We start from the raw sequence: 55807 nt of genomic DNA, 5'->3' as shown, positions 1-55807 counted from the left end.
GCCAGCAATTCGCAGCGTGGCGCGCTCACCAGCTTCTACAGCAACCTGGCGCTGCTGCTGTTCATCGTCGTCAACGGCCACTTGATGGTGCTCATGGCCGTGATTCACAGTTTCAAGGCTTTTCCGGTCGATGGCGAGCTGATGCAGGCGCTGGCGCAACTGCGTCTGCAGGATCTGGGGGCAGGGGTTTTTTCCAGTGCGCTGTGGATCGCGCTGCCGCTGGTGGCGCTGCTGCTGTTCGTCAACCTTACCATGGGCATCATCTCGCGCGTGGCGCCGCAGACCAATATTTATGCAGTGGGCTTTCCGGTCACGATTACCGTCGGGCTGCTGGGCATCACCGCGACGCTGCCCATGCTGGAGCAGCCGCTCTTTACCTTGCTGCAGCAGGCGATAGATCTGTTCGGGGGGTACTGAAAATACAAGTAAATATGCCTTTCGCGCTTTGCCAGCAAGCGCTATAAGCTATTATTTTCATACCAATTTGTTGCGAATGGCATAGACCGTGAGTTCGGCGTTGTTGCTCAGGTGCAGCTTGTCCAGCACCCGAGCGCGGTAAACGCTCACGGTCTTGGGGCTGAGCACCAATTCCTGCGCGATGTCCGACAGGCGCTTGCCCGACGCAATTTTCACCAGCGTCTGCATTTCGCGCTCCGAGAGTTGCTCATGCGGCAATTCGCGTTCGGGCTGCGACAGACTGTCGGCAAGCAGTTGGGCGACTTCGGGCGTGAGGTATTTGCGACCCTGCACCACGGTGCGCACGGCCTGGATCAGCAGCAGCGGGTCGCTCGCCTTGTTGGCGTAGCCGTGCGCGCCGGCCTTGATGGCGCGCAGTGCGTATTGGTCTTCGGGGTACATCGAGACAATCAGCACCTTGATCTGCGGATGGCTTTCGTGCAGGCTGGCAAGCACTTCCATGCCGCTGCGCCCCGGCAGGTTGAGGTCCAGCAGCAGGACCTCGCATGGGGTGTGACGCAGCAGCTCCCTGAGCTCCGTATAGCTGCCTGCCTCGCCGGTCACTTCAATGTCCGGGGCCTCCGCCAAGGTGTCGCGGATGCCGCGGCGCAAGATGGCGTGGTCGTCGCACAAAATCACATGGATCATGAGGCACTGTCTCCGGTGTCGCTGGTGCGCGCGGCTGCGGTGGGCAGCGAGAGGATGATGGTGGTGCCGCGCCCTGGCTGGCTGCTCACGTCCAGCCAGCCGCCCGCGCGCCGGGCGCGCTCGCGCAGCCCGCGCAGGCCGAACGAGGTGTGTTTGGCCAGCGCCGCGGGTGCGATGCCCACGCCGTCATCACCCACTTCCAGCAGCAGATTGCCATCGTGCTCGGAAAGCTCCACCCGCACATGGCTGGCCTGGGCATATTTCTGGATGTTGGTGAGCGCTTCCTGCACCGTCCGGTAGGCCACCAGTTGCAGTGCCGGGGCCAGGGCAAGGATCTCCCGGTCGGTGCTCAATCGCGCGGCGATGCGAGTGCGGCGCTCGAAGGTTTGCACCAGCCATTGCACGGCCGCCAGCAGCCCCTGGTCAAGCACCGGTGGGCGCAGATTCATCATGATTCGCTGGCTTGCACCCAGGGCGTGCTGCAGCATCTCGCTGGCGCTCTGTGCATGGCTCAAGAGTTGCGCATCGCTGCCGTGCCGGCTGATCCATGCCAGGTCAAAGCGCGCCGCGGTCAAGGCGCCACCGACATCGTCATGGATCTCGCGCGCGATGGCGGCACGCTCTTCCTCCAAAGTGGCCTGCAAATGCTCGGCCAGGTCCGCGAGGCGCTGCTCGGATGCGGCCAGCTCCGCCATCGCCTGCTCTCGTGCCAGCCTGGATTCGGCCATTTCAATGGCACGGGCAATGACCCGTGGCAAGCGGGCCACATCGTCCTTGAGCAGGTAATCGGAAAACCCCAGGTGCATGGCGTTCACCGCGGCGGCTTCGCCGATGGCGCCCGAGAGCAGCACGAAGGGCGGGCAGGCAGGCAAGGGGCGGGCAAGGGCCCAGGCGTCGATCGCGGTGAAGCCGCGCAGCCGATAGTCCGCCAGCACGATATCGAACGGCAGCTCTTGCAGCGCCGCCACAAGCCCGTCCAGGGTGTCCACTTGCCGGATGTGATGCGCCAGCCCGGCGCGCCGCAGGACAAGGCACGCAAGCTCATGGTCGGCCGCCGAATCTTCCAGATGCAAGATGTGCACGGGCTTTTTCAGGGTGTCAATTTCGGCCGGAATAGCTATCATGTTTGCCAAGTGGGAGCACAGCGGTGCAATGTTAGTCGCATGGCTGCCGTGGCCTGGACGTTTCGCTGGTGCGATGCGGGAGAGATGATGCCGTCAACGTCGGATGCTTCTTCGGGGCCGGTGGTCGGGGTTCAGGTCATGGCGCTGGCCGAAATACAGGATGCGTTGCTGACGTCGCTGCATGATCTGCATCGCCTGGAAGGTCTGCTCGACCATGCTGCCACCAATCTGATACAGCGCTTTGCCAGCGCGGATGCGGCGCTCTCGCCGCAGGCGCTGATGGCGCAGCCGGAGCTTGCGGGTTTGCGCGATACCCTGCGCAGCGCCGTCACGGAGTTGCAATTTCACGACATGGCGACCCAGCTCATCACGCATACCAGCAAGGTGTTGCAGGCCTGCTCGGATCGGCTTGGCGCACAGGCCATGGGGTCGGAGGCAGGCGAGGAAGCGGCGGCGCCGGATGCCGTGGCGCCAGATCGGCCCAATCCGGTGACGCAGAGTGAAATGGACGCCGGTTCCATCGAGCTCTTTTGAATCCATACACACAGTTACCGGTTAACCTACCTACCTTGGAATCTTGGGAGCCTTGGCATGCAGTCGATTCTGGCCGTCGATGATTCACCGTCCATGCGAAAAATGGTGACGTTCACGCTCACCAGCGCGGGATTCAACGTCGTTGAAGCGGTGGACGGCGAGGACGCCTACGAAAAAGCCATGGCACATGACGTCAGCCTGGTGCTGGCAGACCAGAACATGCCGCGCCTGGATGGCATCGGCCTGACCCGGCGCCTGCGTTCGCACCCCCGTTTCAAAAGCATGCCGATCCTGATTCTCACGACCGAGTCGAGCGACGTCATGAAGCAGGCCGGGCGCAACGCCGGCGCCACCGGCTGGCTGGTCAAACCTTTCGACCCCACCCGGCTGGTGGAAGTGATCCACAAGGTGATTGGCTGAGCCGGTCACGCATTCGCAGTTTGAACAGCAAACAAAGACGCAAAGGAACCCATCCATGGCGGACCTTCATTCCCAGAGCGCAGGCGGCGAGGCGGATTTCGACCTCACCCAGTTCTACGGCGTGTTCTTCGAGGAAGCCGGCGAAAACCTCGATCAGATGGAGCAGATGCTGCTGGCGCTCAATGTCAGCGCACCGGATGACGAAGAGCTCAACGGCATCTTCCGCTGCGCACACTCGATCAAGGGCGGCTCGGCGACCTTTGGTTTCAGCGACGTGGCGGAGCTGACGCACAAGATGGAATCGCTGCTGGACAAGCTGCGCCGTCACGAGCTGCAGCTCACGCCGCCGATGATCGACGCGCTGCTCGAGTCCGCCGATGCCTCGCGCAGTCTGCTCGCACGCCACCAGAGCGGCGAACAGGGAGAGGCGGTGTCCACGGTCGACCTGGTGCAGCGTATCCGGGCGCTGGCCGATGGCGAAGCACCGGCACCTGCCGCTGCGCAGGCTCCGCCCCCACCCCCGCCGCCCCCGCCGGCGGTGACGCCCGTGGCAGCGCCGGCCCCGGTCCAGCTGGCGGGTGCGCAGGGTGAGCGTGCACTGGAGATCAGCATCGGCCCGCTGGAGCAACCCGAGCTGGCCGATGCCATCAAGGACCTGTTCCGCGATATTGCCGGTCTGGGCACCATCAGCGACCTGCCTGACGACCGTGCGGGCATGCGTACCTTTGCCGTGCGTACCAACTCAAGCGATGGCGACCTGCTGGACCTGTTCGTCTTCCATGTCGCCAAGGAGAAGGTGAACATTCGCGCGCTGGGTGCATCGCCCGATGCGCAACCGGCGCCGGCCACCGCGGCCGACTCCGCGCAGGGCCTGGAGTACGGATTTTTCAGTGGTGCGCCCGGTGCTCCGGCGGACGAAGGGGCTGCTATTGTGCCGGCGGCGGCGCAGAAGAGCGCATCGCCCGCTCCATCAAGCGCACCACCGACTGTGGCTGCCGGCACTGCGGCTCAGCAAAAGCCGGCGGCGCACGCGTCGATGGAATCGAGCACCATTCGCGTTGCCGTGAACAAGGTGGACCAGTTGATCAATCTCGTCGGCGAGCTGGTCATCACCCAGGCCATGCTGGCGCAAAACAGCCGCGACCTGGACGCGGGGCTGCACCAGCAATTGCTCGCCGGGCTGGCCGACCTGGATCGCAACACGCGGGACTTGCAGGAATCGGTGATGTCGATTCGCATGATCCCGATGTCCACCGTCTTCAGTCGTTTCCCGCGCATGCTGCGCGACCTAGCGGCCAAGCTCGGAAAAAAAGTGGAATTCGTCACCAACGGCGAGGCGACCGAACTGGACAAGAGTCTGGTCGAGAAAATCACCGATCCGCTGACCCACCTGGTGCGCAACAGCTGCGATCACGGCATAGAAATGCCCGCCGATCGGCTGGCGGCCGGCAAACCGGAACATGGCACGCTGACGCTCTCGGCGTCGCACCAGGGCGGCTCCATCGTGATCGAGGTGCGCGACGACGGCCGTGGCCTTTCGCGCGAGAAGCTGCTGAACAAGGCGCGCGAGCGCGGCATGGACGTCTCCGATGCGATGTCGGACTCGGACGTCTGGAATCTGATCATGGCGCCGGGGTTTTCCACGGCAGATGTGGTCACCGATGTCTCCGGTCGCGGCGTCGGCATGGATGTCGTGAAGAAAAACATTTCCGCGCTCAACGGCTCAGTGGAAATCGATTCCGTCGAAGGCGTGGGCACGCGGGTATCGGTGCGCCTGCCGTTGACGCTGGCCATCATGGATGGCATGTCGGTCGGGGTCGGCGATGAGGTCTACATCCTGCCGCTGTCGTCCGTTGTCGAATCATTCCAGGTCAACCAGGAAGGCATCAATACCGTGGCGCAGGGCTCGCAACTGGTGAAGGTGCGCGAGGAGTACATGCCGGTCGTTTCGCTGGAGCGGGTGTTTCAGGTGCCCCGGCAAAAGCCGGACCAGGGCAACGACATCATGGTCGTGGTGGAAGCCGAAAGCTCGCGCGTGGCGGTACTGGTGGATGAGCTGCTCGGGCAGCAGCAGGTCGTCGTCAAGAATCTGGAGACCAATTACCGCAAGGTGGCCAATGTTTCGGGCGCTACCATCATGGGCGATGGCAGCGTGGCATTGATTCTCGATGTCGGCTCGCTGGTGCGCCGCGCGCGTCACTGAAAGCACCACACAGGAGGGCTATGACATGAACGCAGTGCTCAAAACCATGAACGAAGCGACGGCACCGGGAGTGGGCGAATACCTGACCTTCCGCCTGGGCGAGGAAGAATACGGACTGGACATCCTTGCGGTGCAGGAAATCCGTGGCTATGAAGCGCCGACCCGCGTGGCCAATGCGCCCGCGTTTCTCAAGGGAGTTTCCAATCTGCGCGGGACCATCGTGCCCATCATCGACATGCGCTTGCGCTTCAACTGTGCGAGTGCCGAATACAACCATTTGACGGTGGTGATCATCCTCAATCTGCGCGAGCGGGTGGTCGGCATCGTGGTGGATTCGGTCAGCGATGTGATCGAATTGACGGCCGAGCAGGTGCAGCCGGCGCCCGATGTGGAGAGCACGATTGATGCCCGCTGCATACGGTGTCTGGGTTCCGTGGGCGGGCGCATGCTGATCCTGCTGGATATCGAGAAGCTCATGGCGAGCCCCGACATGGGGCTTGCCAACACCTGATGGGTGAGCGCACGCTCCACCATCGTCCGGTTGCCATCGATTCATGAGTGCACGTCCGCTGCCCGGCCGCGCGACAGCCGCCGCGAGCCCCGCGACGCTGGCTGTCAGCGAGGGGAGAGAGTTCGCGTGGACGAACGCCGATTTTTCCCGCGTACAAAAGCTGATTTACCAGCGCGCCGGCATCAGCCTGCACGATGGCAAGCATGCCATGGTGTACAGCCGCCTGTCGCGGCGTCTGCGCGACACCGGACACACGAGTTTTGAAGAATACCTGGGCTGGCTCGAGTCGCAGGATGGCCCCGAATGGCAGGAGTTCATCAATGCGCTCACCACCAATCTGACGGCGTTTTTTCGGGAGCAGCACCATTTCGACAGTCTCACCGCCATCCTCAAGAAGCGCCCGAGCGGGCCGTGGAGGATCTGGTGCAGCGCTGCCTCCACGGGCGAGGAGCCGTATTCGATCGTCATCACGGTGTTGCAGGCGCTGGGCGTCGGCGTGCCGTTCGAGCTTTTCGCCAGCGACATCGACACCCGTGTGCTGGAAACCGCAAGCCGCGGTGTGTATCGCTCCCAGGGGCTCAAGGGCCTGACGCAGGAGCAGCTGCAGCGCTTTTTCATGCGCGGCAAAGGGAACAATGACGGGCTGGTACGCGTGCGCCCGGAAGTGCGCAAGCCCATTACCTTCCTGAGCGTGAACCTGATCCGCGACGATTGGCCTTTCCGTGAGCCATTCGATGCGGTGTTCTGCCGCAACGTGATGATTTACTTTGATGCGCCTACCCAGCGCCGGGTGCTGGAGCGCATCCACCGGGTGATGAAGCCGGGGGGCACGCTTTTCGTCGGTCACGCAGAGAATTTCAGCGAGTCGCGCGACCTGTTCGTGCTGCGTGGAAAGACGGTTTATGAGCGCGTATGAGGCGATTGCCGCGGCCGGTGGTGCCGAGCGCCGCCACGCACCGCGCATCCGGCCGATCCCGCCGGACATCGGGAACAGGCCGATCCGTACCCCCACGCTGGAAGAACTCAAGGCACTGCCGCGCCACACCGGAGAAGCGGCGTTCTTCTTTTTTGACCAGCATTTCCAGTTCAATGCCGTAAAAATTCTTCCGGGTGAGTATTTCGTCTCCGATGAAAACCTGGTGATCCAGACGGTGCTGGGTTCATGCATCGCCGCTTGCCTCTGGGACAGCCGCACCCGCGTGGGCGGCATGAATCATTTCATGTTGCCCGACAGCAGCAGCACTGATCAATCCGGTCGCTATGGCTCGTATGCCATGGAAGTGCTGATCAATGAATTGATGAAGATCGGCGGACGCCGCGAGACCATGCAAGCCAAGGTGTTTGGCGGTGGCCAGGTCATGGCCAATTTTTCGTCCGTGAACGTGGGCGAGCGCAACACCGCTTTCGTGCGGGACTATCTGGCGACCGAACGCATTCCCATCGTATCGGAGGATGTATTGGATATCTATCCGCGCAAGGTGGTGTTCTTTCCGGTGACGGGCAAGGCCATGGTGAAGCGGCTGGCGCATGCCCACCCGGACCTCCTTGCGGCGGAGAAGACACGTGGCAATGCCGCCGTGGTGGCGCAATCCGGCCGGGGCGGATCGGTCGATTTGTTCTGAAGATCGCACAAGGAAGCGACAAGATCATGGCAAGCAAGATACGGGTGATCGTGGTGGATGATTCAGCACTGGTGCGCAGCCTGCTGACGGAGATCATCAACCGCCAGCCCGACATGGAATGCATAGGCGCGGCCAACGACCCGCTGCAGGCGCGCGAGATGATCCGCAGCCTCAACCCCGACGTGATCACGCTGGATGTCGAGATGCCGCGCATGGATGGCATTGATTTTCTGGGTCGGCTCATGCGCTTGCGTCCGATGCCGGTGGTGATGGTCTCCACGCTTACCGAACGCGGAGCCGAAGTGACGATGCGGGCACTTGAACTGGGTGCGGTGGATTTCGTTGCCAAGCCGCGCATTGGCCTGGCCGCGGGCATCCAGCTGCTGACCACGGAGATCACCGACAAGATTCGCGTCGCGTCCAAGGCCAGAGTGCATCGGCTGGCTCCGGCGGCCGCGGCGCAGGCAGGCCAGGTGGCGGCCGCCGCGGCGCGCCCTGGCCTGCTGGGGCGTCTGTCCACTGAAAAGATCATCGCCATCGGTGCATCGACGGGCGGCACCGAGGCCATACGTGAAGTCCTCACGCCGATGCCTGCGGACTCGCCCGCCATCGTGATCACGCAGCATATGCCGCCGGGTTTCACCACAAGCTTTGCCGCGCGTCTCAACAGCCTGTGCCAGATCACCGTCAAGGAGGCACAGGACGGCGAGCGCATCTTGCCCGGCCATGCCTACATCGCGCCAGGAGGGCGCCAGTTTCACATCAGCCGCAGTGGTGCCAATTACGTCGCGGTGGTCGATGATGGGCCGCCCGTGAACCGGCACAAGCCATCGGTGGAGGTGCTGTTCAAATCCGTCGCTGCCCTGGTCGGGCGCAACGCCCTGGGCGTGATGCTGACCGGCATGGGGGATGACGGAGCGACCGCCATGCGTGAAATGAAGGACGCCGGCAGCTACAACTTCGTCCAGGACGAGGCCAGTTGCGTGGTGTTCGGCATGCCCCGCGAGGCCATCGCCCGTGGTGCGGCAGATGAAGTGCTGCCGGTGACGCAGATAGCGCAGGCGCTGGTCAGCCGTCTGCGCGGATCGACCGATCGCTTGCTCAATCGCATCTGACCCGGTAGCCCGATGGCGGTCAATCGTGCAACTCGTCGCGGGCTGCGCCTTCGAGGTGCTGCACGTCGCCCCAGCCGACCAGGGCCAGGCCGGAACCCCGGCTCCAGAGCAAGCGGTTGATGGCGGCGTTGTCCAGTTGCCATGTGCGCGGCGCCTGCAGATGTTGGTGCGTTGCCAGCCGGTAGAGCATGTCCAGCACGCCGCCATGCGCGACCAGCGCGATCAGTTGTCCGCCGTGACGTGCGGCAATGCGATCGATCGCCTCGGTGATGCGTTGCTGCAATGCCATCAGTGATTCGCCGCCGCGCGGTGCATACACCGGGTCGCGCACGCGCCACAGCCGTGCATGGTCCGGCGCGTCGCGTTCTACCTCGGCGAAGGTGAGCCCTTCATACTCGCCAAAGCAGCGTTCGCGCAAACCGGGCTCGGGCACGATGGGCGCGCCGGTGGCCAGCGCAAGCGCCTCGGCGGTCGCCATGGCGCGCTGCAGGTCGCTGCTGTAGATGCAATCCAGCGTTGTGCTGTCCAGCGCTTTTCCCAGCTGGCGGGCCTGCTGCATGCCGGTGGCGTTGAGCGCAATGTCCCGGTGGCCTTGAATGCGCCCTTGGGCGTTCCATGCGGTCTCGCCATGGCGAATGGCAATGATGCGGGTGGGCTCTTGCATGGAGGCAGAATGTACAAGGCGGCGCCCGCACAATGCGCAATGCGTCGGCAACAAAACGATGGTGATGACGGAATCTGCAAAGATGAAAGGCATGCGGCGGCGGCGATGGCTCGCCAGTGCTGCAGCCATGGCAGCGCTGGGCATGGGCCAGGTGCCACTCGCCCATGCGGCGCCAGCCAGGCGGGCGAAGCTGACCCTGGCCGGACCGTTTGCGCTGGTGTCGTATCCACTCATGCGCATCGCCGACAGCGGCGCCCTGGCCGACGTTGCGGACAAGGTGGAGTTCACCACCTGGAAGAGCCCCGACCAGCTGCGCGCCATGGCCATTGGCGATGCGGTGGATCTCATGGCAATGCCCAGCAATGTCGCCGCCAACCTCTACAACCGGGGTGTGCCGCTGAAGCTGCTGGACATCACCACCTGGGGATTGCTGTGGATGGTCTCACGTGACCAGGGTCTGCGCACCTTGGCGGATTTTCGTGGCAAGGAGGTGGTGATGCCATTCCGTGGCGACATGCCGGACATCGTGTTCCAGTTGCTCGCCGAGAAGCAGGGCATCAAGGTGGGCAGCGACATCAAGCTGCGCTATGTGGCCTCGCCGATTGACGCCATGCAGCTGCTCATCACGCGCCGGGCCGATCATGCGCTGCTGGCTGAGCCCGCGGTATCCATGGGCTTGCGCAAGACGCATTCGTTTCCGGTGAAGGTCATTGCACCGGATTTGTACCGCAGCGTGGATTTGCAGCAGGAATGGGGGCGGGTTTTCAAGCGTCCGCCGCGCATTGCGCAGGCGGGTGTGGCAGCGCTCAAGGGGGTGTGTGAGGATGCGGCATTGCTGGTGCGCTTTGAACAGGAGCATGCCAAGGCGCTGAAGTGGTGCCAGGAACACCCCGAACCCTGCGGTGCGATGGCTGCACGGCATGTGGAGATGCTGACGCCCGAGGGCGTGGCCGGCGCGCTCGCGGCGACGCGGGACACCATGGCCTGGGTTGGCGCCGCACAGGCGCGCCCTGATCTGGAATTTTTCTACCAGCAGTTGCTGGAGCGCCAGCCGGGCCTGGTGGGTGGCAAGTTGCCGGACGCCGGGTTCTACGGATGAAGCACGCATGAGCCTGCTGCGTCGCTGGTTTCTCGGCATCCCGGGCTACCTCTGGAGTGGCTGGGGCGCCGTTTCCAGCCTGTTCCTGATGGTCGCGCTATGGGAGGCGCTCGCCGCGGTCTACGGGCCGCTGGTGCTGCCCACGCCTATGCAAGCGGGTCAGCAGCTGCTGGCCTGGGCGGGGCGTGGTGGTGAACTCTGGCCTGCGCTGGCGATCAGCGGGCGGCGCGCCTTCATCGGCCTGGCACTCGCGGTGCTGGCTGGCAGCCTGCTGGGTGTGGCGGCAGGGGTGTCGATGACCGCGTCGATGATGTCCAGGCCCTGGGTGACGGTGCTGCTGGGCACGCCGCCGATCGCCTGGCTGGTGCTGGCGATGCTGTGGTTTGGTACCGGCGACGGCACGCCGGTGTTCACGGTGTTCATTGCCTGTTTTCCCATTGTGTTCGTCGGCGGCATGCAGGGCGCGCGCACGCTGGAGCGGCGCTGGCGTGATCTGGCGCGCGTCTATCGCCTGCCCTGGCACATGCGCGTGCTCGATGTCTATGTGCCGCATGTGGTGTCCTACCTGTTCCCGGCCTGGATCGTGGCGCTGGGCAGCAGTTGGAAGGTGGTGGTGATGGCCGAGCTGCTGGCGTCCGACAGCGGCGTTGGCGTCGAGCTGGCCACGACCCGCGCGCAGTTGGACATGGCGGGCACGCTGGCCTGGATAGGTGCGGTGGTGCTGGTGCTGCTGGCGCTGGAGTATCTGTTGATGGAGCCGATCAAGCGCGAGATCGAGCGCTGGCGTGACGGTGGCGGCACGACCCATGGAGGCGCGCCATGAGCACCACGGTGCAGCCAGCGCTGCGTGTGCGTCACCTCTCGCATGCCTTTGGCCCGCGCGACGTGCTGGCGGATGTGAGCCTGGAAGTGCCGGCAGGTCACACGCTGGCGCTGGTCGGGCCGTCGGGCAGCGGCAAGAGCACTCTGCTGAATCTGTGCGCCGGACTGCTGACGGTGCGCGGGGGCCGCATCGAGAACGGTTTTGCGCGGCCCGTGATGCTGTTTCAGCAACCCAGCCTGCTGCCCTGGAAGACGGTGCTGGACAACATCGCTCTGGGGCTGAAGGCGGCCGGTGTATCCGGGCACGAGCGGATCGCGCGTTCGCGTGTCATCGGGCATGCCGTGGGACTCGACGATCTGGCGTTGGCGCAGTTTCCGACGCAGCTCTCCGGCGGCATGCAAAGCCGCGCTGCGCTGGCGCGCGCGCTGGTGCTGGAGCCTGATCTGCTGCTGCTGGATGAACCGTTTTCCGCCCTCGACATCGGTCTGCGCGATCAGATGCACCGCTTGCTGCTGGCCGAACAGGCGCGCCGTTCGCTGACCGTCTTGATGATCACGCACGACCTGATGGAGGCAGTGGCACTGGCAGACAGTGTGCTGCTGCTGTCGGGCAGACCGGCCCGCATCTGCTGGCGGTTGGACCTGGCGCTGCCCGCCGTGCAGCGCAGCGATGATTGGGTGCATCGCCAGACGGCGCTGGTGCTGGCGCAGGGCGCGGTGCGAGAGGCCTTTGAACTGCCCCCGCTGCAAGGCGCCAGCTCGTCCACACCCGACGGCGGCCTGAGCGCGGGCGTTACCGTGCTGGCGCACGCACATGTGGCCAGCGAGCGCTGCGAGGTGCTGCTGTGAATCCGTGGTGTCTGGAGCACCCGCTCTGGCTGTGTCCGTTTCGCTCCTTCTTCGGCCTGGCCGCGCTGTCGGCCGTGGTGCTGATGGCGCTGTGGGGCGCGTTTCTGCTGCTGGGCTGGCCCCTTCCTTCCGTGCCCGGCGGGCCCTTTGTGTGGCATGTGCATGAGCTGCTGGTGGGAGTCGGGCTGGCGGCGGTGGCGGGCTTCATCCTGACCTCCGTCCCGGAGTTCACCGATACGCCTTCGTTTGCTGCCCGGCCGGTACGCGCGCTGGTGCTGTTGTGGTTGCTGGGCCGTGCGGGTTTCTGGGCGAGTGGCTGGTGGCCACGACCTGGGCTGGTGGTCGCGGGGCTGGCGCACCTGGCGCTGGTGCTTGGGCTCATGGCCTTGCTTGCGCCGCGTCTGTGGCGCGATCCCGAGCGCCGCCATGTCTCCTTTCTGTGGGTCCTGGGGCTGATCGCGCTGGTGCTTGCCGGCTTGTATGGCGATGCGCTGCGGGGGGCTTCAGCCATGCGCTGGCTGCATTTGCTGCTGGGCGTGCTGATGGCGCTCATCGTGGTGGCGATGAGCCGCATCTCGATGAGCATCGTCAATGCCAGCATCGATGCGCGCAACGCGCTGGATGGTGCGGACAGGCCACCCTACCTTGCCCGCCCGCCCCGGCGCAACCTGGCGCTGCTGGCGATTGCGCTCTATTCGCTGGCGGAGTTCTGGCAGCCGGGTGGTCGCGTCAGTGCCTGGCTGGCACTGGCCGCGGCCAGCGCGCTGCTCGGCCTGCTCAATGACTGGCATGTCGGCAAGCCGCTGTTCCAACGCTGGCCGCTGATGCTGTATCTGGTTTATGGTTTCATGGCGATCGGTTACGGCGTGATCGGCGTGGCGCTGCTGACGGGCGGCTTCAGTGCGAACGCGGGGGTGCATTTGCTGACCACGGGCGTGTTCGGGCTCAATATCTATGTGGTGGTCTGCATTGCGGGTTACACGCATACAGGCCTGGACAAGGACGATCGCCCCTGGGTGCCGTGGGGTGCGGCGGCGTTGGGCGTGGCGGCCGTGCTGCGTGCGCTGGCCTATGCGGGCGTGGCCAGCATGGCGCTGATGGGGCTGGCGGCGCTGTTCTGGTGCGCTGCCTTTGCATTGCAGTGCGCCCACATGCTGCCGGTCTTCCTGCGCCCGCGTGCGGATGGACGCGAGGGGTGCGCCGGCGTGCTCGGCATGCCGGGGTAGGTGAGGGCTTGCTGCGACCTTGATGGGTTTGTGGACTCCGCGGTTTCTGAATAATCGGAACTCCCGGCGCGGCCCCCCGAGGGAGCCGCCCCCATCGACAGGAGCATGCAGTGGCCAGCGAAGACTTTCCCGAATTTTTTGCCAGAGTGCCGACGATCACGGTGCGTGACAAGTTGGCGCAGTTCCTTGGCGCGGCGCTGCACGGCACGATGACCTACCACTACGCCGATGCCGTGCGCCTGGCGGGCCACTCGTGCCCGACGGTGGCGGGTACCTGGCTGATGGTGCTGAACGGCCTGCGCGCGCTCTATGGTGACGAGTTGCCGGTGCGTGGGGAGATCGAGGTCTTCATGGGCGACGCGCGTGACAGCGGCGCGACGGGCGTGGTGGCCACCGTGGTGCAACTGCTCACCGGCGCAGCGGCGGAAACCGGCTTTCACGGCATAGGCGGGCAGTTCTCGCGTCTGGATCTGCTCACGTTCGATCAGCCGGTGCAGGGCGTTTTTGGCCTGCGGCGCATGGATACCGGGCGCGCGGTGCAGGTGTCGCTGGATGCCTCGGTCGTGCCGTGGACCGACGAAATGCGCACCGTCATGCCCAAGGCCGTCGGCGGCTACGCGAGCGATGCCGAACTGGCGCGCTTTGGCGAACTCTGGCAGGGCCGCGTGTGCCGCATGCTGACCGAGCATGCGACCGATCCGGCCATGGTGCAGGTCAGCGAGTGGCGGGTTCCGGCCTGAACGGCGCAGGCACAAAAAATGGCGACCATTGGCCGCCACCCTGTTTGCGCGCTGCTGGTGTTCAGTTCACTACTTGCGCGAGTGCGCCGGCGGCGTAGCGCGCCGCCATGTCCACCAGTGTCGCACCCTTGATCTTGCCGCCCTGGCCTTCGCAGCCGAACTCCAGGTAGCGCTGCTTGCACACTGCCTTGGCGGCCTCGCGTGCCGGCTTCATCCATTCACGCATGTCGAACTTGTCCGGGTTCTCGACCTGAAACTTGCGTACCGCGCCGGTCATGGCCATGCGGATATCGGTGTCGATGTTGATCTTGCGCACGCCGTGCTTGATGGCTTCCTGGATCTCCTTGACCGGCACGCCCCAGGTCTGTTTCATCTTGCCGCCGTACTGGTTGATGATGGCCAGCAGCTCCTGCGGCACGCTGGAGGAACCATGCATCACCAGGTGGGTGTTGGGGATGCGGGCGTGAATTTCCTTCACGCGCGAGATCGCCAGCACGTCGCCGGTGGGCGGGCGGGTGAACTTGTAGGCGCCGTGGCTGGTGCCGATGGCGATTGCCAGCGCATCGAGCTGCGTGGCCTTGACGAACTGCGCCGCTTCCTCGGGGTCGGTCAGCAGCTGGTCGTGGCTGAGCTTGCCAACCGCGCCGATGCCGTCTTCTTCACCGGCCTCGCCGGTTTCCAGGCTGCCGAGGCAGCCGAGTTCACCTTCGACGGTGACGCCCACCTTGTGGGCCATCGCCACCACCTGGCGCGTGACGTCGATGTTGTATTCGAACGAGGAGGGCGTCTTGCCGTCTTCCTTGAGCGAGCCGTCCATCATCACCGAGCCGAAGCCCAGCGCGATCGCGCCCTCGCAGACCTTGGGGCTGGTGCCGTGGTCCTGGTGCATCACCATCGGGATGTGCGGATAGGCCTCGCAGGCGGCGGTGATCAGGTGCTTGATGAAAGGCTCGCCCGCGTACTTGCGCGCGCCGGCGCTGGCCTGCAGGATGACAGGCGCGCCGGTCTCATCGGCCGCGGCCATCACGGCCTGCACCTGCTCGAGGTTGTTGACGTTGAAGGCTGGGATGCCGTAGCCGTTTTCGGCGGCATGGTCGAGCAGTTCACGCATGGAAACGAGTGGCATGGCGCAGTCCTCGGGTAGTTCAGAAACGCGGTAGGCGCAAGCAGCGCCCAGGATCGTTTGATTCTACCGACCTCGCCTTGAGCACGTCGTTGTGCCGGTGCGGCAATGCTGGCTATCGGGCGGCGTCCTGCAGCCGTTGCACGGCGTGGCGCAGGGGGGCGTCGCTGGTGGCCACGGCGCCGACGAACGGCCGGTCGATCACGTAGACCGCGTGCAGTTGCACACCGATGAACAAGCCCATCAGCAGGCATATCCAGCGGCTCGATCGCGGCTGGTTGGCATGGGTGAGTGCGGCAAACGTGAGCACGATGAACGCGCAGATCAGCATCGCACTCCACACCACGCTGGGCAGGTGCCCTGTGGCTATGGCAAGCCGGTTGTCGCGCGCTGCGGACAGGGCCTGCAGCGTCTGCCCAAGGGCGGTTCGCAAATCGGGGGATTCGGCGGCGAAGCGGCGCAGCGCCTCCGTGCGCAGATGGTGCAACTGGCGGCCGGTGTCCGCATCGGAGCCGGTCCAGCTCATGGCAGGCCATTCACGCGTCAGCGCCTTGTGGCCGTAGTCCGCCAGTTGTGCGGACCAACCTGCTGTGGCAGTCGGTGCGGCGCTGGCGGCCAGCGCGTTCAGGGTGTAGAGCGCGCTGGCTTCGCTGCGCACCGCGCGGTCGGCGTCGGAAAAATCGCGCAGTTCGACCGATGCCGTCAGGCCTAGCCAGACGACGAAGCCCGCCATCATGGGTGAGCCGATTGTCGCGATCAGACCGGCCACGCCAGCCAGGCGCACGGAGCGCCGGCGCATCCAGGCGGTTGCCGCGACCGACAGCGCCAGCGCTGCCGCCGTTGCAATCAGGTAGGCGAACAAGGCGGACAGCCACAAGGGCCAAGACAGCAGAAAAGTCATGGTTGCACCCTGGCGGTGTGAGGTGCCGCGGTCAGCGCACGCGGCAGATCTTCAGCATGTTGGTGCCACCGGGCTGGCCCATGGGCTCGCCGCAGGTGATCGCGTACAGGTCGCCGGGGCGCACGATGTTGCGCTCCTTGAGTTGCACCTCGGCTTGCGCAAGCGCAGTGTCGCGCTCGGCGCTGGTATCCATCAAGAGCGGGCGCACGTTGCGGTAGATCGCCATCTTGCGCTGGGTGGTGATCTTGGGGGTGAGCGCGTAAATCGGGATGTGGATGCGCCTGCGGCTCATCCAGAGCGCGGTGGAGCCGCTGTCGGTCATCGCCACGATGGCCTTGGCGCCCAGGTGGTGGGCGGTGAAGAGCGCGCCCATCGCGATCGATTGGTCGACGCGCCCCAGGGTGGCGCCGCCAAAATCCGAGTCGCGCTCGTCGTCCTCCGCGGCTTCCGCCGCCGCGCAGATGCGCGCCATCTGCTCCACGGTTTCCAGCGGGTACTTGCCGGCGGCGGTCTCGGCGCTGAGCATCACGGCGTCGGTGCCGTCGAGCACGGCATTGGCCACGTCGCTGACTTCGGCGCGCGTGGGCACCGGGTTGGTGATCATGCTCTCCATCATCTGGGTGGCGGTGATCACCACCTTGTCCATCTCGCGCGCCATGCGGATCATCTTCTTTTGCAGCGCGGGCACGGCGGCGTTGCCGACTTCCACCGCCAGATCGCCGCGCGCCACCATGATGCCGTCGGAGACGCGCAGGATTTCTTCGAGGCGCGGCACGGCTTCCGCGCGTTCGATCTTGGCGATCAACCCGGGCTTGTGCCGCCAAGCCGCGCCCGCCACGTTGCAGAGCTGGCGCGCCATTTCCATGTCGGTCGCGTTCTTGGGGAAGCTCACCGCCACGTAGTCGGCCTGAAAGCCCATGGCGGTTTTGATGTCGTCCATGTCCTTGGCGGTGAGCGCAGGTGCAGTCAAGCCACCACCCTGGCGGTTGATACCCTTGTGATCGGAGAGTTCGCCACCAATGATTACCTCGGTGTGCACCACGGCCCCCGCGATGGCCTGCACGCGCAGCACGATCAGGCCGTCGTTGAGCAGCAGCGTATCGCCGGTGTGCACGTCCTGAGGCAGCTCCTTGTAATCCAGGCCCACGGCCTCGATGTCGCCGGGTGTTTCCCGTGCAGCGTCGAGCGCGAAGGCTTGTCCCGCCTGCAGCATCACCCGGCCCTGGGCGAAGGAGCCGACGCGGATCTTGGGTCCTTGCAGGTCGGCCATGATGGCCACTTCGCGCCCGGCGCGGCGCGCGGCTTCGCGCACCATGGCGGCGCGTTCCTCATGGTCTTTTGCCTTGCCGTGGCTGAAGTTCAGGCGCACCACGTTGACGCCGGTAGCTATCATTTTTTCAAGCAATGCCGGATCGCTGGAGGCGGGCCCCAGCGTGGCGACGATCTTGGTGGCGCGGCGGATGTGCGAGGTCATGCGATGGGTGATGGGCTCTGGGCGAAATGCGGCTGTCCATTGTGCCCATGTTTGACTTGCGCACCAGTGAAGCAGGGGTCAAAAAGCCTCGGCACCCTCCTGGCTGAGCAGGCGCTCTGCGTCGCGCCGGCCAAAGAGCCAGAACAGCGCGGGGGTAAGGAAGGTATCGAGCAGCGTGGAGCTGACCAGGCCCGAGAAGATGACCAGGGCCACCGGGTGCAGAACCTCGGTGCCGGGCCGCTCGGCCTCGAACAACAGCGGCGCCAGCGCGAAGGCCGTGACCAGGGCCGTCATCAGCACCGGGGAGAGGCGCTCGAGCGAGCCACGCACGATCATGGCGTGGTCAAAGTTCTCGCCCTCGGCGCGCATCAGGTTCAGGTAGTGGCTCACTTTCAGGATGCCGTTGCGCACCGAGATGCCGGCCAGCGTGATGAAGCCGATCAGCGCCGCCACCGAGAACGGCTGGCCCGACAGCCACAGCCCCAGCACGGCGCCCACCAGGGCCAGCGGGATGTTGACCATGATGAGCATGGAGAGCCGCGCCGACTGGTAGCGCGTGTACAGCACCACGAACATCAGCGCCAGCGACACGACGGAGAGCATGCCGACCAGGCGGCTGGCCTCCTCCTGCGCCTGGAACTGGCCGCCCAGGGTGACGAAGTAACCCTCCGGCAGGCGCTGATCGGCCACCACCTTGCGGATGTCGGCCACCACGTCGGACAGCGCCCGGCCCTGGGCGTTGGCCGAGAGCACGATGCGCCGGCGACCGTCGTCGCGGCTGATCTGGTTCGGGCCGTCGCCCTCCTCGATGCTGGCCAGGCGCGACAGGGGCACGCGGCCCTTGGGTGTGTCGATAAGCAGCTGCGACAGGCCCAGGGCGCCGCGCGCGCTGTCGGGCAGGCGCAGCACCAGCGCAAAGCGGCGCCCGCCCTCGACGATCTGCGCCAGCTTCTCGCCCTCCACCAGGCCCTGCAGCGTGGCCAGCACCTGGGCGGCGCTCACGCCGTACTGCGCGGCAGCGGCGTAATCCACGCGCACGGTGATCTGCGGCGCCAGCACCTGCTTTTCGACCTCCAGGTCGGCCAGGCCCTCCACCTTGGACAGGCGCGCGCGCAGGTTCTCGGCCTGGCCGCGCAGCGTGTCCAGATCCTCGCCAAACAGCTTGATGGCGATCTGCGAGCGCACGCCCGAGAGCATGTGGTCGATGCGGTGCGAGATCGGCTGGCCCATGGAAACAGCCGCCGGCAGCGGCGCCAGGCGCGCGCGGATGTCGGCCTGCACCTCGGCCATGCTGCGGCGCATCTCGGACGCGGGCTTGAGGCCCACGTCCAGCTCGCTCACATGCACGCCCTCGGCATGCTCATCGAGCTCGGCACGGCCGCTGCGCCGGCCCACATGGGTGACCTCGGGCACCTGGCGCACCAGGCGCTCGGCCTGGCTGGCCAGCTGGGTCGATTCGGCCAGGGTCACGCCCGGGTTCAGGCGCATGCCGACGAGCAGCGTGCCCTCGTTGAAGGGCGGCAGAAAGGTGGTGGGAAACAGCGGCACGGCCAGCGCCGCCAGCAGCACCGCCACGCCGCCCGCCGCCACGGCCTGGCGCGGATGTTGCAGCACGCGCGCGAGGCCCACGCGGTAGCGTGCCTTGAGCCAGGCCAGCAGGCGCGTGTCGCCATGCTCCAGATTCTTCATGCGCGGCAGCAGGTAGAAGGCCAGCACCGGCGTCACGGTCACCGACACCAGGAGCGACGCCAGCGTGGAGACGATGAAGGCCACGCCCAGCGGCACGAACAGCCGTCCCTCTATGCCAGGCAGCGCGAACAGTGGCAGGAACACCAGCACGATGATGGCCGTGGCGTAGACGATGCCGGAGCGCACCTCCAGCGAAGCGAGCTGGACGATCTCAAGGAGGCGGCCGGGCTTGGAAATCACCGGCTGCGAATCGACCGCAGCGGTCCATTTTTCACCGTCTTCTGATCCCATAACTCGGCTATGGGACTGCGAATCCGGCAAAAACTGTCCTCGCTGGGGTCGTTTCTCGCTTTCGGTGCTCCAAGCCCGACCGCCTCCTGGCGGGTGCAGCCGTGCGCCGCCCTGCTTGTGCCTGTCCATCTTCAGGCGGCGCAGCACGTTTTCTACGTCCACCACGGCATCGTCCACCAGGCCGCCGATGGCAATCGCCAGGCCGCCCAGCGTCATGGTGTTGATGGACAGGCCGAAGTACTTGAACACCAGCGCCGTCAGAAAGATGGACACGGGAATGGCGGTGAGCGCAATCACCGTGGGCCGCAGCGTGCCCAGAAACACGAACAGGATCACCGCCACGAACACCGATGCGCCTATCAGCTTGCCCTGCAGGGTGGTGACCGAGGCCTCGATGAAGCTGGCCTGGCGGAAGGTGACGCGCGGCTTGTCCATGCCGGCGGGCAGGGTCTGCGCCAGCTCGTCCAGGGCCTGCTCTATGCGCTGGGTCAGGGCCATGGTGTCTGCCGTGGGCTGCTTTTGAATGCCCAGGATCACCGCCGGCTGCCCCTCGAAGCCGGCATCGCCGCGCTTGATGGCCGGGGCAAAGCTCACGCTGGCCACCTGGCGCAGCAGCACGCTCTGGCCGTTGGGGGCGGCCAGGGCCAGGTTCTGCAGGTCTTCCAGGCGCGAGGTGCGGCCCAGGTGGCGGATCAGGTACTCGCGCCCACCCTGCTCCAGAAACCCGCCCGAGGTGTTGCTGGAGAAGCCCTTGAGCGCGCCAGAGAGCTGCTCGGGCGTGATGCCCAGCTGCGCCATGCGCGCCGTATCCGGCTGCACCTGGAACTGGCGCACCTCGCCGCCAATCGGTATCACCTGGGCCACGCCGGGTATGGCCAGCAGGCGCGGGCGCAGCACCCAGTCGGCGTACTCGCGTACCGCCATCGGCGTGGTGCGCTCGGTGGCGATGGGAATGGCCACCATCATGATCTCGCCCATGACGGAGCTGACCGGCCCCATGCTCGGCTCCACCCCGGCGGGCAGGCCCTCGTCCATGGCGGACAGGCGCTCGGACACCATCTGGCGCGCGCGAAAGATGTCCACGCTCCAGTCAAAGGTGACGTAGATGAAGGACAGGCCGGCACTGGAGGTGGAGCGCACGCTCTCCACGCCGGGCAGGCCGTTCATGCTGGTCTCCAGCGGGAAGGTGATGAGCTGCTCAACCTCCTCGGCGGCCATGCCGCCGGCCTCGGTCATGACCGTGACCGTGGGCTTGTTCAGGTCGGGGAACACGTCCACCGGCATGCGCGACAGCGTGTACGCGCCATAGGCCATGAGCACGGCCGCGGTGACCAGCACCAGCAGGCGGTGCGCCAGACTTTTTTCAAGAAGCCACTTGAACATTGCGGCTCCTTAGCGAATCTGGTTCAGCAGGGAGGCACCCTGCGTGGCCACGCGCTCGCCGGGCTGCAGGCCGTCGGTGACGGCCACATGCACGCCGTCCAGCGGCTGGATGCGCACCACGCGCGGCGCGTACTGCTCGGGCGCGGTCTTGACCCAGACGATGGCCTGGTTGGACGGGTTCTTCTGCAGCGCCGCCAGCGGCACCTGCAGCCCGGCCACGCGCGAGCGCGTCTGCACCACCAGGCGCACGCTCTGGCCCAGGGCCAGTTGCGAGAGGGCCTGGGCGTCGCCGGCAAAGGACAGCGGCAGGGCCTGCTCGCGCAGGCTGCGGGCCGCGCCCAGAAAGCGCAGCGGCACGTTCTGCCCGCCCGGCAGGGCCAGGCTGGCGCCGGCCACGTCCTGCGCCTGGGCCGGGTCGTAGGCCAGGGCCTCGATGCGCAGGCGCGCCGGATCCACCACCTCGAACACCTGCTCGCGCGCGTCCAGCACCTGGCCGGCGACGGCGTTGCTGGAGGCGACGACGCCCGACACCGGCGCCACCAGCGCATCGCGCTGGCGCAGGCCGGCGCCCACGGCGGCCAGGCGCGCGGTCAGGCTTTGCAGCTCGCTCTCGGCGGCCTCGATGTCCTTGCGCGCCACGGTGTCGGCCAGCTCGCGCAGGCGCGCCAGGCGGCGCTGGGCCAACTCTTTAGCCGCGCGCAGCTCGGCCTGCTGGGCCAGCTGGCCGGAGCGCTCCAGCGCACCCGCCGTGGGCACCACATAGGCCAGCACCTGGCCCTTCTTCACGCTCTGGCCCGGCAGCGGCAGGCCCTGCGGGCCGGCCTCCAGGCGGCCGGCTAGGGCCGCCTGCACCTTGCCGCCGGCGTTCGGGTCCATGACCACGGTGCCCGCCAGCTCGAACGCGCGCGCATGCTCGCCCGCCGCCACGGCCAGGGTGCGCAGGCCCAGCTGGCGCTGGGCCGACTTGGGGATGAATACGCTGCCGTCGCTCTGGCGCCGCGGGCTGTCGCCGCTGAGGGCCGGGGGCGCGTCGTCATGGCCCTCGTGGGCCTGGACGAACAGTGGCAGGGACAGGGCGCAGGCCAGGGCCAGGGCGTTCAGGTATTTGGTTTGGCGGCTCATGCTGCACCTCCCGTGCGTTGCGTGCGGCGGCTCCAGGCCCACAGAGCGGCCAGGGCCAGCAGGACGGCACCGCCGGCCAGGGCCAGGCGGCTCTTGCCCGCCCAGGCCGATGGCGGCACGGCCGTAGCCGGGGCGTGCCAGTCGATGTCGGCGGCCAGCAGGTCGCTGTCGGCGCCGGCGACGACGGTGGCGGTCACCGGAGTCTCGCCGTCGGCCAGGGGCTGGCTCAGCTCAGCCTGGTACAGGCCTTCGCCCACCCGGGTCACGGCCAGGGGCTTGCCCTTGCCGCCCAACTCCAGCTCCAGCGTGGCATCCGGCACGGGGCTGTTGTCGGCCGCATGGTCCAGGTACAGGGACAGCCTGTGGCCCTCGATCACGCCGACCAGCTCGAACTGCTCGGACACAGCGGCAAAGCGCGGCGCGGCGCTGGTCTGCACGGCGGCGGGCGCATCGTCATGACCCTCATGGGCCTGGACGGCCAGGGCAGACAGCCCCAGCAAGGCCGCCAGGGCGGGGGAAAGAAAACGTCGGTGGTACATATCGGTCCCGGAACAATGGCCTGCAAGCTATATATTTAATAGCTGTTTGCGCTTTATGGAAGGGCGCTGCAGGCCTTTTTTGCTTAAAGATTACTCAGGCAGCAGGCCCAGCGCCTGGCGCAGGGTGGAGGTGGCGGCGGCGGCGTCCACGCGGGCGCGCTGCCACTGGCGTTCGGCCAGCTGGGCGTCCTGCTCCACGCGTAGGCGCGTGGGCCAGTCGGCCTCGCCCAAAGAAAAGGCCTTGGCGACGAAGCCGCGCGTGGCGCGGGCCAGCTCGGCGTTGCGCGCCATGGCCTGCTCCTGGGCGGCGGCGGCGCCGGCCTGGGCCTGGGCGGACTGGATGTCGGCGGCCAGGCGCTCGCGCTCGCGCTGCACGCGCGTGTCGGCCTCCAGCGCCTGGGCCAGGGCCGCGGCCTCACGCGCCTGGGCACGCACGCCCGCGCCCAGCGGCAGGCGCACGCCCAGGGTCACGGACTGCTGGTAGCTCTCGCCCGCCTGGCCGCGCGCGCTGGCGGCCGACAGCGTCAGCTCCGGGTTGGCGCGCGTCTGTACGGCAATCAGCTCGGCCTGGCGCCGGGCCAGGGCGGCCTGGCGCTCGCCCTCGGCCAGGGTCGGGTGCTCGGGCGGCACGCCCGGGGCCTGGCCCAGGGCCGGCGTGCTCTCCATGCCCAGGCTGTCGCCGGCCACCGGCAGCTGCGGCCCGCCACCCAGGGCGGTCAGAGCCGTGCGCGCCGCGGTGCAGCCGCCCCGGGCCTGGGCCACGGCGGCCTGGGCCTGGGCCACGCCGGCCTGGGCCTGGTAGTGGTCGGAGCGCGCCATGTCGCCCGCGGCCAGGCGCCGCGCCACATCGGCCTCCAGGGCCTTGGCGCTGCCCTCCTGATCCTGCGCCAGCGTCAGCTCGCCGCAGGCGCGCTGCCATTGCCACCAGGCATCGCGCACGCGTCCGGCCAGCTGCAGTTGCGCCGCCTGGGCGGCGCTGTGCACGGCCTGCAACTCGGCATCGCCCAGCGCCGCGCGGCGCGCGCGCTCGCCGGGCAGCCACAGCGGCAGGGCCAGGCCCACGGTGTATTCGCGCTCGCCCTGGCGGCTGCCGACGCGGTCGGTCTTGCTCTCGAGCTCCAGGGCGGCAGGTTCGGGCGTCCAGGCGTCGGCGCTGCTGCGCTGGGCCTGGGCGGCCTGGCGGCGCAGCGGCAGCGCCCGCGCTTCTGGCTGCAGCTGCCAGGCCTGCTCAAACAGGGCCTGCAATGGCGTGCCGGGCTGGGCTGCGGCGGTGTTGGCCGCCAGCGCCAGGGCACTGGCCGCGAGCCACATGCGTGGCCGCGGTCGGGGGTGATTCCTCGGGGGATTCGATGGCATCCGATATTGCTCCCATGGCAAAGGTCAATACCGGCAAGACGCAATGCACCATGCGGCCCTCGTACAGCAACCCGGAAATATCGAAACATGAAAGCGCGCCTTCGCCCCCATGGCGGCGTTGCAAATCCTCGCGATAGCTACGGCTATCGCTGCGGTTTGCGCCTTGCCCTGGGCGCGAATCCATCGCTTTCATTGTGTTCCTCTACTTCCAGGTTGCCGTACTAGGCCACTGGAGCGATCAAGAGGGAAAGGGCTGCCCTGCCCCGCCTTGCCGTTCAGGCAACGGGGCGCCAGTTGGGGCGTTCGGGCCGCTGAGGGCTGGGGGTGGGAAGTACAAAACGCAGCGCAGGTGCGCGCTGCAACGCCTGCGTCCACAAGGCGGTGGTGCTGCTGGTCTGCTTCAGGGCGTTGGTTTGGCCGTGGCAGCTCTGGCAATCCATGTCCAGCGCGGGAGGGGTCTGGTTGGTGCCGGCCTTGCCGTTGTCCGCATCGGTTTCGTGCTGGTGCGCGTGGTGCCCGAAATGCGCGCTGGCCGGTGCCGCCTCGTGGCTGCAATAGCCTGCGGCCGCAGCCCAGACGGACTGCAGCGGCATGGCGAGCATCAGGAGGATGAACAGAAAGCGGCGCATGGACGGTGCGGATTCTATCGGCGGGTGGCGCGTTCAGCCCCGGTTGCCAAGGGGTCAGGCCCGTCCCATGCGGGCGCGCTGGGCTTGCGGCGTCCCGGCTTTGGTGCGGCTCAGCAACCAGGCCATCAGCAGCCAGTAGCCGACGAAGGCCAGCACCGTCATCAAGGAGGGTTGCGCGCGATAACCCGTCAGCCCCGCGACCAGGCCGCCCACGCGTCCCATGTCGGGCAGCAGCCAGGAGGTATCCCAGATGCCATCCACCAGCGGTGGCAGCCATTCGAGCGCCTGCATCTTCTCCACGCCGGTGACGACCAGCGACGCGGCCAAAAGCAACAGCAGGATTTCGGTGATGCGGAAGAACCGCGGCCAGGTCATGACCTTGCTGCCCAGCTGCAGCAGCCAGAAGGTTGCCACGGCGGCCAGCAACCCGCCCAGGGCAGCGATGCCCATCAGCGGCAGGTCGCTGGCCGGTGCCGCCGCCAGCGTGCCGTAGAGAAAGACCACGGCTTCGCTGCCTTCGCGTGCGATGGCCAGCGCCGCCAGCACGGCCACGCCCCACCAGTTCTGATGCTCCAGGTTGCGCGTGAGGCCTTGTTCCAGCTCGCGCTTGAGCGTGCGGCCATGGGCGCGCATCCACAGCACCATTTGCGCGATGAGCGCGGCCGCCACCAGCACCATGAGCGTCTGAAACTGGTCCTGCCAGTTGGCTAGCAATTCCTGCGCGCTGTAGATGCCCGCGCCCAGCAGGCCGGCAAGCACCAGGCCGGCCACTACGCCACCCCAAAGCCAACGGCGCCCCGATTCAGCACCGGGCGTGCGCGACAGCCAGCTGTGCAGGATGCCGACGACGAGCAGGGCTTCGACGCTCTCGCGCCACATCACGAAGATGACTTGTTCCATGGAGGGGTTGGCGGTTGACGGGTAGATGAATGCTATGCGCTGTGGTGCGGGCAGGGGCTCACTTCATCACGATGTGACCTTGCGAATTTTCCATGTGGAAGTCGTCGAAGAAGGGGTACTTGCCGGCCAGCTTGGGCGGGATGGTCTTGGTGCGCGTGGCGCCTGGCGGGATCACGATTTCCACGCCGAGCGAGCGCGATTCAAACTCGGCCGGCGTCTTGCCGTTGTTCACCATCTCCAGGCGAAAGCGCTTGCCGGCCGGCAGTTCCACCAAGCGGGTGTTCACCGCGCCGTCGTTGAATTCGATGCGCGCCACCGGCATGTCGTCCGCCGCTTGTGCGCAAGGCAGTGCGATGCCCAGCAAGCCCCCTGCCACGCCAACAGACAACAACACATGAGCGAAACGGTGGCGCATGAACCTGGCTCCTTCTCGGGCCTGGGCCCGCGGGTGGTCGAAAGACCACAAGTGTAATGCGAAAGATTCGCATTACCGCCAAAATTTGCTCAAGGCTCAAGAGAGCCGAAGCGCCGGATCAGTCGCGCATCAGCGCCTCGATGGCGTCCGGCTCTACCGGCACGCCGCGCGTCACGAGCTCGCAGCCGTCTGCGGTGACGATGGCATCGTCTTCGATGCGGATGCCGATGTGGTGAAACGGCTCGGGCACACCTTCGCCCGGGCGCATATAGATGCCGGGCTCAATCGTCAGCACCATGCCCGGCTGCAGGATGCGGCTGGGCCGACGCGTCACCGTCTGGCCGGTAATGGGGTCCACCTGCTGGCTGGTCTGGTTGGCCTCGGAGGGCTCCACATAACTGCCGCAATCGTGCACGTCCATGCCCATCCAGTGGCTGGTGCGGTGCATGTAGAAGGGGAAGTAGGCGCGCTTTTCGATCACGTCCTGCACGCTGCCCACTTTGTTCGCGTCGAGCAGTTTCAGATCGAGCATGCCCTGCGCCAGCACCGCTACGGCGGCGTCGTGCGGGTCGTCAAAGCGCGCACCGGCGCGGGTAGCGGCAATCGCTGCCACCTGGCTTTGCAGCACCAATTCATACAGCGCGCGCTGTGGCCCGGTGAAGCGCCCGCTGGCGGGGAAGGTGCGGGTGATGTCGCTGGCGTAGCCGTCGAGTTCGCAGGCGGCATCGATCAGCACCAGATCGCCCGCGCGTACCGGGGTGTCGCCCGCGCGGTAGTGCAACACGCAGGCGTTCGCCCCCGCGGCGACGATGCTGGTGTAGGCCGGAAACTGCGAGCCGCCGTCGCGGAAGGCGTGCAGCAACTCGGCGTCCAGGTGGTATTCGCGCACATCTTCACCGGCGCGCAGCATGCGGGCGCTGCGCTGCATCGCGCGGATATGCCCGCGTGCGCTGATGGCGCCGGCGCGGCGAATGGTGTCCTGTTCCTGGGCGTCCTTGACGAGGCGCATTTCGTCGAGCAGCTCGCACAGGTCGCGTTGCATCTGCGGGCACAGTGCGCCGGCACGCGATCGGGTGCGCACCTGGGTCAGCCAGCCTTCGACGCGTGCCGCAAGACCAGTGTGCGTGGCAAAGGGAAACCACACCTCGCTGCGGTTTTCCAGCAGTTGCGGCAGCCGTTGGTCGAGCTCGGCGATCGAATGTGCCGCCTGCACGCCCAAGGCCTGCGGCGCCGCCTCGGGGCCCAGCCGGTAGCCGTCCCAGATCTCGCGCTCCATGTCCTTGGGCTGGCACAGCAGGGTGGATGCGCCGTCGGCCGTCACTACCAGGAAGGCGCCAGGTTCGGAAAAGCCGGTCAGGTAGTAAAAGTAGCTGTCGTGCCGGTACGGGAAGTCGCTGTCGCGGTTGCGCATCGCCGCCGGGGCCGTGGGAATCAGCGCGATGCCGCCTTCACCCAACTGGGAGGCCAGGTGGGCCCGGCGCTGTGCATAAAGTGTGCTCATCGCGTGATCGTACTGCGCGCAGCCCGCCTACACTTGCCCGCCATGGTCACTCCTCTTCCTGGATGTCCCCGAGCCATGCTGCTGGCCGCAGGACGCGGCGAGCGCATGCGACCGCTGACCGATGCCTGCCCCAAGCCTTTGTTGCAGGTGCATGGCCAGCCGCTGCTGACCTGGCACTTGCAGGCGCTTGCGCGCGCGGGCGTGGCGAATGTGCTCGTCAATACCGCTTGGCTCGGCAGCGCCATCCGCCAGTACTATGGGCATCAATACTGCCTTCAGCCCATGCTGGACAAGCGCAATACGCTCTCGATTTCATACTCCAACGAAGGCGAAGACTTCGGCGTTGCGCTGGAGACTGCCGGGGGAATCGCGCGCGCGCTGCCGCTGCTGGGGCCGATCTTCTGGCTGGCGGCGGGCGATGTGTTTGCCCCCGATTTTGCGTTTGATGCCGGCGCGGCGCGGCGTTTTGCCGCGGGTGAGGTATTGGCTCACCTGTGGCTGGTGCCGAATCCGCCGCAGCATCCCAAGGGGGATTTCGGCCTTTCGGACGATGGTCATGCGCTGAACCTTCCAGACGGCGATCCGCGGCCGCGTTACACCTACAGCACCATCGCGCTGCTGCGCGCCGAGCTCTTTGCGCCGCCGTGGTGCGACATCCCGGTGGGCAATCCGAACGGCGTGCAGGCGCCGCTGGCACCCGTCCTCAGGCGCGCCATGGATGCCGGGCGGGTGAGCGCCGAGCTGTATTCCGGTCTTTGGGTGGATGTGGGCACGCCCGAGCGATTGGCCGCGCTCAACGCCCAGGCGCCCGGCGCTTGAGACACGGTGGGCATGCAAAGTGCCACAACCCCCTACACTGGGCACACCAGCAGCAAGGAGATACGGCGATGAATGCTCCCTTACCCGAAGCGGTGCGCCAGGCACTGGAGACGGTCACCCTGGACGACAAATACACGCTGGCGCGCGGGCGCGCGTTCATGAGCGGTACCCAGGCCCTGGTGCGTCTGCCGATGCTGCAGCGCGAGCGTGATGGCACGGCTGGGCTCAACACGGCAGGCTTCATCAGCGGCTACCGCGGCTCGCCGTTGGGCGGTTATGACCAGGCGCTGTGGTCGGCGAAGAAGCACCTGGCGCAGCACCACATCGTTTTCCAGCCCGGTGTGAATGAAGAGCTCGCGGCTACCGCCGTCTGGGGCACTCAGCAGCTTGATATTTATCCGCAGAGCAGGAAGTACGACGGCGTCTTCGGTATCTGGTACGGCAAAGGGCCGGGGGTGGACAGGAGCGGCGACGTGTTCAAGCACGCCAACATGGCCGGTACCGCACGCCACGGCGGGGTGATTGCGCTGGCGGGAGATGACCACGTCAGCAAGAGCTCCACGGCCGCGCACCAGAGCGACCACATCTTCAAAGCCTGCGGTACGCCGGTGTTTTTTCCGGCGAGCGTGCAGGAGATTCTCGACCTTGGCCTGCACGCTTTCGCCATGAGCCGCTTTGCCGGGTTGTGGGCGGGGATGAAGACCATCCAGGAAGTGGTCGAATCCAGCAGCAGCGTCTCGATCGACCCGGGCCGGGTGCGCATCGTGCTGCCCGAGGACTTTGCCATGCCCGAAGGCGGTTTGCACATCCGCTGGCCCGATCCACCGCTGGTGCAGGAGGCGCGGCTGATGGACCACAAGTGGTATGCGGCGCTGGCCTATATCCGTGCCAACCGGCTGAACCACAACGTGATCGATGGTCCGCACGACCGCTTCGGCCTGATCGCCAGCGGCAAGGCCTACAACGACATGCGCCAGGCGCTCATCGATCTTGGGCTCGATGACGCCACCTGCCGCCAGCTCGGCATCCGCGTGCACAAGGTGGGCGTGGTCTGGCCGCTCGAGGCTACGATCACGCGCGACTTTGCTCGCGGCCTGCAGGAGATCCTGGTGGTCGAGGAAAAGCGCCAGATGATCGAATACCAGCTCAAGGAAGAGCTCTACAACTGGCGCGATGATGTGCGCCCGCGCGTGCTGGGCAAGTTCGATGAGGAGGGCGGTGAATGGGGCTCGCCCAACCCGGGCGCGCACTGGTTGCTGCGACCCAAGGCCGACCTGTCACCGGCGCTCATCGCCAAAGCCATTGCGCAGCGCCTGAAGGCGCTGGGCGTGCCCACCGAGGTGGCCACACGCATGGATCAGCGCCTGGCGCAGATCGCTGCACGCGAGCAGGCGCTTGCCAGCCAGACCGTAGATACGGGCGAGCGCACGCCGTGGTTCTGCAGCGGCTGTCCGCACAACACCAGCACCCGCGTGCCGGAGGGCTCGCGTGCCGTGGCGGGCATAGGCTGCCACTACATGACGGTGTGGATGGACCGCTCCACCTCCACCTTCACGCAGATGGGCGGCGAGGGCGTGAGCTGGGTCGGGCAGGCGCCATTCACGCAGGACACCCATGTGTTCGCCAATCTGGGCGATGGCACCTACTTTCACAGCGGGCTGCTGGCCATCCGCCAGAGCGTGACCGCGGGCGTGAACATCACTTACAAGATTCTCTACAACGACGCGGTCGCCATGACCGGCGGCCAGCCTGTGGGCGAGCGCCCCGAGGGCCATTCGGTCGCGCAGATCGCGCACAGCCTGCGTGCCGAAGGTGTGGTCAAGACCGTGGTGGTGACCGACGAGCCAGAGAAATACGCCGGCCGCACCCATGCCGCCAGCAGTGCGCGCGCCGGGCATCCCGAGCTGCTCAACGATCTGCCGCCGGGTGTCGAGGTGTTACACCGTGACGAGCTCGATCGCCTCCAGCGCGAGCTGCGCGAGATCAAAGGCTGCACCGCGCTGATCTATGACCAGACCTGCGCCACGGAAAAGCGCCGACGCAGAAAGCGTGGAACGCTTGCAACGCCCGCCAAGACCGTGGTCATCAACGAGCTGGTGTGCGAGGGTTGTGGTGATTGCTCGGTGCAATCGAACTGCCTCTCGGTCGAGCCAGTGGAGACTGAGTTCGGGCGCAAGCGCCAAATCAACCAGAACACCTGCAACAAGGACTTTTCCTGCGTCAAGGGCTTTTGCCCCAGCTTCGTCACCATCGAGGGCGGCCAGCGCAAAAAGCCGCGGCGCGAGCAGAAGGGCGATCTGGCCGCCATGCCCGAGCTGCCCGAGCCCTCTCTGCCCGAATGCGCGGCCCCCTGGGGCATCGTGGTCGCCGGTGTGGGCGGCACCGGCGTCATCACCATCGGGCAACTGCTGGGCATGGCCGCGCACCTGGAGGGCAAGGGTGTGGTCACGCAGGATGCGGCGGGTCTGGCGCAAAAAGGCGGGGCCACCTGGAGCCACGTGCAGATTGCCGAGGGGCCGGAGGCGATTCACACCACGCGCGTCGATACCGCACAGGCCGATCTGGTGATCGGCTGCGAGCCCATCGTGAGTGCCAACAAGACCACGCTGGCCGTCATGCAGCCGGGCCGCACCCATGTGGCGCTGAATGTGCATCGCCTGCCGGCCGCCGCGTTTGTCCACAACCCCGACTGGCAGTTTCCGCTCGGGAGCTGCGAGGCCGCGATCGGCACTGCCGTGGGCCGTGAGCAGCTTTTCATGCTGGATGCGGAGCGCGCCGCTGCGCAGTTGCTGGGCGACAGCATCTACACCAATCCGCTGATGCTGGGCTACGCCTGGCAAAAAGGCTGGGTGCCGCTCTCGCGCGTGGCGCTGCGCCGCGCGATGCAGCTCAACGGCGTGCAGGTGGACGCCAACCTGGCGGCCTTTGAATGGGGCCGTCATTGCGCGCACGATCTCGCGGCGGTTGAGGCGCTGTTTGCCGCGCGCAAGGCGATGGCGGCCGCCAGCCAGCCCACGCTGGCCGAGTTGGTGCAGCGCCGCGCGGATTTCCTCACCGATTACCAGGATGCGCATTACGCTGCCCGCTACCGCAGCTTTGTGGAGAAGGTGCGGCTGGTGGAAGAGCCACTGGGTCAGGGCACACCACTGACAGAGACTGTGGCGCGCAATCTGTTCAAGCTGATGGCCTACAAGGACGAATACGAAGTGGCGCGCCTGCACACGGACGCTGCTTTCATGCGCACGATTGCGGACGGTTTCGAGGGCGACTATCGCATCGTGCACCACCTTGCGCCGCCGTTGTGGTCCAAGAAGAACGCCAGCGGCGAACTGGTCAAGAGTGCCTATGGGCCCTGGGTGCGCAGTGCCTTTGGCTGGCTCGCGCGGCTCAAGCGGCTGCGCGGAACCTGGCTGGATCCGTTTGGCCGCACGGCGGAGCGGCGCATGGAGCGCGCGCTGATCGAACGCTACCGCTCCAGTATCGAGGAACTGCTGGCAGGGTTGACGCCAGAGCGCTGTGCCTTGGCGCTGCAGATTGCCCGCATCCCCGAGGACATCCGTGGTTACGGCCACGTCAAGGCGCACCATCTGCAGAGCGCTGGCACACGCTGGGACGGGCTGATGGCGCAATGGCGGCAGGGGCAGAATCATCAAAAACAGGAGCGCATAGCGGTTGCTGTGTAATTGCAAAGACCGCTTTTCGTCTGTTTTTTCGGGGTGGTGCCGTCAGCGCATGGCGCGGGTCGCAATCCGGAGCAGGTCGACGCATACAATTACAGGTTCACCAGCGCCTGCACGGTTTTCCCAGGCAGGCGCGCATGACATTTCCCGCTATTGGAGTTTCCCCCGTGCTGATTTCTTCCGCTTACGCCCAGACCGCCCCCGCCGCTGCCGCTGGCGGCGGCGATCTGATGTCCTCTCTCGGGGGCATGTTGCCGCTGGTGCTGATGTTCGTGGTGCTGTACTTCATCATGATCCGGCCGCAGATGAAACGCCAGAAAGAGCACCGCGCCATGATCGACGCGCTCGCCAAGGGCGACGAGGTGGCTACCTCCGGCGGTGTTCTGGGCAAGGTGACCAAGCTGTCGGAAGGGACGGTACACCTTGAAATAGCCAACGGTGTGGAGGTGCAGGTCCAGCGCGGCGCCGTCTCGCAGGTGCTGCCGAAGGGCACCGTCAAGTAAGCAGTCGCGCCCCGGTGGGGCGCGCGGTGGCGTGCTGTGGCGCGCCGTGAGAGCATCCAATGAATCGTTACCCGGCCTGGAAATACGTGATCCTCGTGATCGCGTTGTTCGTTGCGGCGCTGTATACGCTGCCCAATTTTTTCGGCGAAGCGCCCGCCGTGCAGGTGTCTTCCGCCAAGGCGACGATCAAGGTCGATTCCGTGGTGCTCGAAAAAGTGCAGCAGATCATCAAGAGCGCCGGACTCACGTCCGATTCGGTGGTGCTGGAAGGCACATCGGTGCGGGCGCGCTTCGATACCCCGGACGATCAGCTCAAGGCCAAGGATGTGATCGAGAAGGCGCTGATCCCCGATCCGTCCGATCCGCCCTACATCGTCGCGCTGAACCTGGTGTCGCGCTCGCCGGACTGGCTCACCGCCATCAACGCCCGTCCGATGTACCTGGGGCTGGATTTGCGCGGCGGCGTGCACTTCATGCTGCAGGTGGACATGCAGGCGGCGCTGACCAAGAAGGCAGAGTCGTACGCCGGCGATTTGCGCACCGCGCTGCGCGAGAAGAACATCCGCCACGGCGGCATCACGCGCGAAGGGCAGACGATCCGCATCCGGTTGCGTGACGAGGCGGCGGTGAAGGCGGCGAGCAACCTGATCGCTGACCAGTTTCAGGATCTGCAGGTCGCGAGCAGCCCCGATGGTGAAGGTCAGCTGCTGACGGCCACGATCAAGCCCGAATCACTGCGCAAGGTGCAGGAGCAGGCGCTCAAGCAGAACATCGTCACGCTGCACAATCGCATCAACGAACTGGGCGTGGCCGAGCCGGTGATCCAGCAGCAGGGGCTGGACCGCATCGTGGTACAGCTGCCTGGCGTGCAGGACACCGCCAAGGCCAAGGACATTCTCGGGCGCACGGCGACCCTGGAAATCCGCATGGTCGACGAGACCAGCGAGGGCCGCGCGGCGGAAACCGGCAGCGCCCCGGTACCGTTCGGCGACGAGAAATACCTTGATCGCAACCAGCAACCCGTCATCGTCAAGAAGCAGGTCATTTTGACTGGCGAAAACCTGACCGATGCCCAGCCGGGCTTTGACAGCCAGACGCAGGAGCCGACGGTCAACCTCACGCTCGATGCCAAGGGCTCGCGCATTTTCAAGGATGTGACGCGCGACAACGTGGGCAAGCGCATGGCCATCGTGCTGTTCGAGAAAGGCAAGGGCGAGGTGGTCACGGCGCCCGTCATCCGTACCGAGATCGGTGGCGGGCGGGTGCAGATTTCCGGCCGCATGACGACCACCGAGGCGACAGACACCGCGCTGCTGCTGCGCGCCGGGTCGCTGGCTGCGCCGATGGAGATCATCGAGGAATACACGATAGGCCCGAGCCTGGGCGCGGACAACATCCAGCGCGGCATCCATTCCGTGGTCTGGGGCATGGCGGTGATCGCCGTTTTCATGTGCGTGTACTACCTGTTGTTTGGCGTGTTCTCCACCATCGCGTTGTCGGTGAACGTGCTGCTGCTCATTGCCATCCTGTCGATGCTGCAGGCCACGCTGACGCTGCCGGGTATCGCGGCCATGGCGCTCGCCCTGGGCGTGGCGATTGATTCCAATGTGCTGATCAACGAGCGCATCCGCGAGGAGCTGCGCGCGGGCGTGTCGCCACAGACGGCGATCCACGCCGGCTACGAAAACGCCTGGGCGACGATTCTGGACTCCAACGTCACGACGCTGATCGCGGGCCTGGCGCTGCTGGCCTTCGGCTCCGGCCCGGTGCGGGGGTTTGCCGTAGTGCACTGCATCGGTATTCTGACCAGCATGTTCTCGGCGGTGTTCTTCTCGCGTGGCCTGGTCAACCTCTGGTATGGCCGCAAGAAGAAGCTCAAGAGCATTGCGATCGGCCAGATCTGGAAGCCCGACGATGGCTCCGAGCTGCGCTCGGTGGCCGGCCGTGGCTACAACAATTGATGCAACGGGAGCGATGAACCATGGAATTCTTCCGCATACGCAAAGACATCCCGTTCATGAAATACGCGTTGGTTTTCAACGTGATTTCCTTTGTGACGTTTGCACTGGCCGTATTTTTCCTGCTCACGCGGGGCTTGCACCTGTCGGTGGAATTCACCGGCGGCACGGTGATGGAGGTGGCCTACGCGCAGACTGCGGACATCGGCAAGGTGCGCGACGCGGTCTCCTCGCTCGGCTACCAGGACGTGATCGTGCAAAACTTCGGCACGTCGCGCGACGTGATGATCCGCTTGCCGGTGCAAAAAGGCGTCACATCGGCCCAGCAAAGTGAAAGCGTGATGCAGGCACTGCGCGCGCACGATCCGGGCGTCACGCTGCGGCGCACCGAATTCGTCGGCCCGCAGGTGGGGGATGAACTGGTGCACGGAGGGCTGATGGCGCTCGGCATGGTGGTGCTGGGCATCGTCATCTACTTGTCCATCCGGTTCGAGTGGAAGTTCGGCGTCGCGGGCATCATCGCCAACCTACATGATGTGGTCATCATTCTGGGATTCTTCGCCTTCTTCCAATGGGAGTTTTCGCTCTCGGTGCTGGCCGGGGTGTTGGCCGTGCTCGGCTATTCGGTCAACGAATCGGTGGTCATCTTCGACCGGATCCGCGAGGCGTTCCGAAAATTCCGCAAGCTCACGCCGCATGAAGTGATTGACCACGGCATCACGTCGACCATGAGCCGCACGGTCATCACCCACGCCTCGACCGAGGCGATGGTGCTGTCGATGTTCTTCTTTGGCGGGCAAAGCCTGCATTACTTTGCACTGGCTTTGACCATAGGCATCCTGTTCGGCATTTATTCCTCCGTCTTCGTCGCCGCGGCCATCGCGATGTGGCTCGGCGTCAAGCGTGAAGACTTGGCCAAGGTGCATACGCACAAGGGCAGTGATCCCAACGATCCGAACGCCGGCGCCGTGGTCTGACCATCTTTTGCCATTGTGCAATCGCCGGCAGACGGGCACGCGCTAACATAGCGATCCGATGGCACAACCCCCGACCTCCTATCGCGCTACCCGGCTCGCTGTTCAGGCGCGCGAGCGCTTTGTGAGCAGCCTGTGCGACGGTCTGCCAGCGCTGGGCAAGTCGCTGTCTGGCGCACTCGATTCGCAGATTCGCGATGTCGCAACGCACCAGGTGATGCAAAAGCGCCGGGATACTTGGCTGCATTTCCGCACGTTGCACCAACAATGGCTCGACAGCGTCGGTCAGGCATGGCGCGATTCGGCCGCAGCGCCGTTGAGCGGGTCCGAGCCATCGAGGAATTCGGCCAGCGATGCGCTGGGTGAGTTGGAACTGGTCAGCGAAGACGTGGTTGAAAACCGCCTCGTGGGTGCCCGTCTGGCGCGTGCCGTGGCAGCGAGCGCGGAGCATCTGCTGGAAGCCATACGCCAGCGAACCAAGCACTTGCAGGGCAGCGAGCTTGCGAGCACCGATGTGTTGCGCCCGGAGGTGGCTTGCCTGGCGGTGGTGGACCAGTGGCTGGCATCCGGCTTGTCGCGTGACGAACTGGATCTGGTGTTTGATTCCCTGCAGGAAGCGGTCGTGCAGATCGTGGTTCCCGCTTATGAGAGTGTGGCCGATCTGTATGACGAGCAAGGCGTGCCCGATGTGGCTGCTTTGCGTACCCATGCGGTGCGAGCCGCGGGGGCGGCGGCCCGTGCCCCTGGGAGCTTCGCTGCGGCTGGGCCGACTTCGGGAGCCGGAGCGTTGCCCGTTCCTGGCGGACTGTCCCCTGCGTCTTATGGCATGGCGACCCCACCGGGCATGGTGGCAGCGGGAGGTGTGCCCTATGGCGTGGGCCCGCTGGAAGAGGCACGCCAGCGCGCCCAGGAGGTGATGTTTCAGCTGCAGCATCTGCTGGTACAGAGCTCCACCGGGTTCAGCCCGGTGCAAGCCCCCCCGGCGACGATGGCCTTGACGCAGGCGCTCTCGTCGCTGCAGGTGCAGGCCAATGCGTTTTACGGCAGCGGCATGCCGCCCATGGTTGTCGGCTATGCGCCGCAAGCCGTCGCGCACGCTGCCACCGAAGTGCGCCAGCGCGCCGTGGAGCTCAAGGAAAAAGCGGAGTCGGCGAGCGAGAAGGCGATCATCGAGATCGTTGCACTGATGTTCCAGAGCATCCTGGACGAGGATCGCATTCCCCCATCGGTGCGCGTCTGGTTTGCGCGGCTGCAGGTGCCGGTGCTCAGGGTGGCACTGGGAGAACCGGCATTTTTCAACAATGCAGACCATCCTGCACGCAGACTGATCGACCGCATGGGGTCCTGCGTGCTGGGGTTCGATGCCAACGCTATCAGCGACAGCGCGCTGGAAAAAGAGATTCGCCGCGTTGTGCAGGTGGTGGAGCAGTACCCCGAAACTGGCAGCAAGGTCTTCCAGATCGTTTTGGACGAATTCGAGAAGTTTCTGGCCAGCTCGCTGGCGCAGACGCAAAAAACCGCATCCGAAATCGTGGGCGTGGCCCAGCAGATGGAGCAGAAGGAGACGCTGACCGTTCAATTCACGATTGAACTGCGCACCATGCTGCGCGATATGCCGGTGCGCGATGAGATCCGCGATTTCCTGTTCAAGACATGGGCCGAAGTGCTCGCGATGTCGGCCGTGAAGTTTGGTCAACAAGACAAGGAAACGGTGGCCTACAAGCGCATCGCTGCCGACCTGGTATGGGCGTCAGGTGCCAAGCCCAACCGCACTGAGCGAACGCAGGTCATCAAGGCGCTGCCAGCCATTCTGGAGCGCTTGCGCCGAGGCCTGGTGCTGATCGGCATCGATGGCGAGCGGCAGGATGCCGAGGTCAAGGTAATCACCGACACGCTGGCCGATGCCTTTGTGTCCAAGACTGCGATGATTTCACAGGCTCGCATCGATGAGATGGCTGAGCGGCTGGCGAACCTCGAAGAATTCATCAGCGATGAAAGCATGGGCGATATTCCGCTGAGTGCCGAGAACATCGAGATGCTGCTGGGCATCGATGCCTCGACCATCGAGGTGATTGCGGATACGGGCGCACCGGTGCAGACCGAAGCGCTCAAGCGCGCACACGAATTGCCGCTGGGTACCTGGTTTACCCTGGACCACAACCGGGGCGCCGCCCGTGTGCAGTATGTATGGCACAGCGAACGCAAGCAGTTGCATCTGTTTGTTGCGCCCAATGGTCAGAATTACCTGTTTCAGGTGCGGCGCCTGGCGGCCTACCTGCAGGCACGGCTTCTGGCGATGGAAGATGTTGAGGGCATCACGGTGCGCGCCACGCGCAATGTGCTGACCAAGCTCAATGCGAATCCGGAGCGGCTCCTGCACTGATCCGCGGCGTGCAACGACTATGATGCGCGCCTCTTCTGCCCGTAGCTCATCCGGATAGAGCAATTGCCTTCTAAGCAATAGGTAGGGGGTTCGAGTCCCTCCGGGCAGGCCAATGACAGTCGATGCGCGCGCCCCGGCGGGCCGCGCATCGAGAATCGGTACGTTGTGATGCTGTGGGTGAAGTCCTTCCATATCGTCTTTGTCGTAAGCTGGTTCGCCGGCCTGTTTTACCTGCCGCGCATCTTCGTGAACCTGGCCATGGTGGAGCCAGCTTCCGAAGCCGAGCGCGAGCGCTTGTTGCTCATGGGGGACAAGCTGATGCGATTCACCACCATGCTCGCCGTGCCGGCCGTGGTGCTCGGTCTGTGGTTGTGGCTGGGGTTTGGCATAGGTTATGGCCCGGGCAATGGCTGGCTGCATGCCAAACTGTTCGTGGTGCTTCTCGTGCTTGTGTATCACGCCAGTTGCGCAGGCCTGCTGCGCCGTTTCAGGCAAGGTCGCAACCGCCACGGGCACCGCTGGTACCGTTGGTTCAATGAGGCGCCGGTACTCATGCTGCTTGCGGCCGTTTTGCTGGTGGTGGTCAAGCCTTTTTGAGTCGCCTTCTACAATTGGGCGCCATGACCGATTCGCCCGCTTCCTATTACCAGCACCACATCTTTTTTTGCTTGAATGAGCGCGACAATGGTGACTACTGTTGTGCGCAACATGGCGCGAAAGAGGCCTACGACTACTGCAAGCGCAAGGTGAAAGAATCGGGGCTGGCCGGTGTCGGCAAGGTGCGTGTGAACAAGGCAGGCTGCATGAATCGCTGCGCTGGTGCGCCCGTGGCGGTGGTGTACCCCGAAGGGATCTGGTACACCTTTGTCGATCTGACGGATATCGACGAGATCGTGCAGGAACATCTGGGGCGTGGCCGCATTGTTGAACGCTTGCTGCTGTCACCCGAAATTGGGCGATAGGTTTCAATGCGCAACGCAAGTGGGGTGCGCGTGAAGCCATCAATTTTCATAGTAAAACCATGCGCCTTGAACGTCTTGCCCTGACGGGACCTGCGGGCACCATCGAAGCCATTCGCGATCTGCCTGATGCGGGCAGACCGCTGCGCGGGGTCGCCGTCATTGCCCACCCCCATCCTTTGTACGGCGGGACGATGGACAACAAGGTGGTCCAGACCATGGCGCGCGCATTTGTCGCCTCCGGGTTCGCTGCCGTACGGTTCAATTTCCGTGGCATAGGAGGGTCTGCCGGCACCTGGGATGAAGGGAGAGGCGAGGTGCAGGACATGCTGGCAGTCGTTGCCCAGGCGGCAGCGGACGCACCGCTGGCGCTGGCGGGTTTTTCTTTTGGTGCATTCGTCACCAGCCACGTCCTGAGCCAGGTCTGGGGGGTGCGCGAGGTGACGCATGTGGTGCTGGCAGGCACAGCCGCGGGGCGTTTTGGTGTGGCAGAGGTGCCTCAGCCCGCGCGTGCGCGTACCTTGGTCGTGCATGGCGAAAGTGACGACGTCGTGCCACTGGCCGCCGTGATGGATTGGGCGCGGCCCCAGCTACTGCCTGTAACGGTTGTACCCGGTGGCGGGCATTTCTTTCATGGACAATTGCCCCTGCTCAAGGGCTTGGTGGCACGCCATCTGCAAGCGACGGCATAGTCGCTGGGTCTCAGTGGGCGAACGGCCCTTCTTTATCTCTATGCGCGTCCGGCCTCCGCGGCGGGCGCTGGTTCTCATGAAATCGCTTTTCTCTTTTCTGCATCGCCTCGTTGGTCTGTTCGTGCTCGTGCCTTGGCTGGCTTTCGCGCAGGCGCCCCAGCCGCCGGAGATTGCAGCTCGCAATTACCTGCTGATGGATTTGACGTCGGGCCAGGTGCTGGCCTCCAAGGACGTTGATGCCCCGATAGAGCCGGCCTCTCTGACCAAGATCATGACCAGTTACCTGGTTTTTGATGCGCTGCGCAGCAAGAAGCTGACGCTGGAGCAGCGTCTGCCGGTGAGTGAATTGGCCTGGAAGATGCCTGGATCGCGCATGTTCATCGATCCCAAGATGCAGGTTCCGGTGGATGACCTGCTCAAGGGCATGATCGTGCAATCAGGCAACGATGCGTCGATGGCTTTGGCGGAAGGTGTGGGCGGGACAGCCGAAAATTTTGTACGACTGATGAATGAACAGGCCAAGGCGCTGGGGCTCAATGGCACGTCTTTCAAGAATCCCGAAGGCCTGACCGAGCCCGGGCATCACACGACGGCGCGTGATCTGGCGACGCTTTCGCAGCGGTTGATGCAGGATTTCCCCGAGTACATGCACTATTTCGCCATCAAGCAATACCGCTATGAGGGCACACCCAAATCCAACGCCAACAATCGCAATGTGCTGCTGTTTCGCGATCCGACCGTCGATGGTTTGAAGACCGGGCATACGGCGGCAGCAGGCTACTGCCTTGTGGCAACTGCCAAGCGTGATGTGGCACAGGTTGGCGCAAGGCAGATGATCGCCGTCGTACTTGGCGCGGCCAGCGACAACATCAGGGCGAACGAGACGCAGAAGCTGCTCAACTGGGGCTATACCGCGTTCGAGGACGTGAAGCTGTTTGATGCCGGTCAACCTGTCGCTGCTCCGCGCCTGTGGAAGGGCACGCAGGACACGCTGAAGATCGGTCGCAACCGACCTATCGTGGTGAGCGTGCCTGCAGGCAAGGCGGACAAGCTTTCCACTCAGGTCGTCCGGCCGGATCCGCTGCTCGCGCCTTACGTCAAGGGTCAGGAAGTAGGTTTGCTCCAGGTAACGCTGGGCGAAGAAAAGCTTGCCGAACTGCCGTTGATGGCGTTGGAGAGTGTGGACCAGGCCGGGTTGCTGGGGCGCGCCTGGGATGCCATTCGTCTCTGGATCAAGTGATGATGGTTTCTACCGACTGATAACGGCTTGCTTCGTCCCCGATGTTTGGCGATACTGCAGTGAAACAGTGTGCAACGCACGCGTTGCACGGACATTCGCCACGCAGAGGAGGCGCAGCGCAATGCAACTGCCGATACGACTGGATGATGTCGGGACCACCCGGCTCCAGGAAGCGATCGCGGGCCAGATTCGAGATCTCATCCTTGATGGCCGGCTGGCTGCAGGTGCCCGGATGCCTGCCAGTCGTGAGCTTGCGGCAGACTTGAAAGTCTCGCGCAACACGGTGGTGGCGGCGTATGCACGCCTTGTGGCGGAGGGGCTGATCGAGACGCGCGAGCCCCTTGGCACCTTTGTGACCGAAGGTGTCGTGCGGGAAGGACCTGCAGTCTTGCCACTTGCGCATGGACACTATTGCTCTCTGGGTGCGCAGCGCCGCAGCTTGCGGCAGCGAGAGGATTCGCACCGGGTAACGCGGCTGCATGCGTCTGCCTTGGACTTTGATTTCTGGGTGGGACGACCCGACGCACGACTGTTTCCCATGCGATCGTGGCAGTCACTGCTGCAGCGCATGCTGCGTGAAGATGCGCACGGTCTCTGCGAGTATGGTGATCCGCAAGGTTTGCTGACGCTGCGCGAAGCGATTGCGCTGCATGTGGGAGCAACGCGAGGTATTGCTACGACGGCTGAGCGGATCGTGATTACCAATGGCATTCAGGAAGGCTTGAACCTGCTGGCGTGCGTGCTTCTGGAATCTGATGCTTGTGTGGCAGTGGAGAACCCGTGCTACCGAGGCGCGGCCAATGTCTTCATCAATCATGGTGCGCGCCTGCTGCCGGTGCCGGTTGATCAGCATGGCCTGGATCCGGCGAAGTTGCCGGGCGAGGCGGCGGTCGTGTACACGACGCCTTCGCACCAGTATCCGTTGGGCAGCACGCTGTCGTTGCCAAGGCGCCAGGCGCTGCTGGCGTGGGCCAGTGATACCGGAGCAACGGTGGTTGAAGACGATTACGACAGCGATTTTTTCTACGATGGCGCCCCGCTGCCGGCACTCAAAAGCCTGGATCGCAACGATCAGGTCATTTATCTCGGCACGTTTTCCAAGAGTCTGGGCGCCGGGCTGCGCATTGGCTACATGGTTTTGCCTGCGGATATGGTTGCGCCTGTCTGCCATGCGAAGGCGCTGCTCAACAACTGCCAGCCGTGGTTGGAACAGGCAGCGCTTGCCGCCTTCATTGCGGAAGGGGGGTATGCGGAACATCTTCGCCGCATGCGACACGCGTATGCTGCGCGACGCAACCATCTGTGCACCGCATTGGCGCATTTTTTGCCGCAGTGGCAAGTCGATGGCCGCAGTGGGGGCATGCATGTGGTTGCCTATTTGCCCCAGGGCGGATTGCGCGCGCACGCGATGGAAATGCAAGCACACGCTTGTGGTGTGGGTATCTACGGCATTGATTCGGGCAACGCTTTGACGTTGGGGTCGGCAGATCACGATGACACCTTGCAGCGCGTCATTCTGCTGGGTTACGCGGCCTTGACGGAAACCGAAATCAGCGAAGCGCTGCTTCGATTGCGACAGTTGTCTGCCGAATCAGGCTGTGCGTCTGCAGCGATAGCCTGAAAGGCAAGCAAACCACATCACTCCACCGAGATTCGCAGAGCCCAGGCGGCGGCCCATGGACTGAGAAACAGGGCCAGCACAAAGATCGCGCCCAGCAATGAAAAATGTGCCGAAACGCCCAAACCGGAGGCACTCGCATGCACGGATGCGGCTCCGAACACCAGTACCGGGATATACAGCGGAAGGACCAGCAAGGCCAGCAGGACGCCGCTGCCGCGTGCGCCCAGCGTCAGCGCCGACATGATGGCGCCGATCAGACTCAGCGTTGGGGTACCCAGCAGCAGGGAGACCAGAAGGACGTTTGTGGCATCGGACGGAAGGTCGAATTGCAGCGCCAGCAAGGGAGACAGCAGTGTTAGCAGCAGGCCCGAACTGAGCCAGTGCGCCGCCATTTTTGCCCCGACGAGCAGCGGTAGCGGAGATGCCGCCAGCAGAAGTTGCTCGAGCGTTCCATCCTGCAGATCGTCGCTGAACATCCGTGGCAAGGACAGCATCGCAGCCAGCAAGGCGGCGACCCAAATGACGCCAGGTGCCATGGCGCGCAGCAGTTGCGGCTCGGCCCCCACTCCCAGCGGGAAGAGGCTGACGACGATGAAAAAAAACACGATGGCTGCAGCGGAATCAGACTGGCGACGCAAGGCAATGCGAATGTCGCGCAGAAATAGATGGCGTATACCGCCAAGCAGGCCTGGCCGCATCGCCAATGTTTCGGTCTTGCTGCTGGTCTGCGTCATAGCGTAAGCGTGATCTGGCAAGTGCCGCGCTCGAGCGCCACCGATTGATGGCTGGTGAGAACGATGATGCCTCCGCGATTTGCATGCGCACCAATCAGAGCCAACAGCCACTGCGTGGCAGCTTGGTCCAGCGCATTGAATGGTTCATCCAACACCCACAAGGGTGTGGGCGAAAGCATCAGTCGGGCCAGAGCTGCGCGGCGGCGTTGGCCTTGCGACAGTGCTCGTACAGGCATGCGTTCATGACCGCCAAGGCCGGCCGCTGCCAATGCCTGCAAGGCGGTTGCCGAATCACATGCGACGTCGCTCAGCGCTGCCGTAACAAGCAGGTTTTCCAGCGGCGAGAGCTCGGCCTTGAGGCCCGCCAGGTGTCCAAAAAAGGTCAGTTCACGACTGTATTCTTCGCGCAGCCTGGCAATGTTGCGACCTTTCCATAGCACTTCGCCCGCGTGGGGGGAGAGCAGACCACAGATCATGCGCAACAGACTGGTTTTGCCAGCGCCATTGGGGCCCTGCACCCGCAGGACGTGACCAGCGGGGACATCCAGCGTCAGCCCGGAAAACAGGACGCGTCGTGCCCGGATGCACTGCAGGTTGACAAGCTGCAACGGCGGCGCAGCCAGTGACGCTGCGGTGGCAACGCGATCCATGCGCTTGTCAGCGTCCGACCACCCGGTCCAGCACGATGCGTACGTTCTTGCTGCCCAAGGCAACGTTGTCGAGGCTGCCTTCGATGTCGCCCGGCTGCGCTGCAGGGCTGCCGGTACGAGAAATGCGGGCAACCACGTTCACATGCGGAAACTTCGACAGTGCTCGTTCAGCCGCCATGGCGCTGCTGTCATCCAGGGTGAACGAAACCGGCCAGCCGGTGGCCCGCGCCCGCACGGCTGCCAAGGGCATGGGCGGACCGCTCGGAGCGCGGGCGTAGATGAACAGGGTGTCGGCTGCCGCAACCTGACTTGCCAGGGTACTGTTCAGTGTCACGGTGCCATGAATGGCCGTCGCTTCTGCAGGAGCCGCGGCGGTGGGCTGTGTTGCATTGCCTTGGCCTGCGGCAACAACATCACCACGCGCTCTGGCGATGAGCTCGTCGATTCTCTTGTTGTCTTCTGATCCGGGAGGCAAAAGCGCCTTGAGCCGCTCCCAGTACTTCAGCGCCGCGGTACGGTCGTCACGCTGAAATGCTGCCAAACCGGCGAAGGCCAGTGCATTGAAGTTGTTGGGATCAATCTTGAGCGCACGCTCAACCATTTGTGTCGGTTCGCCCGCGAGATCGCGGTTGTGCGCGATGGCCAAGGTATTGGCGTACTCCACCCAGAGATCGGGGTTGTCCGAGACCAGTGTTGTCGCCTTGCGATAGGCATTGAGCGCATCGTCCACGCGCCGCATCTGGAAGTAGGAGCGTGCCAGCAGTACCCAGCCTTCGACGTCCTTGTCGTCTTTCGCCAGGCGCGCCTGCAATGCCGTGACCGCCGCATCGTCGGGGGCATGGGCGTCGGCGCCGCTTGCTTGTGCCACCTGGGTCGCTCCTGGCTTGAGCGCGCCGGGCTGTCCGATCGAAAGATACAGGCCTCCGGCCAGCAAAGGCAAGGCAATCGCGGTCACCAGCGCCACTCCCCAGTTGGCCCGCAAGTTGCCCTCGGCGCTGATGTCTGCTGCATGCTGGGATTGCAAGGCCTGACGTTCCAAGTCCAGCCGGGCGCGCTCGTACTCAGGCGCACCGATGTCGCCGGCTGCACGTTCCGCATCCAGCTCCCGCAAGCCGTCTGCGAGCACCATCAGGTCCTGGCCTTGTCGTGCGGTGTGGTGTCTGCTGCGCAGCAGAGGAATGATGATGACTGCCAGAGCCGCCAAGACCATGCAGACAGCAATCGCCATGAACAGAGTCATTCACCTTTCTCCCGGGTGATACCCAGCAGCGCCCGCGCGCGTTGGACATCGTGTTCAGACAGGGGCGTGTCGGCCTCTGTGGCGCGCTGACGCAGCGTGCGCCACAACACGATGAAGCCCAGCACCAGCAAGACAAAAGGTCCGATCCAGAGCAGCAACGTCTTGGTGCTCAGGCGAGGTTTGTAGAGCACGAATTCGCCGTAACGATCCACCATGAACGTGCGTATCTGAGCAGGCGTTTCGCCTTCCTGGAGTTTGGTGCGGATTTGCTGTCGGAGATCAACCGCCAGATCGGCATGCGATGCCGCAATGGTCTCGTTCTGGCAGACGAGGCAGCGCAACTCCTGGGCGATTTCCAAGACGTGTTGTTCGAGGGCGGGATCGTTGGCCAGTGTCGGCGCCTCGGTCGCCAAAGCGTGTTGGGCAGTCAGGCATGCGCAGCACAGCGCAATCAGGGCAAGGTATTTACGCACCCAGTTTCCTCATCAACGGCAGGATGGTGTCCTGCAATACTTCCGGGGTGATCGGACCGATCTGCTTGTGCCGAATGACACCTTGCTTGTCGATGATGAAGGTTTCTGGCACGCCGTACACACCCAGATCAATGCCTACAAGACCCTGGGTATCGGAGATGGATTCGACATAGGGATTGCCAAAGCGGGTGAGCCATTGCAGCGCATCGTCGCGTTTGTCTTTGTAGTTGAGACCATAAATCAGAACGGATTTGTTGGTCTTGGATAGCTCTACGAGCACTGGATGCTCCACTCTGCAGGCCACGCACCAGGAGGCCCATACGTTCAGCATCCATACCTTGCCCTTCATGTCTGCAGCCGTAAAGGCCTTTTGCGGTTCGCTCAGCCGCGGCAGGGAAAATTGGGGCAAGGGTTTGTCAACCAACGGCGACGGCAGCTCCCTTGGGTTCAGGGTCAGGCCAATACCCAAAAACGCCACCAGTACCAAGAAAACCGCAAGCGGAACGATGCCCTTCCTCATGGCGAAACCATCCGTGCTGTGGCGGTTGCCGGCACGCCTTGCGGTACTTGCGGGGCGCGCTCCTGTTGCGTTCGACGGGCAATTTTGTAGCGCCTGTCCAGGACGGCAAACAAACCGCCCAAGGCCATGACCAGGCATCCAACCCAAATCCAGTCGACAAAGGGTTTGAAATACACGCGGACAATCCAACGCTTGTCGGTCAAGCGATCACCCAGAGCGGCGTACAAATCGCGGGTGAGCCCGGGATCGATGGCGGCTTCGGTCATTGGCATCGGGTTGCGGCTGGCGGTATAGATGCGACGTTCCGGCCTGAGGGTCGTAATCGGTTTGCCGTCGAATGTGACGTTGAGAATGCCGACGTCCGCCGTGTAATTTGGACCTTTTTTCTGGCTGGTGCCTTCGAACTGGAAGGTGTAGCCGGCGATCGTCGTGGTTTCACCGGGCTCCATGGTGACGTCCTTTTCGACCTCGTAACCATTGACGATGGTGACACCGACGATGAAGATGGCCACGCCCAAATGTGCCAGCAACATGCCGTAATAACTGCCCGGCTGCATGGCGATGCGCCGGCGCCAGCTTGGCGCCGGGTGGCTTTTGAGCCGCTCATAGAGGTTGTAGGCCGTCGTCGTTGCGATCCAGAAAGCCAGGAACAGCCCGAAGCCCACCAAAGGCTCCCAGTTGCCAAGAAGCCAAGGAGAGATCAGTGCGGCCGCCAAACTCACTCCCAAAGCCCAACGCAGTTTCTGGGCCAGCGCCATGGCCTTGTCCTCACGCCAGCGTGCGATCGGGCCAATGCCCATGAGGAACAACGCGGGCGCCATCAATGGAACGAAGACGGCATTGAAGTAGGGGGGGCCAACCGACAGCTTGCCCATGCCCAAGGCGTCGATGAGCAGCGGATAGAGCGTTCCCAGCAGCACTGCCGTGAATGCCACGAGCAGAACGACGTTGTTCACGAGCAGCATGGCTTCGCGCGAAACCATGCCGAATCGCGCGCCAAGACCCACCTTGGGCGCGCGCCAGGCAAACAATACGAGGGAACCGCCTACGACCAGCGTCAGGAATCCGAGGATATAGATGCCGCGCGATGGATCGGAGGCAAACGCATGCACTGATGTGAGGACGCCCGAGCGCACCAAGAAAGTACCGAGTAACGATAGTGAAAACGCGATGATGGCCAATAGCGCTGTCCAGAGCTTGAAGGTGTTGCGTTTTTCCGTGACGGCCAGAGAATGCAGCAGCGCCGTGCTGACGAGCCAAGGCATCAATGAGGCGTTTTCAACCGGATCCCAGAACCACCAGCCGCCCCAGCCCAGCTCGTAATAAGCCCAGGCGCTTCCAATGGCGATGCCCAGCGTGAGAAAACCCCAAGAGACGGTGGCCCAAGGACGCGACCAGCGCGCCCATGCTGCATCCAGACGACCCGCAAGGAGTGCCGCGATGGCAAACGCAAAGGCGACTACTGTTCCGACATAGCCCATGTAGAGCAACGGTGGGTGGATGATCAGACCGGGATCCTGCAGCTGCGGGTTCAGGTCTTGCCCGTCGACCGCGGCGGGGATCAGGCGCTCAAAGGGGTTGGACGTGAACAGGATGAACAGCAGGAAACCGATGGAGATGAGGCCGATCACGCCAATGATGCGGGCCGTAGTCTGGTCATCAAGGTTGTTTGAAAACAGCGAGACGGCCAATGTCCAACTGGCGAGGATCAAGACCCAGAGCAGAATGGAGCCTTCGTGCCCGCCCCAAACCGCGCAGATGCGGTAGATCAACGGTAATGCGGAGTTGGAGTGCTGGGCGACGTACAGCACGGAAAAATCGTTGTTCACGAAAGACATCGTGAGACATGCAAACGCCGTGGCAACGAACATAAACTGCCCGATGGCCGTGGGGCGGGCCAGCGACATCCAGTCCGGATTGCCGCGCGCAGCTCCCGCCAGGGGCACGACGCACTGCACGATGGCCATCGCCAAGGCGAGGATGAGGGCAAGCTGCCCCAGTTCCGCGCTCATTGACGTACTCCGGTGGTGGCGGGCTCTTTCTCTTTGTAGGCCGTTGTTTTCAGGGTGTCGGCGACTTCCTTGGGTGTGTAGTTTTCATCGTGCTTGGCCAGCACCTGGTCGGCATGGAAGGTCCCGCCGGAGTCCAGACGGCCCTGCGCCACTACGCCTTTCCCTTCTCGGAACATATCCGGAAGCAGGCCGTTGTAGGTCACGGGAATTGCCTTGGCGCCGTCCGTTACGACAAACTGTACGGCCAGGCTGTCGCTGGAGCGCTTGACGCTCCCTTCCTCTACCAACCCGCCAAGCCGGAAGCTGCGGTCGGCGGGCGCTTCCTTGGTGGCGACTTGCGATGGGCTGAAGAAAAACACCAGGTTGTCCTGGAAGGCGTTGAGCACCAAGGTGCTGACCACGGCGAGGGTGGCCAAGCCGCCAACGATGATCAACCCGCGTTTTGTTCTGGATTTCATGAATTACCCCATCCGCTTGCGTCGAGCGCGAATCTGCCAGACCTCAAGCACCATGGCGATTGCCATGATGCCCATGGAACCCCATACGTAGCGGCCGTACCCGCCCATATGGAAAAATTCGGACCAACTGCTCCAGTACATCACGGTGAGATTTCTATGCGTTGCGAAGTTGGACCGATGGGTGGATTCACTGCAGCGATCCCCAGTTCCCGCGCAACCCAACCGGCGTGTTGTTCCCGCTCAAGAATGATGACGCGAACCCTTGCCAGTACGACCGCGATGCAATAACACCACACCGCCGCCGACATCACCAGCATGCCGATCAGCATGGGGGTGGCGATGCTTGGAGCGCTGGAAAGGCTGACCGAGGCTCCTTGGTGCAGGGTGTTCCACCATTTGACTGAAAAATAGATGATGGGCACGTTCACCACGCCCACCAGTGCCAGCACCGCCGTGGCACGATCTGCGCGGCGCTCATCGTCAATCGAGGCCTGCAGCGACAGAAAGCCGAAATACAGGAACAACAAAATCAACTCGGACGTGAGTCGTGCGTCCCAGACCCACCAAGTGCCCCAAGTGGGCTTTCCCCATAATGCGCCTGTCCATAGCGCTATGAAAGTCATCAATGCGCCCGTCGGCGCCAATGCGCTGGCCAGCATGGATGCAAGCCGCGTGTTGAACACCAGTCCTACCCCTGCCCAGAAGGCCATGGCCACATAGATCACCATGGAGAGCCAGGCCGCGGGTACATGCAAAAAAATGATGCGATAGGCATCACCCTGTTGGGCATCTGTCGGGGCGACGAAAAAGCCGATGTACAGACCGACGAGCCCCAAGACGAGTGCCAGGACGGAAAACCATCGGACCGCCTTGCCCGCCAGCGGATAAAAGCGCGCCGGCGCTGCGTATTTGAACCAATTGATCGTTGTGCGCTGATCGGGCGTTGCGGACATGGGGCTAACTTCGTGGCTGACTGATGGCTAGCTTGGTATTGTCGGCGGGCGCAATTTCAAATACTGAAAACCCTCCCGCCTGGTAAACCAATGTGGCGCCCGACACATCGTGCTGCTCGTTGCCCATGAAGGGAAGCAGGCGCGCGGCCAATGTTTTTGCCGACGCTGCGTCCGTCAGGGCAATCGCGCGCACCGGCTGTCCACTGGCCTGCAGCACGCCATATGCTGCGTATTTGTGTTCCTCCAGCCAGGCGTGGACCCGTCGCACCATGCCATGAACATCGTTGGAAGCACCAAAATCCTGGAACGCGACGCCCAGCCGGTCGGGGAACATTTGGCCCAAAAGAATGATGTCGCGCAGATGCAGCACCAGTATGGTTGGCTTCCCTTCGCCCGCGAGCGAACGGAGCATTGCCATACCCTCGGCTTCTGGCGCAGTCAGGGCACGGGCAAACTGGCGAAACCGCTCCCGTTCGTTGGTCGCGTCGCTTGCACCATTGGTCCAGAAGCCGTTTTCAATTTTTTCGATCTTTGCTCGCTGGCCGCTCCAATGCGCAGGCAAAAACAGAGGCAAACCCAAATGACGGTCGAACATGAAATCAACCGCGCCAAGCGCATTGATCTGGCGGGAGGTGTCCCACCAAGCGAACACTTTTGACTGCTCGGAAACGTGGCGTTTGAGGACCCCTGAGAGTGCGACAACGTCTTGTGGCGGCACTGCCAGGGTCATGAAAGGGTCGTCCACGCGCGCCTGCCAGTTCAGCAATACCGGACCGGCTGCCGTTTCGGCAATGTCCAGCGTGGCAAGCGACGATGCCTGCTCGGCCGATTGCAGGCTTGCCCGGCGCACCGTGAGGCCTGCCTCTACATAAGCAGCGAGCGGCCCGGCCTCGGCTGCGGGAACCGTTTCTCCGATCACGTATTGATAGACAGGCGGGGCGGTGAAATGCTGCCAGAGCAGGGCGCAGGCTGCCAGCAGCAGTGCCAGCCCCACCACAGAGACTGTCGTGGTAACAAGGCGGTGTTGTTTCATGTTGGTCTCTCCTGTGGCAAATATGTAACGCCTGCGCAGTGCAGTTTGTGTGCACTGGCAGGCGCCATAGTCTTATGCCTTGAGGTCAGGCATCTGTTTGCCCCGTCTTTTGGTCTTCAGTGTGACTGCGTCGCCGCCCTACGATGCCGCCCAGCAGCAGACCGCCGCCCAAGAGAGCCAGGGTGCCTCCCGAGTACAAGGGGTCTGCCTGCAGGGTCGCGAACAAACTCTTGGGCGAGCGGTTGTCGAGCGATGACATCTTGCCGCTGCTACCCGCTTTGCTTTCGAGCTTTTGCAGCCGTTGCTCCATCTGCGCTTTTTCTCGCAGGAGGGTGTCCTGCTCGTTGATGATGGCTTGGTCCTTGATCAAATCGCTCCAGCCGTGAGAGTAAGTCCAGCCGCCGGGATTGACGTGTTCCAACCCTTTCATGAAGCGCGCGACGTGTTGTTCCCACATCTCGGCAAAGGTGCGATCCACCGTCGTTGTCTGATTGGCCTTGGCGAAGAACAGCGTGAAGAATCCGCCAGGTTCATCTTGTTCCGGCGCCGGTAGAGCCGGACGATTGGTCTTCTGTCCCACGAGCAGCTTGTCGTCATAGAGCTTCTTGACGACGGAACGCGTTTCCTCGACCAGCTTGGTGCCATCCTTGATGCCGTTGTCCATCATCGTCAGATAGGTTTCGGCAAACCGGGGCGAGTGGCATTGCGAGCAGGTGCCCACCCATGCGGTCTTGCGATCCTTGAACCACGGGTCTTCCAGGTTGTCAACGATGTTCTGGAAGGGCAGGAAGCCCCAGCGCACCTTGCGGACGGTGTTGTGGGTGAACTGCCCCTTGAACTCGAAGTGGCATCCTTGGCAGGTGGGGCCGGTGAAGCCGCCCTTGGTGTTCTGGTCTGCCAAGCGGGCATCCCAGTTCCATTGGTGGCCTTTGGTTTGGTACTGGGTGCCGTGTTTGGAGAACATGTACTGCTCGAACTCGTTGTGGTCCACGCCGTTGTGGCAGGTGGCGCAAGCTTCTGGCTTGCGCGCCTCTACCGTGGAAAATTCATGGCGTGTATGGCAGTTGTCGCATTTCGTCTGATTGGTGTGGCACATGGTGCAACTGGCCGCCACTTCGCGTTGCTGGAGTGCGGCCCACGTGGCAGTCTCCACGTTGGCCATGTAGTCCACCGAGTGGGAGGGGTGGCCCTTGTCCCACTGTTTCTGTGGCCAGGTGAGGGTGTCGCGCTCAGATTCCGCTTCTGCGAACTGGCGCAGGTGGCAGCTGCCACAGACCGTGCGGTCCGGCATGCGCAGATCTTTGTGATTGCCGGCCTTGGCGCCTATGCTCATGTGGCAGTCGGCGCAACCCACGTCCTTGAGCTGGCCGCCTTGCGCCAACAACCCTTGCGACTGCAAGTTGGCCTCCACCTCGGTGATGATGTCTTTCTTGTATGCCTTGATGTCATCGGCCGGCAACTTGCGGATCTGATCGAGATTCGCGTGCACGCTCTTTTCCCATGAGGCCACCCAGCCGTGCGTGACATCTTTGTGGCATGTGGCGCATTGTTCACGCGTGACTTCCATGTTCAGATCGGGTGCCTTGTAGAACAGGGTAGGCGCGAGGTACATGTCCATCGGGATCGGCTCCCAGAACTTGGCATGCTTGCCTTTGGTCAGTTCCGCGCGGTAGCGCTTGGACAGGCTGTCGAAAAGCTCCTTGGGGGATGCATCCCTATTCAAGTTCAATGCCTTGAGCTGCTCGTCGGGGACGGAGTCCCAGATGGCCGCCTGCGTGGGCAGGTGCACTGCCGTCAGGCAGAGCAACAGGGTGAAAAGGCTGAGGAGTCGCGACCACATGATTCCCTCCGAATGAGCTTTGCGTTGAGCAATCATGGCCATCTGTCGCGATTGCGGTAGTACCACGCGCTGGCGTTGGCGTGGTGCCACCACTGCATCCCCCTGGTCTTGGCGGTGCGTATTGATATTCGCAGCCGGTTGCAGTAAACTACAAGGCTTTTCCAAATTGTTGGACGGGGTGGCTCGTGCTTTTCGATGCTTGGGCCAGAGAATTCACGTTTCAGGGACGTTTTATTAATGCCAACCATTAACCAACTCGTGCGTCAGGGCCGCACGGTCGAAGTTGTCAAATCCAAGAGTCCTGCCATGGAGAACTGCCCGCAGCGGCGCGGTGTGTGCACTCGTGTGTACACCACGACGCCGAAGAAGCCGAACTCCGCTTTGCGCAAGGTTGCCAAGGTGCGCCTGACCAATGGTTTCGAGGTCATCTCGTATATCGGGGGTGAAGGTCACAACCTGCAAGAGCACAGTGTGGTGCTGGTGCGTGGTGGTCGTGTCAAGGACTTGCCTGGTGTGCGTTACCACATCGTGCGTGGTTCGCTCGACCTGCAAGGCGTCAAGGATCGCAAGCAATCGCGCTCCAAGTACGGTGCCAAGCGTCCGAAGGCCAAGTAATTCCAGGTTTTCGTTTTTCGGTGCTGTCTGTCGCGTGGCGCGGCGGTGCAGCGCAGTGACCCCAACGTGCATGGTGTGCGCGGGTCGAGTAAGTGAGAGTCCTGATGGCTCTCGCGGTGCCTGAAATGGTGCCAACTGAAGCAAGATAGAGGTAAAAAATGCCACGTCGTCGCGAAGTCCCCAAACGTGAAATCCTGCCGGATCCAAAGTTCGGCAATGTAGAGCTGTCCAAATTCATGAACGTCATCATGGAAGGCGGCAAAAAAGCAGTGGCCGAGCGCATCATTTACGGCGCTCTGGAACTGATCGAGAAGAAGCAGCCCGAGAAGAACTCCCTGGAGGTGTTCACCACGGCCATCAATAACGTCAAGCCCATGGTGGAAGTCAAATCCCGCCGCGTGGGTGGTGCCAACTACCAGGTGCCCGTGGAAGTGCGCCCGGTGCGCCGTCTGGCGCTGTCGATGCGCTGGATCAAGGAAGCGGCGCGCAAGCGTGGCGAAAAATCCATGGCGCAGCGCTTGGCCAATGAATTGATGGAAGCCACCGAAGGCCGCGGAGGTGCGATGAAGCGCCGTGATGAGGTGCACCGCATGGCCGAGGCGAACAAGGCCTTCAGCCACTTCCGTTTCTAAGTCCCATCCCCATTTTCCTCGAAGGCCGGAAGCCCGACACCGCCGATTTCCGGCGGCCGGGCTTTTGCCCGTTAACGAAAGACCATCATGGCTCGCACTACTCCTCTCGAGCGCTATCGCAACATCGGCATTTCCGCGCACATTGACGCGGGCAAGACGACGACGTCCGAGCGCATCCTGTTTTATACCGGTCTGACGCACAAGATCGGCGAGGTGCATGACGGCGCTGCAACGACCGACTGGATGGAGCAGGAGCAGGAGCGCGGCATCACGATCACCTCGTCTGCCGTGACCTGCTTCTGGCGCGGCATGGATATGCAGCGTCAGCCGCACCGCATCAACATCATCGATACCCCCGGGCACGTGGATTTCACCATCGAGGTGGAGCGTTCTATGCGCGTGCTCGACGGTGCGGTGATGGTGTACTGCGCCGTGGGCGGTGTGCAGCCGCAGTCGGAAACCGTCTGGCGCCAGGCCAACAAGCACAAGGTGCCGCGCATTGCGTTCGTCAACAAGATGGACCGCACCGGCGCGAACTTTTTCAAGGTGCACGATCAGATGAAGACGCGTCTGAATGCGCATCCGGTGCCGGTGGTGATACCGATTGGCGCCGAAGACGGCTTCCAGGGAGTCGTTGACCTGATCAAGATGAAGGCCATCATTTGGGATGAAGCCTCCCAGGGCATGAAATTTGAATACCAGGACATTCCCGCTGACTTGGTGGCTTTGGCCAATGAGTGGCGCGAGAAGATGATTGAGTCTGCCGCTGAGGCGAGCGAAGAGCTGATGAACAAATACCTCGAAGAGGGTGGGCTCAGCGAGGATGACATCATCGCCGGTATCCGCCAGCGCACGATTGCAACCGAAATCCAGCCCATGCTCTGTGGCTCGGCCTTCAAGAACAAGGGTGTGCAGCGCATGCTGGACGCCGTGCTCGATTTTTTGCCGGCGCCGACGGATATCCCGGATGTGGCTGGGAGCGATCCCGATGACCACGAAAAGCATCTGTCGCGCAAGCCCAGTGATGACGAGAAGTTCTCAGCTCTGGCCTTCAAGCTGATGACGGACCCCTTCGTCGGTCAGCTGACCTTCGTGCGCGTCTATTCGGGCGTCCTGACCAAGGGCGACACGGTGTACAACCCGGTCAAGGGCAAGAAGGAGCGCATCGGCCGTATCGTGCAGATGCACGCCAACGACCGCCAGGAAATTGAAGAAATCCGCGCGGGTGACATCGCCGCCTGCGTGGGTCTGAAGGACGTGACGACGGGCGACACGCTGTGCGACCTGAACGCGCACATCATGCTCGAACGCATGGTGTTCCCCGAGCCCGTGATTGCCCAGGCCGTGGAGCCCAAGTCCAAGGCTGACCAGGAAAAAATGGGCATCGCCCTGTCGCGCCTGGCTGCTGAAGATCCATCCTTCCGCGTGCGTACCGACGAGGAATCGGGCCAGACCATCATCGCCGGCATGGGCGAGCTGCACCTGGACATCATCGTTGATCGCATGAAGCGCGAGTTCGGCGTCGAAGCCAACGTCGGCAAGCCCCAGGTGGCCTATCGCGAAACCATCCGCAACACCGTCAAGGATGTCGATGGCAAGTTCGTGCGCCAGTCCGGCGGCAAGGGCCAGTATGGTCACGTGGTGTTCCGCCTGGAGCCGAACGAGCCGGGCAAGGGCTTTGAGTTCCTGGATGAAATCAAGGGCGGCGTGGTGCCGCGCGAGTACATCCCGGCGGTGGAAAAGGGCGTGGTCGAAGCGCTGCAAAGCGGTGTGCTGGCCGGCTACCCGGTGGTGGACGTCAAGGTGGCGCTCACTTTCGGTTCGTACCACGACGTGGACTCGTCCGAGCAGGCCTTCAAGATGGCTGCCATCTTTGGTTTCAAGGAAGCGGCACGCAAGGCCAATCCGGTGATCCTCGAGCCCATGATGGCGGTCGAGGTGGAGACGCCGGAAGACTACGCTGGTACCGTGATGGGTGACTTGTCGAGTCGTCGCGGCATGGTGCAGGGGATGGACGACATGACGGGCGGTGGCAAGGCCATCAAGGCCGAGGTGCCGATGTCCGAAATGTTCGGCTATGCCACGCAGTTGCGCTCCATGACGCAAGGCCGCGCCACCTACGTGATGGAGTTCAAGCACTACGCAGAGGCTCCGCGCAATGTCGCGGAGGCCATCATGGCCGCTCGCGCCAAATAATTGAACGAAATAGGGCTCTGGCGCTTGCTGGGAAAGCGCGAGCAGCTCTGTTTTTTAAAGTTTATCGGTCTGCGATCCGGTGCCGCCTTGTTGCTCTGTGCAAGGCGAATCAGCAATCGGGTGCAGACCTTAAACCCCCGCACAGGCATTGCTCTTTTGGAGTTTGAAAATGGCAAAAGGAAAATTCGAGCGTACCAAGCCCCACGTGAACGTGGGCACGATCGGACACGTGGACCACGGCAAGACGACGCTGACGGCGGCCATTG

Annotated in this window: 53 protein-coding genes and 1 tRNA gene (1 of these 54 cut by a window edge); 29 read left to right on the top strand and 25 right to left on the bottom strand. The window is 64.0% G+C overall.

The window, feature by feature from the left end; translation table 11 throughout:
- Positions 1-417 carry the 3' portion of a flagellar biosynthetic protein FliR gene (fliR, locus tag ABS45_RS13120; protein WP_291556066.1) on the top strand. The gene continues 351 nt to the left of window position 1, outside the view, so the window shows 417 of its 768 coding nt (coding positions 352-768); the start codon falls outside the window, past its left edge; its stop codon occupies positions 415-417.
- Between the two features lie 57 nt (positions 418-474).
- Here the strand turns inward: fliR and ABS45_RS13115 are convergent, their stop codons facing one another.
- Together ABS45_RS13115 and ABS45_RS13110 are read right to left on the bottom strand one after the other, a co-directional pair.
- Positions 475-1104, bottom strand: a complete 630-nt coding sequence (locus tag ABS45_RS13115) for a response regulator transcription factor (RefSeq protein WP_291556065.1) — start codon at positions 1102-1104, stop codon at positions 475-477.
- Positions 1101-2228, bottom strand: coding sequence for an ATP-binding protein (locus tag ABS45_RS13110; RefSeq protein ID WP_291556063.1), 1128 nt, complete (start codon positions 2226-2228; stop codon positions 1101-1103). Before ABS45_RS13110 ends, ABS45_RS13115 begins: the two co-directional genes overlap by 4 nt.
- 87 nt (positions 2229-2315) lie before the next feature.
- Here ABS45_RS13110 and ABS45_RS13105 point away from each other — a divergent pair, with 87 nt between their 5' ends.
- From ABS45_RS13105 to ABS45_RS13075, 7 genes are read left to right on the top strand one after another with little or no spacing between them, the layout of a single operon-like run.
- Entirely contained in the window at positions 2316-2762 is a 447-nt protein-coding gene (locus ABS45_RS13105) for a hypothetical protein (RefSeq protein ID WP_291557230.1), read from the top strand.
- A 57-nt stretch (positions 2763-2819) separates the two neighbouring features.
- A complete protein-coding gene (locus ABS45_RS13100; RefSeq protein WP_291556061.1) occupies positions 2820-3182 on the top strand; it encodes a response regulator in 363 nt (120 codons plus the stop codon).
- Between the two features lie 55 nt (positions 3183-3237).
- On the top strand, positions 3238-5385 hold the full coding sequence (locus tag ABS45_RS13095) for a chemotaxis protein CheW (RefSeq protein ID WP_291556059.1): 2148 nt from the start codon (positions 3238-3240) through the stop codon (positions 5383-5385).
- A gap of 25 nt (positions 5386-5410) precedes the next feature.
- On the top strand, positions 5411-5896 hold the full coding sequence (locus tag ABS45_RS13090) for a chemotaxis protein CheW (protein WP_291556057.1): 486 nt from the start codon (positions 5411-5413) through the stop codon (positions 5894-5896).
- A gap of 43 nt (positions 5897-5939) precedes the next feature.
- Positions 5940-6812 carry a CheR family methyltransferase gene (locus ABS45_RS13085; RefSeq protein ID WP_291556054.1) on the top strand — a complete coding sequence of 291 codons (873 nt, stop codon included), beginning with the start codon at positions 5940-5942 and terminating at the stop codon, positions 6810-6812.
- Positions 6799-7518: a chemoreceptor glutamine deamidase CheD gene (gene cheD, locus ABS45_RS13080; RefSeq protein WP_291556052.1), complete on the top strand. Its 720-nt coding sequence runs from the start codon at positions 6799-6801 to the stop codon at positions 7516-7518. Before ABS45_RS13085 ends, cheD begins: the two co-directional genes overlap by 14 nt.
- A gap of 26 nt (positions 7519-7544) precedes the next feature.
- Positions 7545-8633, top strand: a complete 1089-nt coding sequence (locus ABS45_RS13075; RefSeq protein ID WP_291556051.1) for a chemotaxis response regulator protein-glutamate methylesterase — start codon at positions 7545-7547, stop codon at positions 8631-8633.
- 19 nt (positions 8634-8652) lie between these two features.
- Here ABS45_RS13075 and ABS45_RS13070 read toward each other — a convergent pair whose 3' ends face one another.
- Positions 8653-9297, bottom strand: coding sequence for a histidine phosphatase family protein (locus ABS45_RS13070; RefSeq protein WP_291556049.1), 645 nt, complete (start codon positions 9295-9297; stop codon positions 8653-8655).
- Positions 9298-9361: 64 nt separating this feature from the next.
- On the opposite strand from ABS45_RS13070, the gene ABS45_RS13065 reads away from it, so the two are divergent.
- From ABS45_RS13065 to ABS45_RS13045, 5 genes are all read left to right on the top strand, one after another.
- Complete coding sequence (locus ABS45_RS13065) at positions 9362-10396, top strand: ABC transporter substrate-binding protein (RefSeq protein ID WP_291556046.1); 1035 nt, start codon at positions 9362-9364, stop codon at positions 10394-10396.
- A gap of 7 nt (positions 10397-10403) precedes the next feature.
- Positions 10404-11219 carry an ABC transporter permease subunit gene (locus ABS45_RS13060; RefSeq protein ID WP_291556044.1) on the top strand — a complete coding sequence of 272 codons (816 nt, stop codon included), beginning with the start codon at positions 10404-10406 and terminating at the stop codon, positions 11217-11219.
- Positions 11216-12067, top strand: coding sequence for an ATP-binding cassette domain-containing protein (locus ABS45_RS13055; RefSeq protein WP_291556042.1), 852 nt, complete (start codon positions 11216-11218; stop codon positions 12065-12067). Before ABS45_RS13060 ends, ABS45_RS13055 begins: the two co-directional genes overlap by 4 nt.
- Positions 12064-13293, top strand: a complete 1230-nt coding sequence (locus ABS45_RS13050; RefSeq protein WP_291556040.1) for an NnrS family protein — start codon at positions 12064-12066, stop codon at positions 13291-13293. Before ABS45_RS13055 ends, ABS45_RS13050 begins: the two co-directional genes overlap by 4 nt.
- A gap of 110 nt (positions 13294-13403) precedes the next feature.
- Positions 13404-14033 carry a hypothetical protein gene (locus ABS45_RS13045; RefSeq protein WP_291556038.1) on the top strand — a complete coding sequence of 210 codons (630 nt, stop codon included), beginning with the start codon at positions 13404-13406 and terminating at the stop codon, positions 14031-14033.
- 61 nt (positions 14034-14094) lie between these two features.
- Here the strand turns inward: ABS45_RS13045 and fba are convergent, their stop codons facing one another.
- The 11 genes from fba to ABS45_RS12990 form a co-directional block, all read right to left on the bottom strand.
- Complete coding sequence (gene fba, locus ABS45_RS13040) at positions 14095-15159, bottom strand: class II fructose-bisphosphate aldolase (RefSeq protein WP_291556036.1); 1065 nt, start codon at positions 15157-15159, stop codon at positions 14095-14097.
- 112 nt (positions 15160-15271) lie between these two features.
- Entirely contained in the window at positions 15272-16057 is a 786-nt protein-coding gene (locus ABS45_RS13035) for a hypothetical protein (protein ID WP_291556034.1), read from the bottom strand.
- A 31-nt stretch (positions 16058-16088) separates the two neighbouring features.
- Positions 16089-17531 carry a pyruvate kinase gene (gene pyk / locus ABS45_RS13030; protein WP_291556031.1) on the bottom strand — a complete coding sequence of 481 codons (1443 nt, stop codon included), beginning with the start codon at positions 17529-17531 and terminating at the stop codon, positions 16089-16091.
- A gap of 78 nt (positions 17532-17609) precedes the next feature.
- Complete coding sequence (locus ABS45_RS13025) at positions 17610-20894, bottom strand: efflux RND transporter permease subunit (RefSeq protein WP_291556029.1); 3285 nt, start codon at positions 20892-20894, stop codon at positions 17610-17612.
- Positions 20895-20903: 9 nt separating this feature from the next.
- Positions 20904-22016 (bottom strand): HlyD family efflux transporter periplasmic adaptor subunit, encoded by a 1113-nt coding sequence (locus ABS45_RS13020; RefSeq protein WP_291556027.1) that lies wholly within the window; start codon positions 22014-22016, stop codon positions 20904-20906.
- On the bottom strand, positions 22013-22555 hold the full coding sequence (locus tag ABS45_RS13015; RefSeq protein ID WP_291556026.1) for a hypothetical protein: 543 nt from the start codon (positions 22553-22555) through the stop codon (positions 22013-22015). Before ABS45_RS13015 ends, ABS45_RS13020 begins: the two co-directional genes overlap by 4 nt.
- 90 nt (positions 22556-22645) lie before the next feature.
- Positions 22646-23866 carry a TolC family protein gene (locus ABS45_RS13010; RefSeq protein ID WP_291556024.1) on the bottom strand — a complete coding sequence of 407 codons (1221 nt, stop codon included), beginning with the start codon at positions 23864-23866 and terminating at the stop codon, positions 22646-22648.
- A 320-nt stretch (positions 23867-24186) separates the two neighbouring features.
- Positions 24187-24540: a hypothetical protein gene (locus ABS45_RS13005; protein ID WP_291556022.1), complete on the bottom strand. Its 354-nt coding sequence runs from the start codon at positions 24538-24540 to the stop codon at positions 24187-24189.
- A 54-nt stretch (positions 24541-24594) separates the two neighbouring features.
- Positions 24595-25440 (bottom strand): FTR1 family protein, encoded by an 846-nt coding sequence (locus ABS45_RS13000; RefSeq protein ID WP_291556020.1) that lies wholly within the window; start codon positions 25438-25440, stop codon positions 24595-24597.
- A gap of 58 nt (positions 25441-25498) precedes the next feature.
- The gene (locus ABS45_RS12995) at positions 25499-25855 is read right to left on the bottom strand and encodes a cupredoxin domain-containing protein (protein ID WP_291556018.1); all 357 of its coding nucleotides are present in this window, start codon (positions 25853-25855) and stop codon (positions 25499-25501) included.
- Positions 25856-25973: 118 nt separating this feature from the next.
- Complete coding sequence (locus ABS45_RS12990; protein ID WP_291556016.1) at positions 25974-27356, bottom strand: aminopeptidase P N-terminal domain-containing protein; 1383 nt, start codon at positions 27354-27356, stop codon at positions 25974-25976.
- A 42-nt stretch (positions 27357-27398) separates the two neighbouring features.
- On the opposite strand from ABS45_RS12990, the gene ABS45_RS12985 reads away from it, so the two are divergent.
- The 12 genes from ABS45_RS12985 (at position 27399) to ABS45_RS12930 (ending at position 42185) form a co-directional block, all read left to right on the top strand.
- Positions 27399-28175 (top strand): nucleotidyltransferase family protein, encoded by a 777-nt coding sequence (locus ABS45_RS12985; protein WP_291556014.1) that lies wholly within the window; start codon positions 27399-27401, stop codon positions 28173-28175.
- Positions 28176-28243: 68 nt separating this feature from the next.
- Entirely contained in the window at positions 28244-31858 is a 3615-nt protein-coding gene (locus ABS45_RS12980; RefSeq protein WP_291556012.1) for an indolepyruvate ferredoxin oxidoreductase family protein, read from the top strand.
- A gap of 164 nt (positions 31859-32022) precedes the next feature.
- A complete protein-coding gene (gene yajC, locus ABS45_RS12975; protein ID WP_291556010.1) occupies positions 32023-32358 on the top strand; it encodes a preprotein translocase subunit YajC in 336 nt (111 codons plus the stop codon).
- 59 nt (positions 32359-32417) lie between these two features.
- A complete protein-coding gene (gene secD, locus ABS45_RS12970) occupies positions 32418-34319 on the top strand; it encodes a protein translocase subunit SecD (protein WP_291556008.1) in 1902 nt (633 codons plus the stop codon).
- A gap of 20 nt (positions 34320-34339) precedes the next feature.
- Positions 34340-35293 carry a protein translocase subunit SecF gene (gene secF / locus ABS45_RS12965; RefSeq protein WP_291556007.1) on the top strand — a complete coding sequence of 318 codons (954 nt, stop codon included), beginning with the start codon at positions 34340-34342 and terminating at the stop codon, positions 35291-35293.
- A 58-nt stretch (positions 35294-35351) separates the two neighbouring features.
- Positions 35352-37673: a DUF1631 family protein gene (locus ABS45_RS12960; RefSeq protein WP_291556005.1), complete on the top strand. Its 2322-nt coding sequence runs from the start codon at positions 35352-35354 to the stop codon at positions 37671-37673.
- Between the two features lie 35 nt (positions 37674-37708).
- Positions 37709-37785: transfer RNA gene (locus ABS45_RS12955), tRNA-Arg, on the top strand.
- A 56-nt stretch (positions 37786-37841) separates the two neighbouring features.
- Entirely contained in the window at positions 37842-38270 is a 429-nt protein-coding gene (locus ABS45_RS12950; RefSeq protein ID WP_291556003.1) for a CopD family protein, read from the top strand.
- Positions 38271-38293: 23 nt separating this feature from the next.
- Positions 38294-38635, top strand: coding sequence for an NAD(P)H-dependent oxidoreductase subunit E (locus ABS45_RS12945; RefSeq protein WP_291556001.1), 342 nt, complete (start codon positions 38294-38296; stop codon positions 38633-38635).
- A 59-nt stretch (positions 38636-38694) separates the two neighbouring features.
- On the top strand, positions 38695-39324 hold the full coding sequence (locus ABS45_RS12940) for an alpha/beta family hydrolase (protein ID WP_291555999.1): 630 nt from the start codon (positions 38695-38697) through the stop codon (positions 39322-39324).
- A gap of 76 nt (positions 39325-39400) precedes the next feature.
- Positions 39401-40564 (top strand): D-alanyl-D-alanine carboxypeptidase family protein, encoded by a 1164-nt coding sequence (locus tag ABS45_RS12935; protein WP_291557227.1) that lies wholly within the window; start codon positions 39401-39403, stop codon positions 40562-40564.
- Positions 40565-40685: 121 nt separating this feature from the next.
- Positions 40686-42185, top strand: coding sequence for a PLP-dependent aminotransferase family protein (locus tag ABS45_RS12930; protein ID WP_291555997.1), 1500 nt, complete (start codon positions 40686-40688; stop codon positions 42183-42185).
- Positions 42186-42202: 17 nt separating this feature from the next.
- Here ABS45_RS12930 and ccmB read toward each other — a convergent pair whose 3' ends face one another.
- From ccmB to ABS45_RS12875, 11 genes are all read right to left on the bottom strand, one after another.
- Entirely contained in the window at positions 42203-42883 is a 681-nt protein-coding gene (ccmB, locus tag ABS45_RS12925; protein WP_291557224.1) for a heme exporter protein CcmB, read from the bottom strand.
- A gap of 32 nt (positions 42884-42915) precedes the next feature.
- Positions 42916-43569, bottom strand: a complete 654-nt coding sequence (ccmA, locus tag ABS45_RS12920) for a cytochrome c biogenesis heme-transporting ATPase CcmA (RefSeq protein ID WP_291555995.1) — start codon at positions 43567-43569, stop codon at positions 42916-42918.
- A 7-nt stretch (positions 43570-43576) separates the two neighbouring features.
- Entirely contained in the window at positions 43577-44809 is a 1233-nt protein-coding gene (gene ccmI, locus ABS45_RS12915) for a c-type cytochrome biogenesis protein CcmI (RefSeq protein WP_291555993.1), read from the bottom strand.
- Entirely contained in the window at positions 44806-45282 is a 477-nt protein-coding gene (locus tag ABS45_RS12910) for a cytochrome c-type biogenesis protein (protein WP_291555991.1), read from the bottom strand. The genes ccmI and ABS45_RS12910 overlap by 4 nt, the downstream gene beginning before the upstream one ends.
- Positions 45275-45802 carry a DsbE family thiol:disulfide interchange protein gene (locus ABS45_RS12905; protein ID WP_291555989.1) on the bottom strand — a complete coding sequence of 176 codons (528 nt, stop codon included), beginning with the start codon at positions 45800-45802 and terminating at the stop codon, positions 45275-45277. Before ABS45_RS12905 ends, ABS45_RS12910 begins: the two co-directional genes overlap by 8 nt.
- Positions 45799-47814 (bottom strand): heme lyase CcmF/NrfE family subunit, encoded by a 2016-nt coding sequence (locus ABS45_RS12900; protein ID WP_291555986.1) that lies wholly within the window; start codon positions 47812-47814, stop codon positions 45799-45801. The genes ABS45_RS12905 and ABS45_RS12900 overlap by 4 nt, the downstream gene beginning before the upstream one ends.
- Entirely contained in the window at positions 47811-48272 is a 462-nt protein-coding gene (ccmE, locus tag ABS45_RS12895; RefSeq protein WP_291555983.1) for a cytochrome c maturation protein CcmE, read from the bottom strand. Before ccmE ends, ABS45_RS12900 begins: the two co-directional genes overlap by 4 nt.
- A gap of 3 nt (positions 48273-48275) precedes the next feature.
- Positions 48276-48380, bottom strand: a complete 105-nt coding sequence (ccmD, locus tag ABS45_RS12890) for a heme exporter protein CcmD (RefSeq protein ID WP_291557221.1) — start codon at positions 48378-48380, stop codon at positions 48276-48278.
- 32 nt (positions 48381-48412) lie between these two features.
- Complete coding sequence (locus tag ABS45_RS12885; protein ID WP_291555981.1) at positions 48413-49225, bottom strand: heme ABC transporter permease; 813 nt, start codon at positions 49223-49225, stop codon at positions 48413-48415.
- A 4-nt stretch (positions 49226-49229) separates the two neighbouring features.
- Entirely contained in the window at positions 49230-50258 is a 1029-nt protein-coding gene (gene haoB / locus ABS45_RS12880) for a hydroxylamine oxidation protein HaoB (RefSeq protein WP_291555979.1), read from the bottom strand.
- 85 nt (positions 50259-50343) lie between these two features.
- Positions 50344-52140 (bottom strand): multiheme c-type cytochrome, encoded by a 1797-nt coding sequence (locus ABS45_RS12875; protein WP_291555977.1) that lies wholly within the window; start codon positions 52138-52140, stop codon positions 50344-50346.
- Between the two features lie 195 nt (positions 52141-52335).
- Here ABS45_RS12875 and rpsL point away from each other — a divergent pair, with 195 nt between their 5' ends.
- The 4 genes from rpsL to ABS45_RS12855 all read left to right on the top strand — a co-directional run.
- Positions 52336-52713, top strand: coding sequence for a 30S ribosomal protein S12 (rpsL, locus tag ABS45_RS12870; protein ID WP_209423176.1), 378 nt, complete (start codon positions 52336-52338; stop codon positions 52711-52713).
- Between the two features lie 158 nt (positions 52714-52871).
- Positions 52872-53345 (top strand): 30S ribosomal protein S7, encoded by a 474-nt coding sequence (rpsG, locus tag ABS45_RS12865; protein ID WP_024538595.1) that lies wholly within the window; start codon positions 52872-52874, stop codon positions 53343-53345.
- Between the two features lie 87 nt (positions 53346-53432).
- Positions 53433-55541 (top strand): elongation factor G, encoded by a 2109-nt coding sequence (fusA, locus tag ABS45_RS12860; protein WP_291555972.1) that lies wholly within the window; start codon positions 53433-53435, stop codon positions 55539-55541.
- A 169-nt stretch (positions 55542-55710) separates the two neighbouring features.
- A partial coding sequence (locus ABS45_RS12855; protein WP_033470817.1) for a GTP-binding protein occupies positions 55711-55807 on the top strand: 97 nt, incomplete at its 3' end.

The sequence above is a fragment of the Comamonas sp. SCN 65-56 genome, from assembly GCF_001724135.1.
GTDB lineage: Bacteria > Pseudomonadota > Gammaproteobacteria > Burkholderiales > Burkholderiaceae_C > Comamonas_C.
Note: the sequence above shows the minus strand (reverse complement) of the source record. Positions and strands in the feature narration are given on the sequence as shown.

Coding starts and splice junctions, on each gene's coding strand:
- ABS45_RS13090 (WP_291556057.1), top strand. CDS start 5,411: ATGAACGCAGTGCTCAAAACCATGAACGAAGCGACGGCACCGGGAGTG.
- ABS45_RS12940 (WP_291555999.1), top strand. CDS start 38,695: ATGCGCCTTGAACGTCTTGCCCTGACGGGACCTGCGGGCACCATCGAA.
- ABS45_RS12985 (WP_291556014.1), top strand. CDS start 27,399: ATGGTCACTCCTCTTCCTGGATGTCCCCGAGCCATGCTGCTGGCCGCA.
- ABS45_RS12885 (WP_291555981.1), bottom strand. CDS start 49,225: ATGTCCGCAACGCCCGATCAGCGCACAACGATCAATTGGTTCAAATAC.
- ABS45_RS13025 (WP_291556029.1), bottom strand. CDS start 20,894: ATGTTCAAGTGGCTTCTTGAAAAAAGTCTGGCGCACCGCCTGCTGGTG.
- ABS45_RS12950 (WP_291556003.1), top strand. CDS start 37,842: ATGCTGTGGGTGAAGTCCTTCCATATCGTCTTTGTCGTAAGCTGGTTC.
- fusA (WP_291555972.1), top strand. CDS start 53,433: ATGGCTCGCACTACTCCTCTCGAGCGCTATCGCAACATCGGCATTTCC.
- ABS45_RS12980 (WP_291556012.1), top strand. CDS start 28,244: ATGAATGCTCCCTTACCCGAAGCGGTGCGCCAGGCACTGGAGACGGTC.
- ABS45_RS13020 (WP_291556027.1), bottom strand. CDS start 22,016: ATGAGCCGCCAAACCAAATACCTGAACGCCCTGGCCCTGGCCTGCGCC.
- ccmE (WP_291555983.1), bottom strand. CDS start 48,272: ATGAAATCCAGAACAAAACGCGGGTTGATCATCGTTGGCGGCTTGGCC.
- ABS45_RS12930 (WP_291555997.1), top strand. CDS start 40,686: ATGCAACTGCCGATACGACTGGATGATGTCGGGACCACCCGGCTCCAG.
- fba (WP_291556036.1), bottom strand. CDS start 15,159: ATGCCACTCGTTTCCATGCGTGAACTGCTCGACCATGCCGCCGAAAAC.
- ABS45_RS13010 (WP_291556024.1), bottom strand. CDS start 23,866: ATGTGGCTCGCGGCCAGTGCCCTGGCGCTGGCGGCCAACACCGCCGCA.
- ABS45_RS13075 (WP_291556051.1), top strand. CDS start 7,545: ATGGCAAGCAAGATACGGGTGATCGTGGTGGATGATTCAGCACTGGTG.
- ABS45_RS13095 (WP_291556059.1), top strand. CDS start 3,238: ATGGCGGACCTTCATTCCCAGAGCGCAGGCGGCGAGGCGGATTTCGAC.
- ABS45_RS13000 (WP_291556020.1), bottom strand. CDS start 25,440: ATGGAACAAGTCATCTTCGTGATGTGGCGCGAGAGCGTCGAAGCCCTG.
- ccmD (WP_291557221.1), bottom strand. CDS start 48,380: ATGGGCGGGTACGGCCGCTACGTATGGGGTTCCATGGGCATCATGGCA.
- ABS45_RS12900 (WP_291555986.1), bottom strand. CDS start 47,814: ATGAGCGCGGAACTGGGGCAGCTTGCCCTCATCCTCGCCTTGGCGATG.
- secF (WP_291556007.1), top strand. CDS start 34,340: ATGGAATTCTTCCGCATACGCAAAGACATCCCGTTCATGAAATACGCG.
- ABS45_RS12995 (WP_291556018.1), bottom strand. CDS start 25,855: ATGCGCCACCGTTTCGCTCATGTGTTGTTGTCTGTTGGCGTGGCAGGG.
- ABS45_RS13060 (WP_291556044.1), top strand. CDS start 10,404: ATGAGCCTGCTGCGTCGCTGGTTTCTCGGCATCCCGGGCTACCTCTGG.
- ABS45_RS13115 (WP_291556065.1), bottom strand. CDS start 1,104: ATGATCCATGTGATTTTGTGCGACGACCACGCCATCTTGCGCCGCGGC.
- ccmI (WP_291555993.1), bottom strand. CDS start 44,809: ATGACTCTGTTCATGGCGATTGCTGTCTGCATGGTCTTGGCGGCTCTG.
- cheD (WP_291556052.1), top strand. CDS start 6,799: ATGAGCGCGTATGAGGCGATTGCCGCGGCCGGTGGTGCCGAGCGCCGC.
- ABS45_RS13070 (WP_291556049.1), bottom strand. CDS start 9,297: ATGCAAGAGCCCACCCGCATCATTGCCATTCGCCATGGCGAGACCGCA.
- rpsL (WP_209423176.1), top strand. CDS start 52,336: ATGCCAACCATTAACCAACTCGTGCGTCAGGGCCGCACGGTCGAAGTT.
- ABS45_RS12960 (WP_291556005.1), top strand. CDS start 35,352: ATGGCACAACCCCCGACCTCCTATCGCGCTACCCGGCTCGCTGTTCAG.
- ABS45_RS12945 (WP_291556001.1), top strand. CDS start 38,294: ATGACCGATTCGCCCGCTTCCTATTACCAGCACCACATCTTTTTTTGC.
- ABS45_RS12990 (WP_291556016.1), bottom strand. CDS start 27,356: ATGAGCACACTTTATGCACAGCGCCGGGCCCACCTGGCCTCCCAGTTG.
- ABS45_RS13100 (WP_291556061.1), top strand. CDS start 2,820: ATGCAGTCGATTCTGGCCGTCGATGATTCACCGTCCATGCGAAAAATG.
- ABS45_RS12935 (WP_291557227.1), top strand. CDS start 39,401: ATGAAATCGCTTTTCTCTTTTCTGCATCGCCTCGTTGGTCTGTTCGTG.
- ABS45_RS13035 (WP_291556034.1), bottom strand. CDS start 16,057: ATGACTTTTCTGCTGTCTTGGCCCTTGTGGCTGTCCGCCTTGTTCGCC.
- ABS45_RS13065 (WP_291556046.1), top strand. CDS start 9,362: ATGACGGAATCTGCAAAGATGAAAGGCATGCGGCGGCGGCGATGGCTC.
- ABS45_RS12875 (WP_291555977.1), bottom strand. CDS start 52,140: ATGGCCATGATTGCTCAACGCAAAGCTCATTCGGAGGGAATCATGTGG.
- ABS45_RS13110 (WP_291556063.1), bottom strand. CDS start 2,228: ATGATAGCTATTCCGGCCGAAATTGACACCCTGAAAAAGCCCGTGCAC.
- secD (WP_291556008.1), top strand. CDS start 32,418: ATGAATCGTTACCCGGCCTGGAAATACGTGATCCTCGTGATCGCGTTG.
- rpsG (WP_024538595.1), top strand. CDS start 52,872: ATGCCACGTCGTCGCGAAGTCCCCAAACGTGAAATCCTGCCGGATCCA.
- ccmA (WP_291555995.1), bottom strand. CDS start 43,569: ATGGATCGCGTTGCCACCGCAGCGTCACTGGCTGCGCCGCCGTTGCAG.
- ABS45_RS13055 (WP_291556042.1), top strand. CDS start 11,216: ATGAGCACCACGGTGCAGCCAGCGCTGCGTGTGCGTCACCTCTCGCAT.
- ABS45_RS13085 (WP_291556054.1), top strand. CDS start 5,940: ATGAGTGCACGTCCGCTGCCCGGCCGCGCGACAGCCGCCGCGAGCCCC.
- ccmB (WP_291557224.1), bottom strand. CDS start 42,883: ATGCGGCCAGGCCTGCTTGGCGGTATACGCCATCTATTTCTGCGCGAC.
- ABS45_RS13105 (WP_291557230.1), top strand. CDS start 2,316: ATGCCGTCAACGTCGGATGCTTCTTCGGGGCCGGTGGTCGGGGTTCAG.
- haoB (WP_291555979.1), bottom strand. CDS start 50,258: ATGAAACAACACCGCCTTGTTACCACGACAGTCTCTGTGGTGGGGCTG.
- ABS45_RS12905 (WP_291555989.1), bottom strand. CDS start 45,802: ATGAGGAAGGGCATCGTTCCGCTTGCGGTTTTCTTGGTACTGGTGGCG.
- ABS45_RS13005 (WP_291556022.1), bottom strand. CDS start 24,540: ATGCGCCGCTTTCTGTTCATCCTCCTGATGCTCGCCATGCCGCTGCAG.
- ABS45_RS13015 (WP_291556026.1), bottom strand. CDS start 22,555: ATGTACCACCGACGTTTTCTTTCCCCCGCCCTGGCGGCCTTGCTGGGG.
- pyk (WP_291556031.1), bottom strand. CDS start 17,531: ATGACCTCGCACATCCGCCGCGCCACCAAGATCGTCGCCACGCTGGGG.